Annotated in this window: 54 protein-coding genes; 27 read left to right on the top strand and 27 right to left on the bottom strand. The window is 71.3% G+C overall.

Annotated features, from left to right (window positions below):
- A partial coding sequence (locus ACWD6N_RS27990) for an HAD family hydrolase (protein ID WP_450005300.1) occupies nt 1-642 on the top strand: 642 nt, incomplete at its 5' end.
- Between the two features lie 623 nt (nt 643-1265).
- Here ACWD6N_RS27990 and ACWD6N_RS27985 read toward each other — a convergent pair.
- From ACWD6N_RS27985 to uppS, 5 genes are all read right to left on the bottom strand, one after another.
- The gene (locus tag ACWD6N_RS27985) at nt 1266-1898 is read right to left on the bottom strand and encodes a hypothetical protein (RefSeq protein WP_450005299.1); all 633 of its coding nucleotides are present in this window, start codon (nt 1896-1898) and stop codon (nt 1266-1268) included.
- Nucleotides 1899-2490: 592 nt separating this feature from the next.
- Nucleotides 2491-3060 carry a pentapeptide repeat-containing protein gene (locus ACWD6N_RS27980; RefSeq protein WP_450005302.1) on the bottom strand — a complete coding sequence of 190 codons (570 nt, stop codon included), beginning with the start codon at nt 3058-3060 and terminating at the stop codon, nt 2491-2493.
- Between the two features lie 36 nt (nt 3061-3096).
- Nucleotides 3097-4508 (bottom strand): IS3 family transposase gene (locus ACWD6N_RS27975; RefSeq protein WP_450005298.1). Its coding sequence is split into 2 segments (ribosomal slippage): nt 3097-4175 and nt 4175-4508, totalling 1413 coding nucleotides; the frame shifts between segments, so codons are not numbered across the junction.
- Nucleotides 4509-4610: 102 nt separating this feature from the next.
- Nucleotides 4611-5294 (bottom strand): hypothetical protein, encoded by a 684-nt coding sequence (locus ACWD6N_RS27970; RefSeq protein WP_450005297.1) that lies wholly within the window; start codon nt 5292-5294, stop codon nt 4611-4613.
- A gap of 1473 nt (nt 5295-6767) precedes the next feature.
- Entirely contained in the window at nt 6768-7550 is a 783-nt protein-coding gene (gene uppS, locus ACWD6N_RS27965; RefSeq protein WP_450005296.1) for a polyprenyl diphosphate synthase, read from the bottom strand.
- Between the two features lie 253 nt (nt 7551-7803).
- On the opposite strand from uppS, the gene ACWD6N_RS27960 reads away from it, so the two are divergent.
- Nucleotides 7804-8124, top strand: a complete 321-nt coding sequence (locus ACWD6N_RS27960) for a hypothetical protein (RefSeq protein WP_450005295.1) — start codon at nt 7804-7806, stop codon at nt 8122-8124.
- Nucleotides 8125-8718: 594 nt separating this feature from the next.
- Here ACWD6N_RS27960 and ACWD6N_RS27955 read toward each other — a convergent pair.
- Together ACWD6N_RS27955 and ACWD6N_RS27950 are read right to left on the bottom strand one after the other, a co-directional pair.
- The gene (locus tag ACWD6N_RS27955; protein ID WP_450005301.1) at nt 8719-9747 is read right to left on the bottom strand and encodes a J domain-containing protein; all 1029 of its coding nucleotides are present in this window, start codon (nt 9745-9747) and stop codon (nt 8719-8721) included.
- A 254-nt stretch (nt 9748-10001) separates the two neighbouring features.
- Nucleotides 10002-10502, bottom strand: coding sequence for an HIT family protein (locus ACWD6N_RS27950; RefSeq protein ID WP_354967059.1), 501 nt, complete (start codon nt 10500-10502; stop codon nt 10002-10004).
- Nucleotides 10503-10708: 206 nt separating this feature from the next.
- On the opposite strand from ACWD6N_RS27950, the gene ACWD6N_RS27945 reads away from it, so the two are divergent.
- Nucleotides 10709-11137, top strand: a complete 429-nt coding sequence (locus ACWD6N_RS27945; RefSeq protein ID WP_450005294.1) for an FUSC family protein — start codon at nt 10709-10711, stop codon at nt 11135-11137.
- Nucleotides 11086-11817: a hypothetical protein gene (locus tag ACWD6N_RS27940; RefSeq protein WP_450005293.1), complete on the top strand. Its 732-nt coding sequence runs from the start codon at nt 11086-11088 to the stop codon at nt 11815-11817. Before ACWD6N_RS27945 ends, ACWD6N_RS27940 begins: the two co-directional genes overlap by 52 nt.
- Here ACWD6N_RS27940 and ACWD6N_RS27935 read toward each other — a convergent pair.
- The 3 genes from ACWD6N_RS27935 to ACWD6N_RS27925 form a co-directional block, all read right to left on the bottom strand.
- Entirely contained in the window at nt 11814-12227 is a 414-nt protein-coding gene (locus ACWD6N_RS27935; protein ID WP_450005292.1) for a nuclear transport factor 2 family protein, read from the bottom strand. The two genes, ACWD6N_RS27940 and ACWD6N_RS27935, sit on opposite strands and share 4 nt — an antisense overlap.
- 82 nt (nt 12228-12309) lie before the next feature.
- Complete coding sequence (locus ACWD6N_RS27930; protein ID WP_449938357.1) at nt 12310-12861, bottom strand: YdeI/OmpD-associated family protein; 552 nt, start codon at nt 12859-12861, stop codon at nt 12310-12312.
- A gap of 1 nt (nt 12862) precedes the next feature.
- A complete protein-coding gene (locus ACWD6N_RS27925; RefSeq protein ID WP_354967053.1) occupies nt 12863-13285 on the bottom strand; it encodes a VOC family protein in 423 nt (140 codons plus the stop codon).
- Nucleotides 13286-13429: 144 nt separating this feature from the next.
- Here ACWD6N_RS27925 and ACWD6N_RS27920 point away from each other — a divergent pair, with 144 nt between their 5' ends.
- On the top strand, nt 13430-15259 hold the full coding sequence (locus tag ACWD6N_RS27920; RefSeq protein WP_354967052.1) for a glycoside hydrolase family 15 protein: 1830 nt from the start codon (nt 13430-13432) through the stop codon (nt 15257-15259).
- A gap of 14 nt (nt 15260-15273) precedes the next feature.
- On the opposite strand, the gene ACWD6N_RS27915 is transcribed toward ACWD6N_RS27920, so the two are convergent.
- On the bottom strand, nt 15274-16101 hold the full coding sequence (locus ACWD6N_RS27915; protein ID WP_354967051.1) for a DUF72 domain-containing protein: 828 nt from the start codon (nt 16099-16101) through the stop codon (nt 15274-15276).
- A 98-nt stretch (nt 16102-16199) separates the two neighbouring features.
- Nucleotides 16200-17066: a sigma-70 family RNA polymerase sigma factor gene (locus ACWD6N_RS27910; protein ID WP_450005291.1), complete on the bottom strand. Its 867-nt coding sequence runs from the start codon at nt 17064-17066 to the stop codon at nt 16200-16202.
- A 146-nt stretch (nt 17067-17212) separates the two neighbouring features.
- Here ACWD6N_RS27910 and ACWD6N_RS27905 point away from each other — a divergent pair, with 146 nt between their 5' ends.
- Both ACWD6N_RS27905 and ACWD6N_RS27900 read left to right on the top strand, forming a co-directional pair.
- Nucleotides 17213-17677, top strand: coding sequence for a carboxymuconolactone decarboxylase family protein (locus tag ACWD6N_RS27905; protein ID WP_354967049.1), 465 nt, complete (start codon nt 17213-17215; stop codon nt 17675-17677).
- Between the two features lie 127 nt (nt 17678-17804).
- A complete protein-coding gene (locus ACWD6N_RS27900) occupies nt 17805-18536 on the top strand; it encodes a Clp protease N-terminal domain-containing protein (RefSeq protein WP_450005290.1) in 732 nt (243 codons plus the stop codon).
- A 10-nt stretch (nt 18537-18546) separates the two neighbouring features.
- Here the strand turns inward: ACWD6N_RS27900 and ACWD6N_RS27895 are convergent, their stop codons facing one another.
- Together ACWD6N_RS27895 and ACWD6N_RS27890 are read right to left on the bottom strand one after the other, a co-directional pair.
- Nucleotides 18547-19062 carry a hypothetical protein gene (locus ACWD6N_RS27895; protein WP_450005289.1) on the bottom strand — a complete coding sequence of 172 codons (516 nt, stop codon included), beginning with the start codon at nt 19060-19062 and terminating at the stop codon, nt 18547-18549.
- 115 nt (nt 19063-19177) lie between these two features.
- Entirely contained in the window at nt 19178-19375 is a 198-nt protein-coding gene (locus ACWD6N_RS27890; RefSeq protein ID WP_354967046.1) for a DNA repair protein, read from the bottom strand.
- A gap of 136 nt (nt 19376-19511) precedes the next feature.
- On the opposite strand from ACWD6N_RS27890, the gene ACWD6N_RS27885 reads away from it, so the two are divergent.
- Together ACWD6N_RS27885 and ACWD6N_RS27880 are read left to right on the top strand one after the other, a co-directional pair.
- Complete coding sequence (locus ACWD6N_RS27885; RefSeq protein WP_450005288.1) at nt 19512-19991, top strand: DUF4396 domain-containing protein; 480 nt, start codon at nt 19512-19514, stop codon at nt 19989-19991.
- Nucleotides 19992-20063: 72 nt separating this feature from the next.
- A complete protein-coding gene (locus tag ACWD6N_RS27880; protein ID WP_450005287.1) occupies nt 20064-20726 on the top strand; it encodes a GNAT family N-acetyltransferase in 663 nt (220 codons plus the stop codon).
- 254 nt (nt 20727-20980) lie between these two features.
- Here ACWD6N_RS27880 and ACWD6N_RS27875 read toward each other — a convergent pair whose 3' ends face one another.
- Entirely contained in the window at nt 20981-22435 is a 1455-nt protein-coding gene (locus ACWD6N_RS27875; RefSeq protein WP_450005286.1) for a glycoside hydrolase family 3 N-terminal domain-containing protein, read from the bottom strand.
- A gap of 166 nt (nt 22436-22601) precedes the next feature.
- Between ACWD6N_RS27875 and ACWD6N_RS27870 the strand changes: the two genes are divergently transcribed.
- Nucleotides 22602-23777: an ROK family transcriptional regulator gene (locus tag ACWD6N_RS27870; protein ID WP_450005285.1), complete on the top strand. Its 1176-nt coding sequence runs from the start codon at nt 22602-22604 to the stop codon at nt 23775-23777.
- Between the two features lie 121 nt (nt 23778-23898).
- Here ACWD6N_RS27870 and ACWD6N_RS27865 read toward each other — a convergent pair whose 3' ends face one another.
- Both ACWD6N_RS27865 and ACWD6N_RS27860 read right to left on the bottom strand, forming a co-directional pair.
- On the bottom strand, nt 23899-24912 hold the full coding sequence (locus ACWD6N_RS27865; protein ID WP_354967041.1) for an ABC transporter permease subunit: 1014 nt from the start codon (nt 24910-24912) through the stop codon (nt 23899-23901).
- On the bottom strand, nt 24909-25916 hold the full coding sequence (locus ACWD6N_RS27860; protein WP_450005284.1) for an ABC transporter ATP-binding protein: 1008 nt from the start codon (nt 25914-25916) through the stop codon (nt 24909-24911). The genes ACWD6N_RS27865 and ACWD6N_RS27860 overlap by 4 nt, the downstream gene beginning before the upstream one ends.
- Nucleotides 25917-26047: 131 nt before the next feature.
- Here ACWD6N_RS27860 and ACWD6N_RS27855 point away from each other — a divergent pair, with 131 nt between their 5' ends.
- Together ACWD6N_RS27855 and ACWD6N_RS27850 are read left to right on the top strand one after the other, a co-directional pair.
- Nucleotides 26048-26890, top strand: coding sequence for an ABC transporter ATP-binding protein (locus ACWD6N_RS27855; protein WP_354967039.1), 843 nt, complete (start codon nt 26048-26050; stop codon nt 26888-26890).
- A gap of 23 nt (nt 26891-26913) precedes the next feature.
- Nucleotides 26914-27810, top strand: coding sequence for a ribokinase (locus ACWD6N_RS27850; protein WP_354967038.1), 897 nt, complete (start codon nt 26914-26916; stop codon nt 27808-27810).
- A 128-nt stretch (nt 27811-27938) separates the two neighbouring features.
- Here the strand turns inward: ACWD6N_RS27850 and ACWD6N_RS27845 are convergent, their stop codons facing one another.
- The 4 genes from ACWD6N_RS27845 to ACWD6N_RS27830 all read right to left on the bottom strand — a co-directional run bounded on the left by ACWD6N_RS27845 (nt 27939) and on the right by ACWD6N_RS27830 (nt 30207).
- Complete coding sequence (locus ACWD6N_RS27845) at nt 27939-28667, bottom strand: hypothetical protein (protein ID WP_387326902.1); 729 nt, start codon at nt 28665-28667, stop codon at nt 27939-27941.
- Between the two features lie 66 nt (nt 28668-28733).
- On the bottom strand, nt 28734-29105 hold the full coding sequence (locus tag ACWD6N_RS27840) for a DoxX family protein (protein ID WP_354967036.1): 372 nt from the start codon (nt 29103-29105) through the stop codon (nt 28734-28736).
- Entirely contained in the window at nt 29102-29584 is a 483-nt protein-coding gene (locus ACWD6N_RS27835; RefSeq protein ID WP_387326905.1) for a DUF6232 family protein, read from the bottom strand. The genes ACWD6N_RS27840 and ACWD6N_RS27835 overlap by 4 nt, the downstream gene beginning before the upstream one ends.
- Before the next feature lie 143 nt (nt 29585-29727).
- Nucleotides 29728-30207: a DUF6232 family protein gene (locus ACWD6N_RS27830; protein ID WP_354967034.1), complete on the bottom strand. Its 480-nt coding sequence runs from the start codon at nt 30205-30207 to the stop codon at nt 29728-29730.
- A 98-nt stretch (nt 30208-30305) separates the two neighbouring features.
- Here ACWD6N_RS27830 and ACWD6N_RS27825 point away from each other — a divergent pair, with 98 nt between their 5' ends.
- The 4 genes from ACWD6N_RS27825 (at nt 30306) to ACWD6N_RS27810 (ending at nt 34767) form a co-directional block, all read left to right on the top strand.
- A complete protein-coding gene (locus tag ACWD6N_RS27825; protein ID WP_450005283.1) occupies nt 30306-31079 on the top strand; it encodes an enoyl-CoA hydratase/isomerase family protein in 774 nt (257 codons plus the stop codon).
- Nucleotides 31080-31194: 115 nt separating this feature from the next.
- On the top strand, nt 31195-32817 hold the full coding sequence (locus ACWD6N_RS27820; RefSeq protein WP_354967032.1) for an acetolactate synthase: 1623 nt from the start codon (nt 31195-31197) through the stop codon (nt 32815-32817).
- A gap of 172 nt (nt 32818-32989) precedes the next feature.
- Nucleotides 32990-33961 (top strand): ATP-binding cassette domain-containing protein, encoded by a 972-nt coding sequence (locus tag ACWD6N_RS27815; RefSeq protein WP_354967031.1) that lies wholly within the window; start codon nt 32990-32992, stop codon nt 33959-33961.
- Entirely contained in the window at nt 33958-34767 is an 810-nt protein-coding gene (locus ACWD6N_RS27810; RefSeq protein WP_354967030.1) for an ABC transporter permease, read from the top strand. The genes ACWD6N_RS27815 and ACWD6N_RS27810 overlap by 4 nt, the downstream gene beginning before the upstream one ends.
- 78 nt (nt 34768-34845) lie before the next feature.
- On the opposite strand, the gene ACWD6N_RS27805 is transcribed toward ACWD6N_RS27810, so the two are convergent.
- From ACWD6N_RS27805 to ACWD6N_RS27795, 3 genes are read right to left on the bottom strand one after another with little or no spacing between them, the layout of a single operon-like run.
- Entirely contained in the window at nt 34846-35256 is a 411-nt protein-coding gene (locus tag ACWD6N_RS27805) for a PLD nuclease N-terminal domain-containing protein (RefSeq protein ID WP_121675266.1), read from the bottom strand.
- 27 nt (nt 35257-35283) lie between these two features.
- The gene (locus tag ACWD6N_RS27800) at nt 35284-35613 is read right to left on the bottom strand and encodes a DUF202 domain-containing protein (RefSeq protein WP_354967029.1); all 330 of its coding nucleotides are present in this window, start codon (nt 35611-35613) and stop codon (nt 35284-35286) included.
- The gene (locus ACWD6N_RS27795) at nt 35610-36002 is read right to left on the bottom strand and encodes a YidH family protein (RefSeq protein ID WP_354967028.1); all 393 of its coding nucleotides are present in this window, start codon (nt 36000-36002) and stop codon (nt 35610-35612) included. Before ACWD6N_RS27795 ends, ACWD6N_RS27800 begins: the two co-directional genes overlap by 4 nt.
- A gap of 41 nt (nt 36003-36043) precedes the next feature.
- On the opposite strand from ACWD6N_RS27795, the gene ACWD6N_RS27790 reads away from it, so the two are divergent.
- The 4 genes from ACWD6N_RS27790 (at nt 36044) to ACWD6N_RS27775 (ending at nt 39196) form a co-directional block, all read left to right on the top strand.
- Nucleotides 36044-36841, top strand: a complete 798-nt coding sequence (locus tag ACWD6N_RS27790) for a GNAT family N-acetyltransferase (RefSeq protein WP_387326916.1) — start codon at nt 36044-36046, stop codon at nt 36839-36841.
- 2 nt (nt 36842-36843) lie between these two features.
- Nucleotides 36844-37242, top strand: coding sequence for a hypothetical protein (locus ACWD6N_RS27785; protein ID WP_354967026.1), 399 nt, complete (start codon nt 36844-36846; stop codon nt 37240-37242).
- A gap of 199 nt (nt 37243-37441) precedes the next feature.
- Nucleotides 37442-38221, top strand: a complete 780-nt coding sequence (locus ACWD6N_RS27780) for an electron transfer flavoprotein subunit beta/FixA family protein (RefSeq protein WP_450005282.1) — start codon at nt 37442-37444, stop codon at nt 38219-38221.
- Between the two features lie 15 nt (nt 38222-38236).
- Complete coding sequence (locus ACWD6N_RS27775) at nt 38237-39196, top strand: electron transfer flavoprotein subunit alpha/FixB family protein (protein ID WP_121652417.1); 960 nt, start codon at nt 38237-38239, stop codon at nt 39194-39196.
- Between the two features lie 162 nt (nt 39197-39358).
- Here the strand turns inward: ACWD6N_RS27775 and ACWD6N_RS27770 are convergent, their stop codons facing one another.
- Nucleotides 39359-40153, bottom strand: coding sequence for an anti-sigma factor (locus tag ACWD6N_RS27770; protein ID WP_450005281.1), 795 nt, complete (start codon nt 40151-40153; stop codon nt 39359-39361).
- Nucleotides 40107-40709, bottom strand: a complete 603-nt coding sequence (locus tag ACWD6N_RS27765; protein WP_450005280.1) for an RNA polymerase sigma factor — start codon at nt 40707-40709, stop codon at nt 40107-40109. The genes ACWD6N_RS27770 and ACWD6N_RS27765 overlap by 47 nt, the downstream gene beginning before the upstream one ends.
- A gap of 231 nt (nt 40710-40940) precedes the next feature.
- Here ACWD6N_RS27765 and ACWD6N_RS27760 point away from each other — a divergent pair, with 231 nt between their 5' ends.
- From ACWD6N_RS27760 to ACWD6N_RS27730, 7 genes are all read left to right on the top strand, one after another.
- A complete protein-coding gene (locus tag ACWD6N_RS27760) occupies nt 40941-41771 on the top strand; it encodes a DUF4397 domain-containing protein (RefSeq protein WP_450005279.1) in 831 nt (276 codons plus the stop codon).
- The gene (locus ACWD6N_RS27755) at nt 41768-42424 is read left to right on the top strand and encodes a class F sortase (protein WP_450005278.1); all 657 of its coding nucleotides are present in this window, start codon (nt 41768-41770) and stop codon (nt 42422-42424) included. Before ACWD6N_RS27760 ends, ACWD6N_RS27755 begins: the two co-directional genes overlap by 4 nt.
- A 173-nt stretch (nt 42425-42597) precedes the next feature.
- Complete coding sequence (locus ACWD6N_RS27750) at nt 42598-43773, top strand: cysteine desulfurase family protein (RefSeq protein WP_450005277.1); 1176 nt, start codon at nt 42598-42600, stop codon at nt 43771-43773.
- A gap of 98 nt (nt 43774-43871) precedes the next feature.
- Nucleotides 43872-44945 (top strand): tRNA 2-thiouridine(34) synthase MnmA, encoded by a 1074-nt coding sequence (gene mnmA, locus ACWD6N_RS27745; protein WP_450005276.1) that lies wholly within the window; start codon nt 43872-43874, stop codon nt 44943-44945.
- 64 nt (nt 44946-45009) lie between these two features.
- Nucleotides 45010-46014 carry a methionine synthase gene (locus ACWD6N_RS27740; RefSeq protein ID WP_450005275.1) on the top strand — a complete coding sequence of 335 codons (1005 nt, stop codon included), beginning with the start codon at nt 45010-45012 and terminating at the stop codon, nt 46012-46014.
- A 36-nt stretch (nt 46015-46050) separates the two neighbouring features.
- Nucleotides 46051-46419 carry a VOC family protein gene (locus ACWD6N_RS27735; protein WP_450005274.1) on the top strand — a complete coding sequence of 123 codons (369 nt, stop codon included), beginning with the start codon at nt 46051-46053 and terminating at the stop codon, nt 46417-46419.
- Between the two features lie 30 nt (nt 46420-46449).
- Entirely contained in the window at nt 46450-47457 is a 1008-nt protein-coding gene (locus ACWD6N_RS27730; RefSeq protein WP_450005273.1) for an ADP-ribosylglycohydrolase family protein, read from the top strand.
- Nucleotides 47458-47529: 72 nt separating this feature from the next.
- Here the strand turns inward: ACWD6N_RS27730 and ACWD6N_RS27725 are convergent.
- Nucleotides 47530-47940: type II toxin-antitoxin system PemK/MazF family toxin (locus ACWD6N_RS27725; protein WP_450005272.1), on the bottom strand; the 411-nt coding region annotated here is incomplete at its 5' end.

Here is a 47940-nt window from a genome sequence, read left to right as displayed (position 1 = left end):
GGCCCAGTCTGCGACATCTTTGCCGAATATCCTGCACCTCAAATCGCACAGGAACTTGTAGACCTGCTCGAAGAGTTGGGTCAACCTGTCGCCCCGGCACTGATCGGCGAGCGGGATCCTCTACAGGTTCTCCGAATCACTGGCCGCTTGTATTCGACCACGGTGCTCGGCAAGGTGGACGCGGCATTCCGTGCCGCTGAGTGCGCAGCCGCAAAGACAGCGATTCCCACGCCTGGCGTCGATGACGTGATCGAGTCCGCGCTAGCGACAGGGAGAACGCTGATTGTCGTAAGCAACAACTCGCGCGAAGCTGTCGTGGCTTACCTGAAGTCACACAGCTTGCTGGGTTCCTTTGAGGCTGTCATCGGCCGGTACGAGGGGTTGAACCCGGAACTACTCAAGCCGGATAGGCATCTACTGGACCTTGCCTTGGAAGGGGATGAGGCCCAGCGAGCGACGTGTGTCCTCGTAGGCGACTCCACGACCGACATCCAAGCCGCGCAAGCAGCAGGCGTCGGCAGCATCGGCTACGCGAACAAGCCAGGGAAGAGCGAGGCCCTTACCCAAGTTGGCGCAGACGCGGTCATCCGCCAGATGATCGAGCTTGCGACCGCGCTTCGTGACGCGCCTCGCGGCTGGTGACTTGGACAGCGCGGACAGGAAGCCGGCCGGACTGCCGGCGATGTTGTGCAAAGTTTCTGTACGTCTTCAAGGCGGCCCTGGACGGGCCGCACACGCCGCCGCCTGGGCGCGCGTCCGTCGCTCCGCTGGCGCTCCGACTCCGGCCACGACAACACGCCCGGCGGCTGGCGCGGAGAGCGGAAGCCCAAGGGGCCGCAGCAGAACGACAGGGTGGTGACCGGTGGGGTGATGAGCCGGCAGCCGGCCGAGCCGCGCGGCCAGTGACCCCGCGCGGCGCAGGGCAGCGGACGCCGGCCGCGTCGGCGAGTTGGCGGCGGTCGCGGGGTTGCGGCTACTGCGCCTCCGGCGGGGGCGCTCCGGCTCCAGGATGGTCGGGGCTGCGTCGGCGGGTCACGATCCGTGGATGGTTGCGGTAGGCCATCCCGCCTGCCATCGACCTGGGCAAGCCGAGCAGACCACCGCCCGGCCCGCCAGCGCCCGAACCTGCGTCAAGGTCCGCTTGACATGGCGGGCCGCGCGGCGGCCAGCTCCCCAAGAGGGCGGGTCGACGGCAGACGGGATGGCACAGGTTCGACGGCGTTAGGCGGAGAGGATGCCTGCCTGGTGTTATCAGCGTGGCACGATCAACTCCACCTAAGCCCGGCGAGTTGTTGCTTGAACTGTTTCAGGGTGAAGCCGTGGCTCTCGGGCGGTATAAGCGACAGGGAGTAGGTGACCTGCCCGAGCTCCCACCAGACCGTCCAAGAGCCTGGTGCGCCGTAGGTAGTGATGATGCCTTGCTGTGAGCGGATTGGGACCGTGGCGATAGTGGCGGGCCGGTGCACCCTGGTTGTGGGCTGCGCGTCGAGGAGCAGCATTGTGCCGCCAAGGTCGCGAAAGCTCTGAAACCAGCGTTCGTCGGGCCGCAGGTGTCCTCCGGAAGGATCCCACCGCTTGTCTGCAAGGACGTCCGGCACATCCCGCTGAAAGTAGGTCGGATGCGGCCGGGTGGTGGTGGCGTCGCGCAGAACTCTGTCACCGAGGGGTTTCTGCAGCGACACGAAAGCGGGCGCAGCGTCACCGGTGGTGGCGCATACTTCTTCCTCTGCTCGCACGATGCTCGTGGTCACCGAAATGACCACCTGGGTTTCGTCCTGATGGGTGATCGTCGCCTCGGGGGAACGCGTGGGCTCTCCGCAGATTGCACTGTCTATGCCGGTGGCCACGGTGATCGAGGTGTCGTCGCGAGCGACGACCGCGGCGACCCATGGCAGCACGACGGATCCATCCGGTGTCGAGGCTCGATTCTCATGCTGCGGTGCCGCCGACGCGGACGATGTCGCCTCTTGTGGAGGTTCCGCTACGGCGTCTCGGCGACCTGTTCCGCAGGCACCACATAGCGTCGCGACGAGCACTGCTGCGGTGATGCGCACACCCTTGCGCGAGCTAATGGTCACCACCGCAGCCTGCCAGAAAGTTGAAGCTCCCCGCTGCCCCTCACTGCACCGAGCCGGTGACCACCGACGAGCCAGCCGCTCGGGCGAGTGCTCCGGGATCTGTGGGCAGCCCTCGGGAAGGCTGGGCACAGATGGGACGCAAGATCGCAATCCGTTACCACCCTGGTGCCGTACCTCGCTACCTGGCATGGGCGACGAGGATGACCCACCGAGCGACTAATTGAGTGACGACCGAGGTGACTGCGCCCGGACGCCCACGGACAACGAAGGACGCGCGTGCCAGCGGTGAGCAGGGATCAGGGCAGGTCGTCCAGGGCTGATTGTTACCTGGGGGTCAAGGTCGCGGCTTGACACCTATAGGAGCATCGGGATGGCTGAGTCCGTACTGGTTGCACGTCATTTAGTACCCCGCTCAACGCTCCGCTACCGGCTGGCGCTCAACAGATTCGATCAGCACTCCGGGCATCCGGCTGAGCCAGGCAAGATTGAATCGCGCACCTTCCTCGACCATCGGCCAACGAAGCGACACGACGCCCCCAGCGAACTCTCCCTCGTTCAGACTCACCTCGGCCCGGCGGTCGAAGATCGCCCCGTCGAAGATCACGCGACCATCTTCAAACTTGGCTGAGGTGAACGACACTGAGCCCGCAATAAACTCGGCCACCTCGAAGGACACTTCCCCACCGGCGAAACTCGCGCGATCGAAGGACACCTCCCCGCCGGCAAACGTCGTCCGATTGAACGATACCCTCCCGCCGGCAAACGTCGCTTCGTCAAAGAACACGCTCCCGGCGCCGCCAAAGGTTGCCCCATCGAACGACACCTCCCCGCCAGCAAATCTCGCCCGCGTGAAGGACGCTCGCCCGCCAGCAAACGTTGACATGCTTAGATCGCCTCCGTCAAAGACGGCGCCGGTGAAGTCGAAATCGTGGCCTCGCCAGGAAGTCGAAAACTCGTCCGGGAGGCGTAGGTGCGCACCGATGAGCGGAACGTGTCAAGGAATTGAGGCCAACGGGAGTTAAGCGGCTTGGTGAGCGGGCTCGGTTTTCTGGTCGGGCTGGTTGATCCAGACCTGGTCGGGCAGGTCGAGGATCTTGGGTAGAGGTCGGGGTGCGCCGAACCGTTCCGGATGCGCGGTGCGGGCTGCGGCCAGGGTGTCCTGGCGGCCTGCGCGGACGTGGTGGTGGCGGCCGTGGTGGACGTCGGCAGGGGTGTGCAGGCCGATGCCGGAGTGCCGGTGGACGTGGTTGTACCAGGTCACGAAGTCGGTCATGAACGCTCGGGCGTGAGCCAGGGACGCGAAGCGGTCCGGGAAGACCGGCGCGTACTTGAGCGTCTTGAACCAGGCTTCGCTGTACGGGTTGTCGTTGGACACCTTCGGCCGCGAGTGCGACCGGGTCACCGTCAGGTCTTCGAGCAGATCGGCGACGGATTTCGAGGTCATCGAGGTGCCTCGGTCGGCGTGGACCACGTGCGGGACGCCGTGGACGTCGAATACCGCGCGCATCATCGACTCCGCAAGTGGCCCGGACTCGCGGGCGTGGACCCGGACGCCGACGATGTACCGGGAGTAGATGTCGATCATGACGTAGGCGTCGTAGTAGACGCCCTTGACGGGGCCGGCGAGTTTCGTGATGTCCCAGGTGTAGACCTGCCGGGGTGCGTCGGCGACCAGTTCCGGGCGCCGACGAGCGGGGTGCCGGGCCAGCCGGCGCCGCTCCTTGACCTGCTGGTGCTCGCGCAGGATCCGGTACATCGTGGCGATCGAGCCCACGTACACGCCTTGGTCCAGCAGCGCCGCGTAGATCTGCGCCGGAGCGGCGTCGATGAACTCGGCACTGTTCAACAGCTGCAGGATGCGCTCACGCTCAGCCGCAGTGAGCGCGTTCACCGGCCGCGGCCGGTGCGGCGGGGCGGGTGTCGGCCGGCACCGGTCTCGCTCAGCGCTGCAACGGGCGATCCCGGTCAACCGCTTCGCGTCCCGCGTCGTGGTCCCCGCGCCGGTTAACGCGTGGTAGGCGGCCATCAGCGTCTGCCGAGCCCGAACACGTCCGGACCGTCCGGCTCGCTCCTGGAGATGTCCTCCAAGAGCTCGCGCGCTTTTCCCATGATCGTCAACGCCGTCTCGGTACGGGCCAGCTTCGCCTGCGCCTGCTCCAACTCGCGCCGCAGCCGGGCGATCTCGGCCTGCTCCGCCGACGGCCTCCCGACCGTCTCCCCGGCTGGCTTACCCTGCAACAGACCCGCGTCACGGGCCCGGCGCCACTCCGACATCAACGACGAGTACAAGCCCTCCCGCCGCAGGAACGCCCCACCCTCCCCGGCCGCGACGGCCCGCTCATAGCCGGCCAACAGCTCCAGCTTCTGCCCCGGCGTGAACGACCGACGCGAACGCGGCCCGTCCGAACGAGGACCCCTCTTACGACTCATGACCCCATCTTGGGCCGCCACGACGTCAACAGCAGTATTCAACGAATCTCGATCCTGAACTCGCCCTGTCCGGCGGACTTGCTATGAGCCGCCGGCCTCAACTCACCCTGACAGACAGGGGAGGCGGACAACCGTGTGCCGCACCTCACGCTCCTGACGCGAGGCAAGCACGTCTCGCTTAAAATCTTCCGAGGGTACGAAGTTGTCCGGATCCAACCCGGTGTCCGGCTCCCACCCCTCGAACTCTGGAGGGGTGTACGGCATCCGTAGGTAGGCACAGAGCACGTCAATGCAGATTTGACGGCCCTCCTGCCAGTCGTCAGCGAGCCCAGCCATCGCGTACACCCCGGCTAGGCGTATCGCGGCTTTGTCCGATCCGAGCTGCTCGGACGCCTTGGCAAACCGTTCATTCAGCAGCCGTACGCCGTTCCGGTCAGTCTCGACCTGGGCCCGCTCGTCGGCTGCCTGCGCGAGCGCCTTGGTCAACTCGGCGCGCACGTCAGCCGAGTGGGCAAGCTCGTGGGCAAACTCGGCCAGCTTGTTAGTGTGCTCGGCCACCCGCTGACGCCGGTACGCCACTAGCAGCGCCGCCACCCCTCCGGTGCCTGCCACCACCGCGAAGACCAGCTTCAGCAGGTCGAAGAGGGTCCGGGCGGTCACTGTGCCGTCCCGACTGATCGCCGGGAACCCCGCATACCACAACGCGCCGCCCATCAGTCCGACCACGACAAGCAGCGCGGCAAGTATCGCCAAGCAGATTGCCCGGCGGATGCCCCACAGGCTCAACGCCGGTACCGGACTGTCAGCTGTCGGAACGGGGCGCACCTCGACGCCCGCAGGTGACGATGAGGTAGCCATAGCGGAGGGTGGTTCCACCGTCTGACCTTAGATAGCCCTGTCAACCCAGCGATGAGTGACGAACTGAGTGACGACGGGCAGGGACCACGGCGGACGCTGATGGACCACGCCGGACGGTTTCAGCAGCTCAGCCATACATGCCGTACAGGTCGACGGCGCGTGATGGTTCCTTCGGGACAAAGAGGTCAACCCTCGCCGGAGTGAGCGCGTTCGGCGAGGAGTGCCGCACCGAACCGACCGCTGGAGGCTCAGAGCAGCCGGTGAGGGCTCGTGCTATGCGCAGCGTCAACGCCTCGAAGCTGAGTGCTGGGGGACGGCTCGGAACGCTCGCCAGCGCCTAAAGACCTTCCATGGGCGGTCGAGCCAGTCGAGCACCCGACCCTTGGATGAGCGCAGCCGATCGGTCTCGTCCCCGAGGATGTACCACCCAATGTCGGGATCTCCCGAGTGCTCCGCCGCTTCCCAGTGCGCCACGGCGGCGCGGGATAGATCGTCAACCAACCGCTGAGGTACTCCGGCTCCCCGGAGAGCTACTTGGAGCTGACCTAGGTAGACCTGTAGGTCTAGCCAGTGGCCGCTTCCGCCCTTGGTCCAGACCTTGCGGTCAATCTCCACGAGGAGTTCGGCGGCCCTCCGCCGACCCTCATTGCGGCGACCGAGCGAGGCTATGCCGGCTCCGAGAAGCAGCGTTCCTACGGGCAGCAGCTGTTGTAGCAGGGTTGGCTCGCTCACGGCTTAGAAGCTACAGAAGCCCTTCACTACAGGGTTAGGCGCAGACGACCGCGCAGGTGGACCGACTATCGAGCATCGGCCCACGGGCTACCGTGCCGCTTCGCGGCTGCCGACGGCGAGCAGTCCTGGAAAGATCATCGGGCACACGGCGGGCACAAATGACACCGGCAATGGCTGTCAACCGGTGTAAGGCAACGCAAGAGTTCCCCCAGATCAGTAGGCCGTTCCGCCCGATTGCGCATGATCGAACGACGACCGGAGGGGTTCAGGGTTCAAGCCTCCGCTTCATGGCCTGGCGCTTGGCTGGGGTAGCTGCTCTACTGACGCGGTGCGCGCCCGCCTCGTTCTCTGCGTCACCTTGCTGGTGGCGGGTGCGATGGCGGCAGGGGCTGGGCTCATGGTCGCCTTGGGACACGTCGAGCAGCCAGGCCCCTTCAACGAGGCGATATTGGGTGCGGTGGGCGGGGGAATGGTCGGCGCGAGTTTCCGCCGTTGGAGGAAGCACCACTCCTCGGGCTCGGGGCACGCACGGGGCACAAGACAGCGTGAAACGTCGGCAACCAGCGACCAATGACATGAAGCCAAGACGGGACGTGACCAGCATGCCGGCCAGCCTGCCGCAGGTCACGCGAGGGCGGGTCTAAGTTCCGCTTCAACGTCTGACGGTTGTCACGTTCCGAATCGTCGACTGCGGGCCGAGTAGGAGCGCAGGGCACGGAGGAAATCGATCTTCCGAAAGCCGGGCCAGTACACGTCGCAGAAGTACAACTCGGAGTAGGCGGCCTGCCATAGTAGGAACCCGGACATGCGACGTTCTCCGCTCGTGCGGATGACCAGATCAGGGTCGGGTTGACCGCCGGTGTACAGGTGCGCCGCGAGACCGTCGGCGGTTAGCCGCTGTGCGACGTCGTCGAGGGTGGCGCCAGCTTGTGCCTCCTGCTCTAGCAGGGAACGAACTGCGCTGACGATCTCCTCGCGGCCGTCGTAGCCGATGGCGACGGTGAGGTGGAAGTCGGCACCGCGTTCACGGGTGGCGTCTTCCGCGAGTTTCAGGGCGTGGCGTGTCGAGTCGGGTAGGACGTCCGCGCGACCGGCCAAGTGCAGCTGCCAGGGGTTGGTCGGGCGGAGGAGCGGCTCCGCGACGACCTCCTCAATCATCCGCATCAGGTTCTCCACCTCTTCGGATGCCCGCTTACGCATGTTGTCAACGGAGGCGACAAACAGGGTGACGTGATGGATGCCCATCTCGGCGCACCAGCCCAGTACCTCGTGGATGTGTTCTGCGCCGTATCGGTGGCCCACCCGGGGGTCATCGAAGCCCGCCTGCCTGGCCCACCTGCGGTTCCCGTCCATCACCATTGCTACGTGCCGTGGCAGCGACTTACCGTCGAGCTGCGTACGGAGGCGGCGGGCGTAGAGCCGGTAGGCGGCACGGCGTAGAGGCGACGTCATGATCGAATGAAATCACCTCATTGAGGCTGGCGTCTGGTCGCCGGGCCGTCTATGGGCCGTCTGGGCCGTCGGCGGGCCGTCAAGCGCCGACCAAAGATGACCGTGAACGACCAGCAGCACCCATAGAAACACCAGGTCAGGCACCATGCAACGGCGGCTGAGCTGGTGGGCGACGGACGAGTCGACCTGTACGCCGGATTCCGCGGCACCGCATACTGATCGTCCACCCGTGCTCTGGCGAAGGAGGTGGGTCGTGGGCGTGGCGCAAAGGAAGGCTGTGCCGCTGCGTCGCACCCGGGCGTACTGGCTCCTCGTGCTGGCCTTCCGCTGCCAGCCGGTCGCGCTGGTGTTGGGCGGGCTGACGGCGGCATCGACGCTTGTTCAGGTTCCGCTGCTGACGACGGTGCTGGCCGCCTGCATGGCGGTCGTATTGCTTCCAGCCGTGGTCCTCGGGTTCATAGGAATGGCGATGCTATACGCGGGCGGGTTGATGCCGCGTGACGTCGCCCGTCGGCAGGCGATGGCGGGCATGCTGTGGCGGGACGCCGTGAGGCCTCTCAAGCGGGCGAGGTAGGTGACAGCAACCGAGGCGCGCGACGCCCGACCAGGCCGCATCCTGGCTGTCTCATTGGCCGGGGTGATGACAGGCTGGCCGTGACTCGGAGTGTGCCTCTTAATCCGCGGGTTCGGGGTTCGAGTCCCTGGCGGCGCACCAGCAATAATCTGGGCATTCGCCCTCACGGGTGGGTGCCCAGATGTCGTTTCGGGTGAGTGACGGCAGCGGTGTCACTCGTACGCGCCATCACCCCGCCCCAGGCTCAGCGAGCGCCTGCCAACCTGACCACGAACGTCCGTGCGATCTGAGAGTGGGCGAACGGGCGAGCCTCAGCAGCCCGTTCCCGGCGGGTTGGGACCCGGCGATCCGCCAGGGGTCGGCGGGTGCGGGCAGCCGAGCCTCAGTCGATTGTTCTGACGAGGCGGGGCCCGGAGCGCGGTCGACAGTGCGCGTTATACCTCAGAGTCATATGTATGCCTCAGAGGTATCGGGCTCCATGCCAACTGTCCCGCCCGCGCGGAAGGGCGGTAGCCAAGATCTGCGCAACGTCGGGAGGGGCAGGCATGGGCCGCAGGATGACGTTCGCCCCGTGGGCCGGGACCTTCGGTCAGTTCAACGTAGCCATTGGACGCGCTCTTCAATTCCGCCGATCGCTCCCCGCCACACACCGCTGAACCGCCCGACCTGGAGGGACGCAAGTTGGCGACGGGCGCCCCAGCCGACGACTGGCCTGTCAACGACACGAAACAGGTCGTCGAGGTAGTCCAGGGGCGAACCCACGGCCAGCTGCTTCAGCACATCGTCGAGCTCGAACGCCTCCGAGACCTCTCGAATGAGATCACGGTTGGCGATGAACAATGTCGGGACCCACTGCGCAGGCGGAAACCTCAGGCTGTAGGAGATGAGGTCGAAGTTGAAGCTGTGTTCATCGTCAGGCTCCGTCGCAGTTGTGCCCATACCGTCCAGGAAGCTGTCCCACCCCTTGATGGTGGCCAATTCATGGGCGTCGGTCCTGGCCACATACTTACGCATGGACTCTGCGGATCTGAATAGGAGCAGGCGACTCTGGGCGCCGAGGAATGCCGCGTCGGTCTGTTGGTCGTCGAGGTGTGCGCGAAGCGTGTATCCCCTTTCGCCGGATCGAAGTGTGATGGCAATCGGGTGAATAGTTGAACGCGGATTCGTTGAGGTGTCCAACTGGCCCGCCGGGAATCCCGGGTGCGTCCACTGTGCTCTGGGATTTTCGCGTTCGCGCGTCTCGCGTTCCCGGTCCTCACGTTCGCGGGCTTCGCGTTCGCGCTTCTGGCCCTCGCGCTTCTGGCCCTCGCGCTTCTGACTCTCGCGCTTCTGGCGTTCGCGGTCCTGGCGTTCGCGGGTGTCGCGCGCGCGGTCCTGGCGTTCCCGGGTCTGACGCTCGCGGTCCTGACGGGCGCCGGTGTGGACAGCTGTCAGCTGCTTGTACGCCGCGTTGAGCTGCTGCATTTGCCGGGTGACTTCCTCCCGGACCTTTGCAGGGCTCGACTGATGCCTGTCCGGATGCCAGATCTGCGCGAGAACGAGGTAGCGCTCCCGAATCTCCGCGACCGACGATTCGCGTGTCACGCCGAGAAGCGCGTACGGATCCTGGCCGTCAGGGAACATGATATCCACCGGATCTTATGAACACTCGGGGCGCGTGCCCGGTGATCTTAACAGCAATTGTCGATACATACCGCCCTGCCCTGCCCTGCCCGGCCGTTGCAGGTGTCCAATCGCGGGCTGGTCCTACGGTGCGGGCTGGTGAGCCTGGCGGCGGTGCGGCTGAGCGGCGTGGGCTCGTCCCGCGCTGCCGGTGGCATGTCGTACCGGACGGCCGTGCGGGGACAGGCCCGGCCGCGGCCGAGCTGGTACCGACCTCAGGCACTGAGGTGTCGGCGGATGTCTCGAGCGAGGGCTGCCTGCGCCTTGTCGTCGATTTCGAGGATGCCATTCTCGGCCATGAGGGCGTGGAACTGCTGCTGGTGGTAGGGCACGCCCGGGGGCAGCGGCGCGAGGTGCCAGTGAAGGTGCGCGTTGCCCTGTTGGCTGCCGAGGCTCAGGGAGTACATCCGCTCCGTGGGCAGTGTCGCGGCGAGCGCTGTGGCGACTGCGTACACGATGCCCTGGAAGCGGAGGAAGTCCTCCTGTGGCACGTCCCGTACCCAGCTCTCGATGTGCTGCCTCGGCGCGACGAGGCAGTAACCGAGCAACGTCGGGTCGCGAGCGAGGAAGGCGATGACGGTGTCGTCCTCGTAGACGACGTGGTGCCGATAGTCGGGATGGCCCGCCACGAGGGCACAGACAAAGCAGGGGCCGTCGCGGACGCGACGCTCGTACCGATCAACGTCAAATGCTGTCTTTGCCGGCTGGCCCTCCACCTGGGCAGCCTAAGATCCGGCGCCAGGTACCAGGAAGGCGTCGCAGGACCACCGGACCGCCCCTGTACGCCGGATAGGTTCGTGCGCGGTGGGTAGACGGCGCGCGTGCCGCGAACCAGGAGCCGACAGCCGACGTCGACCCGGCACCGAACGGGCGGTCGCGTGCTGGCCGGACGTTCGCTCGCCTGCGGGAGCGGGGGCAGCAGTTGGTACGCGCCCGCGTCTGGCGGTTACGCCTGTTCGGTCTGCTCGCCCTGCAGGCCGGCATCGCGGCGGCGATCGCCTGGTTCGTGGCGTACCGGTTCCTGGGCAATTCGAGCCCGCTCTTCGCGCCGACCACGGCGGTCGGCATCGTGGCCGCCGCGATGGGAACACGCCTGCGGCGCACGATCGAGCTGCTGGCCGGGTTGATCCTCGGGCTCGCCGTCGTTGACACGCTCATGCCGCTGTTCGGCATCGGGCCCTGGCAGACCGGGGTGGTCGTCGTGCTGGCGATCGTCGTCGCCATCTGCTCAAGGGCGGTGGCTCATTGCTCACCCAGGCCGGCGGTACCGCGGTGCTCATCGCCACCCTGGAGCCGCCGGTGCGTGAACTGTCCATCCCCCGCTTCGTCGACGCCGCGGTCGGGGGGCTGATCGGGCTGGCCGTTGGTCTGCTGTTGGTGCCCATCCACCCGCAACGGACGGTGCAGCGGCTGGCCGAACCGGTCCTCGATCCGGGGATGGCGGCCTTGCACGACCTGGCAGGCGCGGTACGCGCCCGTGATCTTGATGAGGCCCAGGGAAGCCTGCGCCGGTTGCGGAACCTCGACTCCCGGCCGAACGCGCTGGACGAGGGGCTCGCCGCCGCCCAGGAGGTGGTGCGATTAGCGCCACTACGCTGGCGCGACCGCACTTCCCTGGCCTTCTATACCCAGGCCGTCCGGCATCTGGAGCGCAGCCTGCACAGCAGCCGGTCCGTCGCACGGCGACTCACGACAGCCCTGAAGGACGATGAACCCATACCTGAGGAGCTGCCGGCGGCCATCGACCTGCTGGCCGACCGCGCGCAGGCCCTGAGGTGCACGATTCGCGCCGACGACGAGCCCCACCGTTCGCGCGGGCAGATCCTGCGGGCCGTCGAGCTGGCCGGGCGGGCGCAGGGACGGTCGTCGGACTTCGACCGCCCGCACACCCACCGGTTGGGTTACTCCGGGCTGATCGCCGTCGGTGAGTTTCGGACGGCCGCACATGAGCTGCTCATCGCCAGCGGGCTGGACACCGAGGAAGCGGCAGAGCTGGTCAGGCGGGCGGTGGATGGGGACGAGCCGGACTAAACGGCAGGGGCTGCCCCGAACAGGCCGGCGGGCGGTGCGTGGTGACCCTCCTTGACGTGCGAGTAGTCGCGAGCCTCCGCCACCAACCCGACTTCGTCGAAGCGCAACACCGTGCAGCCGGAGATGGTCGTCGGTTGACCATTGACGTAGATCACGGACCAGTACTCCACGGCAGCCACGTCACCGTCGACCTGCGGTTCGGCGAACCACACCTCCGCAGGGCGGGTCTCCTCGGCGAAGCACTCCTTCAGGTAGGTCCGAAGCCCAGAACGCCCGCCGTACGGGCGAAACATCGAGGCCCAGTGGTCGCCGTCCTCGCTCTGCAGGGCGGCGATCGCCTCGACGTCCCGGATCGGCCAGGCTTCGGTCCAGGTCCGGGCCCACCGCTGGGCCAACTTCCGAGTGTCCACGAACGTCTCCTCCGCCAACCGGTATCCCGCGTCACCGCAGTGATATCAGGGACCACTGACATCCCCGGGGAAGCCACACGGCCTACTCCTGAGCCGCCAGCCGCGCGATCGCCTGAGCCAGGACCTTCGCCCGAGTCTCCGGGGTGCGAGCCTTGAGCAGCGGCAGGATCACGGCGTACCGGGCGGAGCGGCCGAGCCGTTCGAAGGCGGCGGTCGCACGGGGTTCGCCGGCCAGCGCGGCGGTGAGATCGGGCGGGACGGCGGCGGTGCGCTGTGGCTCGTACGCTGCCTCCCACCGTCCGTCCGCCTTGGCGGCGGCGACCTCCGCGAGGCCCGCGGGCCGCATCCGCCCGGCCGCCGTCAGTGCCTCGACCTTCGCCACGTTGACCTGCGACCACGAGCTCCGTGGCCGGCGGCGCGAGTACCGCTGGAGGAACGACACGTCGTCGAGGCCCCTGCGCTGACCGTCGATCCAGCCGTGGCAGAGGGCCACGTCGAGCGCGTCCACGATGGTGATCGAGGGGAGCCCCGAGTGCCGCTTGGCGATCCGCAGCCACGCCTCGCCCCGCACGTCGTGCTGCGCGGCGAGCCAGGACTCCCATGCCATGGCGTCGGCAAAGTCGAGCACGTCCACGTCACGCCGGCTTCCTGGACGAGAGGACGTCGAGGTAGTGCGGGTTGTTCATGACGCCCAGCACGTTGCCGAACGGGTCGACGACCGCGGCCGTGACGAACCCCTCGTCCCCGTGCGGTGTGATCGGCTGGTACTCCGTCGCGCCCATCGCCAGCAGTCGCTCGACGGTGGCGTGCAGGTCGTCGACGTGCCAGTGCATGACGGCGCCGCCGGGCCCGGTCGTGCCAGGCGGCGCGTACCTGCGGTCGATGATGCCCAGCTCTGCCTGGTAGTCGCCGATGCGGAACTCGGTGTAGGCGGGGCGTCCGTCGGGGCCGGCCCGCAGGAAGTAGGCCTCGATGCCCAGGAACTCCGCGTACCAGGCCGTCGCCGCTGCCACGTCGTCCGCCCAGATGTTGAGTGTGGCGAATCCTCGCAGGCTCATCAGGTGTCCCCTCGTCGATGGGTTCTGCGGCCACGCTATCGACGATTGCGGAAGCTGCGGTTCCGCAATGACGGGCACAGGCGGATGTGTGCCGGCGCCGTTTCCCGGGTAGTCGCCGCCGTCGGCGTTCCGGGGGGGACCAGCGTGGAAGGCTATCCGGGGGTAGGGGAGCACGGGCTGATCGGTGATCTGCAGACCGCAGCGCTGGTCAGCAAGGACGGCACGATCGACTGGTTCTGCGCGCCGCGCTTCGACTCGCCGAGCCTCTTCGGCGCCTTGCTGGACCGCCGCAAGGGCGGCCACTTCCAGCTCTCACCGGACGGCATCGCGTACACCAGCAAACAGCTCTACCTGCCCGGTACGGCGATCCTGATCACCCGCTTCCACAGCGCCGACGGTGTGGGCGAGGTGGTGGACTTCATGCCCGTCACCGGCGAGCAGGTCACCGACCGGCACCGGTTGGTCCGGCTGATCCGGATGGTCCGGGGGAGCATGCCGTTCCGCTTCGACTGCCGCCCCCGCTTCAACTACGGGCGCGATTCGTACGAGCTCGAAGTGCACCCGGAGGGCGACGTCTTCCGCAGTTCGACTCTCACCCTCACCCTCACCCCTCTCAAGAACACGGAACGGTTGGTCGACGCCAGGGACATCCGGCGCGACGGGGAGGGTGTGTCCGCGGTGTACACGCTGCACGAGGGGGACGTCGGCGGCGTGGTCCTGGATACCGCCTGCCCGCACGCGCCCCGAGCGATCAGCACGGACGAGGCCTGCGAACTGCTCGCCGAGACCCGCGACTTCTGGCGGCGGTGGGTGGGCGGATCCCGCTACACGGGCCGCTGGAGGGAGATGGTCGAGCGGTCGGCGATGACGCTCAAGCTGATGACGTACGCCCCGACCGGCGCACTGGTCGCCGCCCCCACCGCGGGGCTGCCGGAGCAGGTCGGCGGGCCGCGGAACTGGGACTATCGCTTCACGTGGGTCCGGGACGCGTCCATCTCGGTGTACGCGCTACTCGGCCTGGGCTTCACCGACGAGGCCCGGAGGTATCTGTTCTGGCTCGAGGCGCGCATCCGCGACGCCACGAACGGCGATGTGCCCCTGCAGGTCATGTACCGGATCGACGGCTCACCGGACCTCGCCGAGGAGGTGCTGGACCACCTGGAGGGGTACCGCGGCTCGGCGCCGGTGCGGGTGGGCAACGACGCGGCGGGTCAGCTGCAACTCGACATCTACGGCGAGGCGCTCAACTCGTTGGAGTTCGCCGACCGGAACGGGCTGATCGCCCCGCACGAGGGGTGGCGGAAGGCCGCAGGGCTGATGGACTGGCTCTGCGAGAACTGGAACCAGCCCGAGGACGGCATCTGGGAGACCCGGTCCGGCCGGCAGGACTTCACCTACGGGCGGATGATGTGCTGGGTGGCGCTCGACCGCGCCATCCGCCTCGCGCACCGCCTCGGGCGGCCCGGCGACACCACCCGCTGGACGACCGAACGCAACGCCATCTACGAGCAGGTCATGGCGCGCGGCTTCCACACCGACCGTCGCGCGTTCGTGCAGCACTACCGCACGCACATCCTGGACGCGTCGCTGCTCGCGATGCCCACGGTCGGCTTCATCTCGCCGACCGACCCGATGTGGGAGTCGACGCTGCGGGCGATGGACGCCGAACTGGTCTCCGACAGCCTCGTCTACCGCTACGACCCGACCGCCTCGCCGGACGGCGTGGCGGGCACCGAGGGCACCTTCAGCATGTGCAGCTTCTGGTACGTCCAGGCCCTCGCGGACTCCGGACGGCTCGACGAGGCACGGCTGACCTTCGAGAAGATGCTCACCTACAGCAGCTCACTGGGCCTCTACTCGGAGGAGATCGCCCCCGACGGTGAGCAGATCGGCAACTTCCCGCAGGCGTTCAGCCATCTCTCGCTGATCAGCACGGCGGTCCACCTCGACGGTCTCCTCGACGATCAGCAATGACCACGACCGCCGGGTCAGAACAGGGTCAGGGGCTCGACCGGTATCGGCTCGGGTAGCGCGTCGAGCTCCGGTACGCGCGCTCGGACCTCATCGTGGAAGCGGCGGGCGAGCACGGGCGCGTCGGCGTTGTCCGGGGTGTGGACGAACATCGTCGGCGAGCGCCCCTCGCGGAGCCATCCGGCGACGACGTCGACCCAGCGCTGCCACCCCTCAACCGTCCGCGTGGTGTCGTCGCGGCCGAGGTAGCGGACGATCGGACGGTCGGTCAGCGCGAGCGAACGGAGCGGCACCCGGGGCTTCTTGAGCCAGGCGTCCCGCTCCGCGTCGCTGGTGGGCGGGCTGGCGAAGAACGCGGTGGTGTCGAAGGGGACCCACTCCGCGGCCGCGGCGGTGAGGGTCTCCACCAGGAGCCGCGTCGCGCGGGGGTCGGTGAAGAACGCGGGATGGCGGACCTCGACGGCGTACCGGTGGGACCGGGGGAGCCGGCTCAGGAAGCGGCTCAGGGTCGGGACGTCGGCGGGCGAGAACGACCCCGGCAACTGGATCCACAGGGCATGGGCGCGTGGGCCGAGCGGCTCGATGGCGTCCAGGAAGGCGCGCAGCGGCTCGTCGGCACCGGTGAGCCGGCCTTCGTGGGTGACGATCTTGGGGAGCTTCAGGACGAACCGGAAGTCGGGATCCGTCTGCGCGGCCCAGGACGCCACCGTGTCCCGGGCCGGAGTCGCGTAGAACGTCGTGTTTCCCTCGACCGCGTCGCACCAACTGGCGTAGTGCCGTAGGCGCTCCTGTGGCGGAAGGGGATGCGCCAGCAGACGGCCCTGCCACGACCTGTGGGTCCACATCGCGCATCCCACGTGTAGACGCACAGCCGCCCCCTTCGCAGGTGAACCGCCAGACCGGAGCCCACGGTAAACGACGCGCCCACCTGCCGCCGCTCGGCCTATCCGACGACCAGGTCGAGCGTCGCGAGCTGTGCCGGGTCAGCCACGACCTCGATGCCGATGATCCGGTCGGTGACGATGAAGCTGAGCGCGAGCCGGACACCGCCGCCGCGCTCCACGACCGCCCCTGGCAGGCCGTCGACGTACGCCGGCGTCGCTCCCTGGGCGCGGCCGTTGAAGAAGCCGGCGATGACGGCCGAGCCGTGCGTCTCGGCGGCCGAACCCATGCTCGCGGCCACCGGATCGGCGCACATCACGACGTGCGGGTCGAGCAGACTGACCAGGTCGTCGAAGCGGCCCTCACGCGAGGCGGCGAGGAAGGCCTCGACCACTTGCCGCTGGCGGGCCGGGTCGGTCTCCCGAACCGTGCCGCCCTGGTGCACCCTGCGGCGTGCCCGGCTGGCGATCTGGCGGACGGCTGCGGGACTGCGGTCGACCACCGCGGCGATCTCCTCGAACGAGACCGCGAACATGTCGTGCAGGACGAGCACGAACCGTTCGGTCGGCGCGAGGGTGTCCAGGACGACCAGGAGCGCCCGGCCGACCGACTCGGTCAGCATGGCCGCACGCTCCGGGTCGACCGGGGCGGCGTCGGTCGGGTCGGGCTCCGGTGCGGCGGTGTCCCATGGCTGCTCCGGATGGGCGGTGCGCGCTCGCAGCCGGTCCAGGCAGACCCGGCCGACCGTGGTCGTCAACCACCCGGGCAGGTTGTCGATGCCCGCGACATCGGCGCGACTGAGCCGCAACCAGGTGTCCTGGACGGCATCCTCGGCCTCCGCGTCGGAGCCCAGCATGCGGTGGGCGACCGCCCGTAGCCGCGAGCGGTTCTCCTCGAAGCGCCGGGCCAGCAGATCCGCCTCGATCATGACCTTCCCACCCCCGTGCACCTGGGCGTCCTGTGACCGCCGCCACATCTGTCACACCAGCGACGTGCCGGCCGACATCCCAGTGACAGCCGGGGACGTCGTACCGCGACGCACGCCGGGCAGCCTAACAAGACGGGACGACCGACATGATCATCGAACCGCGCATACAGAACCCCGCCGGTCTGCTGCCGGACGCCGTGAAGGCGATCAACCTGCTCTACCGGGCCGCCCACTCGGCCGGGGTGCCGGGCAGCACTCTGGAGCTGGTGCACCTGCGGGCCAGCCAGATCAACGGGTGCGGCCCGTGCGTCGACGCCGGCGCCCGGGGCGCCCGGAAGGCGGGGGAGACCGAGGAGCGGCTGTTCGCGGTGGCCGCCTGGCGGGAGACCCCGTACTTCACCGAGGCGGAGCGGGCGGCGCTCGCGCTCGCGGAGGCCGCCACCCGGCTCGCCGACCAGGCCGACGCTGTGCCCGACGCCATCTGGGCTGAGGCGGCACGGCACTTCGGCGAGAAGGAGCTCGCGGCGATCGTGCTCTGGGTGGCAACGACCAACTTCTTCAACCGGATCAACGTCACCACGCGGCAGCTGGCCCCGCAGAACTGGGGCTGACAGACGCCGAGCCTGATCGCCTGATGCTCAGCAGTCGCCGAGCGGCTGCCGAGCATCATGTGGTCGAGGGTGCGTTGGTCGTCAACTTGAGGTTGACGATGAGGATGCGTCAACCTATGGTTGACGCATGACGGATCCTCTCCAGATGACCAATCCGGTTCGCCTCGACGACCTGATCCAGGCGATCAAGAAGGCGCACACCGACGCGCTCGACCAGCTCACCGACGCGGTGATCGCCGCCGACCACCTGGGTGACGTGGCCGACCACCTGATCGGTCACTTCGTCGACCAGGCCCGGCGCTCGGGCGCCTCCTGGACCGACATCGGCCGCAGCATGGGGGTCAGCAAGCAGGCCGCGCAGAAGCGCTTCGTGCCGAAGGCCTCGACCGACGCGGCGGCCCTCGACCCGAACGCCGGCTTCGGGCGGTTCACTACCCGGGCCCGCAACGTCGTGGTCGCCTCGCAGGAGGAGGCCCGCGCCAGCGGCCACGCCGAAATCGGCCCCGAACACCTGGTGCTGGGCCTGCTGGCCGAGCCGGACGGGCTGGCGGCCAAGGTGATGGCTGGTCGAGGCGCCTCCCCGGAGGCGGTGCGGGAGGCGGTGGGTGCCGCCCTACCGCCCCCGGCCGACCAGGTCCCGGACCTCATCCCGTACGACGCGCGCGGCAAGAAGGCCCTGGAGCTGACCTTCCGGGAGGCGCTGCGGCTCGGGCACAACTACATCGGCACCGAGCACATCCTGCTCGCCCTGCTGGAGCAGGAGGATGGCGCGGGTGTGCTGACCGACCTCGGCCTGGAGAAGGCGACCGTCGAGGCCGACCTGGCCGCCGCCCTCGCCGCGGCCGTCGCGCAGAAGTGACCTCCCGCGATCAGGGCGTCGGGAAGCCGTAACGCAGGGCGTGCTCCGGATCGGCAGGGTCGATCTGGCGCACGCCCGCGTCGGCGAGGCGCTTGTTGACCTCGTCGAGCTGCTCGCGCACCAGTCGGGCCTCCTCCTCGGTGACCCGTCCCCGGTGCGGCTTGCCGGCGTGCTCCAGCGTGCCGTAGTCGATCCTCTCGGCGCTCTTGCGGGCCTTCGGCGGGCGGACCCGCTCGGCCGTCTTCAGCAGCTGCGCCATCGGCACGTCGGTCGCCATCGCGTCGAACTCGCTGGCGGTCAGCACCACCCGGCGCGGCTCGCCGCCGCCGTGCCGGTCGTGGATCTCGACCACCGCGACGTCCAGCGCGGCGTCGTCGATGTTCTCCACCTCGGCCGGGGTGGCGTCCAGTTGCACGGGCCCGGCGACCAGGTCCGGGTGCTCCAGGACGACGACGCGGACCACCTCGTCGTCGTCCTGCAGGACCGTACCGGTGAAGTCGGAGACGTGGATCGTCTTCTTGCCCATGCGCGGAGCTTCTCCTGTCGTAGGCCGGGGTGCCGGACCAGAAGAAATTACCCGACAGGTGTGCGAATGCCAGCGCTGGACGGCCCGGGTGTGTCGCAACCGGGTGCGGACCGGGTCAGCGGGTGTTGAGGCCTCGCCGGCTGGAGCTGCCGGCCGGCAACTTGTTCAGCACCGCCCACGGCACGGCCCGCGCGACACCCGTCGTGCGGGTCCCGCGGTACCGCGGCTGGGCCGGGAAACGTCCGGCGGCCTCCGCTGCCCGCCAGAGTCGCTCGGGGTCCTGCTGGTAGCGGTCGTTCGGCTGAATCGGCATGACCATACCGTCCCAAACAAAGGTGTCCATGTATGGAAATACCTATGACGGTCGATCAGTCTGACTGGTTCCGGGTCGTGGCGAAGTGATCCGCGTCGCTGGATTTGATACCCCCTGGGGGTATGCGATGCCGAGCATGGAGAACGCGAATCCCACCCGTCTGGCCATCGCCGCGACCCTGCACTGCCTCACCGGCTGCGCCATCGGTGAGGTGCTCGGCATGGTCGTCGGCACCGCGCTCGGCTGGTCCGACCCGGCCACCATCGCCCTCGCCGTCGCGCTGGCGTTCCTCTTCGGCTACGCGTTGACGGTTCGCCCGGTGCTCCGTTCCGGCCTGCCGCTGGCGCGGGCGATCCGGGTGGCCCTGGTCGCCGACACGGTCAGCATTGCCGTGATGGAGCTGGTGGACAACGGGGTCATGCTCGCCGTGCCGGGCGCCATGCGGGCCGGCCTCACCGACCCGCTGTTCTGGGGCAGCCTGGCCGGCGCTTTGGCGGTGGCCTTCGTGGTCACGGTGCCGGTGAACCGGGCCCTGATCGTCCGCGGGAGGGGCCACGCGGCGGTGCACCAGCACCACCACGGCGGACATCACCCCAACGCTCCGGCGGCGTCGTAGGGATCGTCCGCCCGCCGAGGCCGCCCGGCGTACGGTGATCCACGACGGGCCGGCTGACGGGGGGAGGTGCACGTGCTCGACCGACGGCTCCAGCTGCACCTGGCCACCTGGCTAGGCCAGTGGCCGGCCCCCGCGGGGCTGCACGTGATCGCCTCGCACCGCCGGGCGAAACCGGCCTGGGATGGCCGGCTGCGCCCGGCGCTCGCCGTGGACACCGGGCAGAGCGCCGTGCTCTCCGTGCCGCCGGACCGGTTGGCGGCGGTCCGCGCTCTGGCCCGCCATACGCCGGACCGGCTGCTTCCGGCGCTGCCGGAGACCGTCGGGCTGCCCGACTGGTGCGTGCACGACGGCCCCTTTCGGTGGACCCTGGCTCCCGCGCCGCTGTCCGACGTGGGGGAGTGGACCGAGTCGACGGCCCCCGGGCTGCCGCCCTGGCTGCGGCTGTTCGACCGGCCGGTGCTGGTGGTCCGCGACCCGGACGGCAACTACCTGGCCGGGGCCGGGATAAAGCGGCACGACGCGTACGGGCACGAGCTGGCCATCGGCACCGTGCCCGCCGCGCGTGGTCGCGGTCTCGCCCGCCGGCTGGCGGCGCAGGCGGCCCGGCGGGTGCTCGACGACGGCGCGGTGCCCACCTACCTGCACGAGCGGGACAACCACGCCTCGGCCCGGGTCGCGGAGGCAGCCGGCTTCCCGGACCGGGGCTGGCGTGCCTACGGGGTCTATCCGCGCTGAGGCTGCCGTCGCAGGGCGCGGACCGTGGATCCCGGGCCGGATCCACGGTCCGCAACCTTTCCCCAGGTCCCGGTTGACGGGTGACCGGCCGCGCGGTGAACGGGCCGGTACGTGCCGATCACGCTACGTATCGAGCAGGCTCGGTGCAAGATGCTAGCTGTCGGTTCGGAGTGTCGAATAGCGGACTTGACCTGGATCGGAGCTCATCGAGTGCTCGGTGAGGCGTGGTCACGCAGAGTGCGGATTGGTCTGCCTCAGCCCGCCAGGCCGAGTGCCTCCGCCGCCGCCCGACCGTTGGCGTGGCTCGCGCCGTACGTGGTGACGAAGGCGCGTACGCCGGCCGGGCGCCACTGCGCGGGCCAGCCCATCTCCACCACGGTCACCGGATGCTCCGCGGCCAGCCCGGCGATCAGCTCCGGGCCGCCGGGCAGCCGGTGCAGGTGCCGCCCGACCAGCACGATCGGCCGGTCACCCGCCAGCTCGCGCAGCGTCGCCCTGTCGGTCTCGGCGGCGATCACCCGGATCTCCTGCACACCGTCCAGGTGCGGGCCGAGGCCCCAGGGCACCCGCCCCTCGGCGATGGTGGACTCGGTGTGCAGCTGCACCACCAGCGGCCGGCCCAGGCCGGTGAGGATCCCGTCCACCTGGACCGCCCGGCGCGCCGCCGCGTACCCCAGATCGGTTTCGGGGGTGGCCGGCGTCTCGCCGGCGGTCCGGGTCCAGGCGGCGAGCGCGGCGGCGCGGCCGGCCGCCTCCTCGACGCGGGCGGTGGCCAGACGGTCGTCGGTGAGCGCGTCGACGATCTCGGTGACCACCCGCTCGACCAGCTCCGCGTCGACCTTCGCGCCGATACAGAGCAGGTCGGCGCCGGCCGCCAGGGCCCGCACCGCCGCAGGGCCCACGCCGCCGGCCGCCAGTGCCGCGCCCTTCATTTCCAGCGCGTCGGTGATGACGGCGCCGGTGAAGCCGTACTCGGTGCGCAGCAGGTCGACGAGGACGGCCCGGCTGAAGGTGGCCGGACCGGTGCCGGTCAGCGCCGGCACCCGGATGTGCGCGGTCATCACCGCGCGCGCCCCGGCGGCGACGACCGCGGCGAACGGCGGCAGGTCCCGCTGGCGCAGCAGGGCCAGTGGAACGTCCACGGTGGGCAACTCGTGGTGGGAGTCGGTGACGGTGGCGCCGTGGCCGGGGAAGTGCTTGGCGCAGGCGGCGACACCGGCGGCCTGCAGGCCGGCCACGGCGGCGGCCGAGTGGGCGGCCACCCGCACCGGGTCCGCGCCGAACGACCGGGTGCCGATCACCGGGTTGTCGTCGGCGCTGTTCACGTCCACCGTCGGGGCGAGGTTGACGTTGATGCCGAGGTCGGCCAGCTCGGTGCCGATCGCCTGGTAGACCCGTCGGGTGAGCGCCACGTCGCCGATCGCGCCGAGGGCGGCGTTGCCGGGGTACGGGCTGCCGGTGGCATGGGCCAGCCGGGTCACGTCGCCACCCTCCTCGTCGATGGCGATCAACACGTCCGCCCGGCCGGCGCGCAGCGCGGCGGTGCTCGCCGCCACCTGGGACGGGTCGTGCACGTTGGTGCCGAACAGGGTGTGCCCGGCCAGCCCGTCGGACACCAGGTCGACGGCCCAGTCCGGGGGGACCGGTCCCGGGTACGCGGCGAGCAGCGTGCCGAGCGCGAGCCGGCGCAGTCCTGGATCGAGCCCCACGTGATCTCCCCCTTCGGTGCCCACGGGTACGAATGTCGTACCGGCGGTGGTCGTCGCCCTGCCGGGTCGGCCGAGCGCTCCGCCTCCGGGTGGCCGATACGCTACGGCTACCCGTTCGCAGGTCGGTTTACAGTTAGCAAAGTTTACTAAAACTAGAGGACGTGGCATGAGTGCGACCCGGCTGCCCGGCACCCCCCGCCTGTTGCGGGCGCTCAACGACCGTGCCGCGCTGGAACTGCTCCTCGAGCGGGGGCCTCTCACCCGGGCCAGGCTCGGTGAGCTGACCGGGCTGTCCAAGGTCACCGCCTCCCAGTTGGTCGAGCGACTGGAGGAGCGTGGCCTGGTCACCCGGGTCGGTGAGCAGGCCGGCGGGCGCGGCCCGAACGCGCAGCTCTACGCGGTACGCCCGAGCAGCGCACACGTGGTCGGTGTCGACGTCGGGCCGGACCGGGTGGTGGCCGCCTGCGCCGACATCACCGGTGCCGTGATCGGCCGGGTGGAACAGTCCACCCGGGACACCGACGACCCGGTGGGCGTGGTGCACAACGCCGTGGTGCAGGCCGCGAGCAGCGCCCAGGCGCAGCTGAGCAGCGTACGGCGGATCGTGCTCGGCACGCCCGGTCTGGTCGACCCGCACACCGGCGACATCACCTTCGCCTTCAACCTGCCGCGCTGGCACAACGGCCTGCTCGCCGCCCTGCGCGACGACCTGCACACCCCGGTGGTCTTCGAGAACGACGTCAACCTGGCCGCCGTGGCCGAGGCGCAGTCCGGCGCCGCGCAGGGACTGGCCGATTTCGTGCTGGTCTGGGTGGGCGCCGGCGTCGGTTTGGCGATCATGCTGGGTGGGCGGCTGCACCACGGCAGCAGCGGCGCGGCCGGTGAGATCGGCTACCTGCCGGTGCCCGGAGCGCCCATCCCGCGTGACGTCTCCCGTCGCGCCAAGCCGGCCTTCCAGCAGTTGATCGGCGGGGACTCGGTGCGCGCGGTGGCACGCGAGCACGGCTACCCGGACACCGACGCCGCCGACGCGGTCCGCGCGGCCGTCGCGGCCGGCGACGCCGGCGCCCCGATGCTCGACGAACTCGCCCGCCGGCTCGCGCTCGGTGTGGCCAGCACCTGCGTGGTGCTCGACCCGCCGCTGGTCGTGCTCGCCGGGGAGGTCGGCCAGGCCGGCTGCGCCGCGCTCGCCGACCGGGTGCAGCACGAGGTCGCAGCGATCACCCTGGTGCGGCCCCGGGTGGTGCCCACGGGGCTGACCGAGGAGCCGATCCTGCGCGGTGCGCTGCGCACCGCACTGGACGCCGTCCGCGACGAGGTGTTCGGCTCCACCGTCGGCTGAGCCCGCTGGGGCAGTCATGTGAAGAAATATTTCACCGCTGGCAGGCATGCTGCAAGCTCTTGCCGTGACCACCCCCGGCCTGCCGGGCCGCCCGACCAGCGCGGACGGCCCGGGCCGCGACTCAGATCAGGTCGCGGCGACGGAACACGGCGAACGCCGCCGCGGTCAGCCCGCCGGTGAGCACGAGCAGCACCACCAGCGACGGCGCCCAGGTCAGCGAGTAGAAACCCTCGCAGTACATGCCCATTCTTGTGCCGGAGCAGAGCTGACTGTCGTAGAACCGCGCCTCACCGCTGAGCCACGCCCCGATGTAGCTGGAGAGCATCAGCTGGTCCGGGCGGCGGGCGTCGACGATCTCCAGCACCAGCCGGGCGCCCAGCTCCCAGACCACCGCGTACGCGGCGACCGCGCCGAGCGCCGCCGAGGTGTGCCGCCCCAGCGTGGCGATGGCGAAGCCCAGCGCGCTGGCCAGCAACACCAGCACCAGGCCGCGGCCGTGCACCGCCCCGAGGGAGCGCCAGAAGTCACCGCCCAGCGGGCCGCCCAGCCCGGCGGTCTGCCCGATGACCCAGAACGTGGCCAGATAGACCACCGAGGCCACCAGGGCCAGCGCCAGCACCGCGCCGAGCAGGGTGCCCAGCTTCGCGCCGAGCACCGTCATCCGGCGCGGCCGCCAGAGCAGCAGGTTCACCACGCCGCCGGAATTCAGGTCCGCGCCGATGTAGGAGGCCCCGACCAGGAACCCGAACAGCACCAGGAACGCGATGAGGAAGTAGAGCAGCGGGCGGGCCTGCTGGGCGAAGCTGAACACTCCGGGGAGGAAGTCGGCGGCAATCGGCAGCCGGTCCCGCAGCGTCGGGTCGATCTCCGAGCAGTCGGAGGGGTAGTACCGCTCGCTGTCACTCGACGGGAGCCCGTTCTGTCGGGCCAGGCACTGCTGGTACTCGTTCTCCATGCTCTGCCGCGCCTCGGCGGCCTGGTTCCGCGCAGAGCTGAGCTCCAACGCGCTCGGCTTGTGCGAGCCGGCCAGGGTGGTCGCCGCGGTGACGCCGAACGCCAGCACCAGCAGGACGACCATGAGCTGCACGAAGCGACGCGCGGACAGCCGCTCCACCTCGGCACGGACCAGGTTCACGCGTCCACTCCCCGTACGTCGAGATCGATCACAGCATCGCCCGCACCGGGCGGCAGCCCCGAGTCGTCCACCTGCCGGGGCACCGACGGATGGCCGCCGGCGCCGGTCAGCTCCAGGAAGACGCTCTCCAGATCCGGCCGCAGCGGGGTCAGCTCGCCCACCCACAGCCCCTGTTCACCGAGCACCCGGCTGATCACCGTCGGGTCGGTCACGCCGCCCACCACCAGCGCCGCGCCATCCACGCGCGCCGTCAGCTCGGCCTCGTGCAGCAGCTCCACGGCGCGCTCCGGCTCGGCCACCCGGACCAGGAACTCGTGCCGGTCGTGGCCGGCCAGCACCTCGTTTACCCGGCCGGTCGCCACCCGCCGGCCCCGGGAAATGATCGTGACGTGGTCGCAGATCAGCTGGATCTCGCCCAGGATGTGACTGGACACCAGCACCGTCACCCCGGCCGCCGCCAGCGCCCGCATCAGGTCCCGCATCTCCCGGATGCCGGCCGGGTCCAGCCCGTTCGCCGGCTCGTCCAGGATGAGCAACTGCGGGTCCTTCAACAGTGCGGACGCCACCGCGAGTCGCTGCTTCATGCCCAGCGAGTAGCCCTTCACCCGCTCGTCGCCCCGGTCGCGCAGGCCCACCGTCTCCAGTACCTCGTCCACCCGCGCGATCGGCACCCCGCCGGCGCGGGCCAGCAGCCGCAGCGTGCGGTACCCGGTGAAGTTGCCGAAGAACTGCGGGCTCTCCACGATGGCGCCGACCCGACCGGCCACCCGCGGCAGCAGCTGTGGTGACGGCTCACCGAGCACACTCATCCGCCCACCGTCGGCCCGGACCAGGCCGAGCAGGGCACGCAGGGTGGTGGTCTTGCCGGAACCGTTCGGACCCAGGAACCCGTGGATCTGACCCGCCTCGACCAGCAGGTCGAACCCGTCAACCGCGACCCTCCGGCCGTTCCGCAGGCTGCGGAAGGTCTTGCGCAGACCCTCGATCTCGATGACCGCGCTCATCCGCGCGGCTCCGTACCTCGACGGGGCATGGGCCGTCCTCCGGGTGTGGTGATCAACGACACGGCGCCTCACCCTATGACCGGGGCGCCGCCCATGGGGGGCACCACGGCGGTGCGTGGTTGGATGGTCCGGTGACTGGTGACCTGATCCCCGGCGCTGCCAACGCCGCGCCTGCCGCCGCACCCGTGGACCCGGATCTGGTGGTCAGCCTCGACGGCGTCGGCGTACGCCGGTCCGGCACCGCCCTGCTGCAGGATCTGACCTGGCGGGTCGAGTTGGACGAGCGCTGGGTGGTGCTCGGTCCCAACGGGGCCGGCAAGACCACCCTGCTCAACCTCGCCGCCGGCCGGCTGCACCCCACCACCGGTGTCGCCCACGTGCTCGGCGAGCGGATCGGCCGCACCGACGTCAACGAGCTGCGTACCCGGATCGGGCTCTCCACCGCCGCGCTCGCCGAGCGCCTGCCCGCCGACGAGCGGGTCAGCGACGTGGTGGTGACCGCCGCCTGGTCGGTGGTCGGCCGCTGGCGGGAGAGCTACGACCGCGGCGACGAGGCGCGGGCGCGGGCGCTGCTGAGCCAGCTCGGCATCGGCGGTCTCGCCGAGCGCCGCTACGGCACCCTCTCCGAGGGTGAGCGCAAGCGGGTGCAGATCGCCCGCGCGCTGATGACCGACCCGGAGCTGCTGCTGCTCGACGAGCCCGCCGCCGGGCTCGACCTCGGCGGGCGGGAGGACCTCGTAGCCCGGCTGGCCGAGCTGGCGTACGACCCGGACGCCCCGGCCCTGGTGCTGGTCACCCACCATGTAGAGGAGATCCCACCGGGGTTCACCCACGCGCTGCTGCTGCGGGAGGGCGGGGTGGTCGCGCAGGGCCTGCTCGCCGAGACGCTGACCGGCGACAACCTCTCCAAGACCTTCGGCCTGCCGCTGGTGGTCGAGCGGTCCGGCGACCGCTACACCGCTCGCGCCGCCTGAGCGCCGGCAGGGCGGAGGTGACCGTGCCGCAGACCCGGGTGGTCGTGGTGGGCAGCGCCAACATGGACCTGGTCGCGATGGCGCCCGCGCTGCCCCGGCCGGGCGAGACGATGCTCGGCACCGACTTCGTGATGGTGCCCGGCGGCAAGGGCGCCAACCAGGCCGTCGCCGCGGCCAGGGCCGGCGCCTCCAGCGCCTTCCTCGGCGCGATCGGCTCCGACGCGTTCGGCGTCACCCTCAAGGCCCGCATTACCGCCGCCGGCGTGGACACCGGCCAACTGCGGGTGGTCTACGGCGCGTCCGGGGTGGCGCTGGTGATGGTCAACGCGCAGGGGGAGAACGCCATCGTGGTGACCCCCGGCGCGAACGACGCGTTGACCGGCCTGACCGAGGACGAACTGGCCACGGTACGCGGGGCCGATGTCCTGATCGCCCAGCTGGAGATCCCGGTGCAGACCGTGGCCTCCGCCGCGGTGGCCGCCCGCGCCGCCGGCACCCGGGTCATCCTGAACGCCGCCCCGGCCCGGGACCTCCCACCGGAGCTGCTCGCCGCGGTGGACGTGCTCGTCGTCAACGAGGGCGAGGCGCAGACGTTCACCGGCCGGGGTCGGGACGAGCCACGGGCGCTGCTCGACCTGGTGCCCCGGGCCGTGCTCACCCTCGGTGGTGAGGGCGCCTGGTACGTCGACCGCGAGGGCACCGAGGTGCACGTGCCCGCCGTCCGGGTCGACGTGGTCGACTCCACCGCGGCCGGCGACGCGTTCACCGCCGCGCTGGCCGTCGGCTGGGGCGAGGGACGCGACCTGGTCGACGCGGTGCGCTGGGCGTCGGCGGCCGGCGCGGCCTGCGTGCGCCGGCTCGGCGCCTCGGTGGCGCTGCCCCGCCGCGCCGAGATCGACGAGCTGTACGCCCCGGGCTGAGCCCACCCGCGCTACGCTGGCCGGTCGGCCGCCGCCCCGGTGCGAAAGGTTCGGCGCCCAGTTCGACGACCTGACCGCGCCACGCGCGTCGATCACCTGCGACTGCTGACCGGGCGGGCCGGCGAGGCTCAGCCGACCAGATCGTCGCTGAGCTTCTCGCCCCGCCGGCGCAGCATGCCCAGGCCCGGGATACCGGCAACGGCGAGCTTGAGGTCGCGGGTGACGTCGAGCAGATCGTGCAGGTCCGGCCCGACCCGGTCCAGGGTGGCCAGGATCGGCAGAATGTCCGCCGTCAGGTGCTGCTTGAGCTTGGGCAGCTCGTCGATCAGGCGGATCGCCGCGGTGACCTCCTCGTGGCTCAGCTCCCCGACGAACCGCCCCGCCATCGGCGCGGCCCGCCGCAGTGCCGGCTCGTACGCCGCCAGCAACTCGGCCGCCGTGGCCGCCGCCTCGGAAGCGGTGCCCACGGTGGCCGCGGCCCGGCCGGCGACCGTCTCGGCCTCGGCGACCACCGTCCCGGCCCGGCGGGCGACCTGATCGGCCTCCCGGACCACCACGGCCGCGGCCGTCGCCACCTCGGTGGCGGTGTCGATGGCGGTGGTCGCGGCGGCGCTGATCACGGCCACCTCACGGACCGCCGTCTCGGCGTCGGTGAGCACCTGGTCGGTCCGGTCCAACGTCGTCTCGATCCGATCGACGACGCCGTTGATCCGGGCCAGCAGCGCCTCCACCCCGTCCAGCACCGCGAACGCGCGGGCGGGCACGGCGGCGAGCGAGGCGGCCGAGCCGAGCGTCTGGTCGAGGGCGGAGCGGGTCAGGCCGACCACCGCGGCGGGTGTGGGGAGGGGAATCGCCATGGGATCAAGTGTGCGCCGCCCGCACCACAACCGCCCGACGGCGCTCGACGGCGGCCGGTTCCGGCGTCAGCGGTCGGTGCGGGCGACGCGCAGCGCCCACCAGATCAGGGGCGCCTGCATCGGTACCCGGCCGTAGGCGATGGCCCGCTTCGTCGGACGCCGGTGCCGCCAGCCCACCGCCATCTTCACGTTCGCCGGCAGCACGGCGATGAAGAGCGCGACGGCGGCCCGACCACCGGAGCGCCGGGTGGCCGGGTGCGCCACGGCCGCCGCCACCGCCAGCTCGGCGACACCGCTGGCGTACGTCCAGAAGCGGGCTGGGCCGGGCAGCGCGCGCGGCACGATCGGGTCGTAGACGCCGGGGCGAAGCAGGTGGGTGACGCCGGCCGCGGCGAGCAGCCCGGCCAGGGCGGCGGCCTCGCCACGGCGACTGGTCATCGATGCTCCCCCTGCTGCTCGACGGCGCGCTGCACGGCCCGGTAGATCTGCCCGAACCGTAACGCGTCGGGGGTGCGCAGCATCAACTGCTCCCGCCCGTGGTGCTGTATCCACAGCTCGTGCACGTGGCTGCCGCGCTCGTACGAGCGGTCCAGCCAGCCGAGCGGAATTTCCAGAAACGGGGTCAACGCCAGCGCCCCCACCGCACAGGCGGCGAGGATGATCAGCGCCATCTTCCAGTTGCCCCGGTCCTGCGCCGTGTAGGCGAGCGAGAGCACGCAGACCAGCGCGACCAGCGGGGGCAGGGAGAGCAGCAGGACCAGGACTCCGCGACCGAGCACCCGGCCGCGTACCGCGAGCGTCTTCGGGCCGCGTGCGTGCCAGACGAAAGTCACGTCGGGAAGTGCGACGACCTGACCACCCACCCGGATCGACTCCGAGGTCACCTGCACCGCGTCGTCCCGGTAATAGAGGGTCATCACCAAGCCTAACCACCCGCCGGCAACCCGGCAGCGCGTCGACGGCGGCCAGCGACAGCGCCGACGGTCGATCGGCTGAGATCTTGGACAGTTACCGTCCACGCCGAACGGTAACTGTCCAAGATCTCGTTCTAGGTTGGCCGTTATCGGCGGGTGGCCGGGCGGGCGGGGTGGTTGCGTTCGACCGCGCGCTGCACCGCCCGGTAGATCTGACCGAAGCGCAGTGCGTCGCCGGTGCGCAGCAGTCGTACCGGCTGGCCGCGCCAGCGCGCCCAGATTTCCAGTTGCCGGCTGCCCCGGGCGTACGAGCGGTCCAGGTGTTCGAAGAGGAAGTCGGCGATCGGGCCGACGGCCAGCCCCACCAGCACGGACGCGCCGACGATCGCGATCGTCACGGTGGGCGAGCGGTGCAGCCAGACGGCCACGGCGATGCCGAGCACGGCCGCGACCAGCGGACCGGCCAGCGCGGCGCCGATCGCACCCCGCCCGACGAGCACCCGCCAGGAGCGGCTGCCCCGGCGGTGCCAGATCATGGTGATGTCGGCCAGCGCGTAGCTGCGGCCGTCCACTCGGACGGCGGTGGAGGTGACCTGCACCGACCTGTCGTCGTAATAGGTGATCATGGCTGGACTCCCGCCCGCGGGGCTGACACCAGACTACTTACCCCAACGAGCCGGGTCGTAAGGTTGGCACGCGACTTCGACGAGGAAGTGAGGGCAGCGTGAGCGAGTTCGTTCGGCTGGAGACCAAGGACGGCATCGGCACCATCCGGCTGGAGCGGCCGCCGATGAACGCGCTCAACACCCAGGTGCAGGAGGAGTTGCGCGCCGCCGCGACGGCGGCGACCGCCGATCCGGAGGTCCGCGCCGTCATCGTGTACGGCGGGGAGAAGGTCTTCGCCGCGGGCGCGGACATCAAGCAGATGGCCGAGATGTCCTACGTGGACATGGCTGACCGGGCCGCGGACCTGTCCAGCGCGCTCGGCGCGATCGCCCGGATCCCCAAGCCGGTGGTCGCCGCGATCACCGGTTACGCCCTCGGCGGTGGCTGTGAGCTGGCCCTGGCCTGCGACTGGAGGGTGGTGGCCGAGGATGCCAAGCTCGGCCAGCCGGAGATCAAGCTGGGCATCATCCCCGGCGCCGGCGGCACCCAGCGGCTGGCCCGGCTGGTCGGCCCGGCCCGCGCCAAGGATCTGATCATGTCCGGGCGGATGGTGGACGCGCAGGAGGCGTTGCGCATCGGCCTGGCCGACCGGGTTGTCCCGGCAGCCGAGGTGTACGAGGCGGCGGTCGCGCTGGTGAAGCCGTACCTGACCGGGCCGGTGCAGGCGCTGCGCGCGGCGAAGCTGGCGGTCGACGGTGGCCTGGACATGGACCTGAACTCGGGCCTGGCCTGGGAGAGTCAGCTCTTCGCGGCGTTGTTCGCCACCGACGACCGGCGCGAGGGCATGGCGGCGTTCGTCGAGAAGCGCAAGCCGGGCTTCACGGGCCGCTGACCGGCCGGGGCCGCGGTCCGTGCCGCCGCCCCGACGGTGAGCCGAGAACGGTTCACATTCTGCCTACCGGCCAGTAGCGTGGGCCTCCGGTCTGAAGCGACGAAGGGGAGCGGCGATGACGGAGCGGGTCGAAGGTCACGGCGGGGAGTTGGCGCTCGCGGCGCTGCGGGCGCACGGGGTGCGCGAAATGTTCACCCTCTCCGGCGGGCACGTCTTCCCGCTCTACGACGCCGCGCACAAGACCGGCTTCCCGATCTACGACGTCCGGCACGAGCAGTCCGCCGTCTTCGCCGCCGAGGCGGTGGCCAAGCTTCAGCGTCGTCCCGGCCTCGCCGTGCTCACCGCCGGGCCCGGCGTCACCAACGGCATCTCGGGCATGACCAGTGCCTTCTTCAATGCCTCCCCGGTGCTGGTGCTCGGGGGCAGGGCGCCCGCGTTCCGCTGGGGCTCGGGCAGCCTCCAGGAGATGGACCACCTGCCGCTGGTCGCCCCGGTCACTAAGCACGCCGAGACGGTGTTCAGCACCGACGACATCCCACGTGCGGTGGGTGCGGCGCTCACCGCGGCGCTCACGCCGCACCGCGGGCCGGCCTTCCTCGACTTCCCGCTGGAGACGGTCTTCTCGGTCGCCGAGGCCGACGTGCCCGCGCCGACCGGCATCGACCCGGTCGAGCCGGACCCGGAGGAGGTCGCCCGGGCCGCGACGCTGATCGCCGGGGCGCAGCGGCCGGTCATCATCGCCGGCTCCGACGTGTACGCCGGCGACGCGGTCGCCGCGCTGCGGGAGGCGGCCGAGGCGTTGCAGGTGCCGGTCTTCACCAACGGGATGGGCCGTGGCTCGCTCCCGCCGGAGCACCCGCTCGCCTTCGCCAAGGCCCGCCGGGCCGCGCTCTCCGGCGCCGACGTGGTCGTGGTGGTCGGCACCCCGCTGGACTTCCGGCTCAGCTTCGGTGACTTCGGTGACGCCAAGGTGGTGCACATCGTCGACGCGCCCAGCCAGCGCGCCGGGCATGTGCAGCCGGCCGCCGCACCCGCCGGCGACCTGCGCCTGATCCTCTCCGCGCTGGCCGACCACGCGGGTGACCGGGCCGACCACAGCGGCTGGATCGCTGACCTGCGCGCCGCCGAGGACGCGGCCCGGGCCCGCGACGCGGCCGAGATGGCCGCCGAGACCGACCCGATCCGGCCGGCGCGGATCTACGGCGAGCTGCGCCGGGTGCTGGCCCGCGACGCGATCACCATCGGCGACGGCGGTGACTTCGTCTCGTACGCCGGGCGGTACCTGGAGCCGGCGCAGCCCGGCACCTGGCTGGACCCGGGCCCGTACGGCTGCCTGGGCACCGGCATGGGCTACGCGATGGGCGCCCGGGTCAGTCACCCGGATCGGCAGATCTGCGTGCTGATGGGCGACGGGGCCGCCGGCTTCTCGCTGATGGACGTCGAGTCGCTGGTCCGCCAGAAGCTGCCGGTCGTGATCGTCGTCGGCAACAACGGCATCTGGGGTCTGGAGAAGCACCCGATGCGGGCCATGTACGGCTACGACGTCGCGGCCGACCTCCAGCCGGAGTTGCGCTACGACACGGTGGTCAGCGCGCTCGGCGGCGCGGGGGAGACGGTCGCCAAGGCCGCCGACCTGGGGCCGGCCCTGCAGCGGGCGTTCGACGCCGGAGTGCCGTACCTGGTCAACGTGCTCACTGACCCGACCGACGCGTACCCCCGGTCGTCGAACCTGGCCTGAGTCGCACCCGCCGCCGCGCCGTCGCCCCCCAGCGGGCGGCGGCGCGGCGTCGTCCGGCAGCTAAATCAGCGGAATGTCGGCGCCGGTCGTCGTAACGTCAGCCGGGGATCGGCGGGGATGTCAGACCTGTCGCCCATGGTGGTGTCACCACCGGAGACGACAGGGAGTTGCGATGGACTACGCGATCCGCGCCGAGGGCCTGGTGCGGCGTTTCGGCGCCACCACCGCCCTCGCCGGCGTTGATCTGGCGGTTCCGACCGGGACCGTCTTCGGCCTGCTCGGGCCGAATGGCGCCGGCAAGACCACCGCGGTGCGGGTGCTCGCCACCCTGCTGCGCGCCGACGAGGGCCGTGCCACGGTCGGCGGCTTCGACGTCGTCCGCGACGCCCATCAGGTGCGTCAACTGATCGGTCTGACCGGCCAGTACGCATCGGTCGACGAGACCCTGACCGGCGCGGAGAATCTGCTGCTGATCGGCCGGCTGCTCGGGCTGAGCCGGGCCGACGCCAAGCAGCGCGCCCGTCAACTGCTCGCCGATTTCCAGCTCAGCGACGCCGCCGACCGGGCCGCCAAGACCTTCTCCGGCGGTATGCGGCGCCGGCTGGATCTCGCCGCCAGCCTGGTCGGCCGGCCGCAGGTGCTCTTCCTCGACGAACCGACCACCGGCCTGGACCCGCGCAGCCGCAACGACCTGTGGGACATCGTCCGCGCCCTGGTCTCCGACGGGGTGACGGTGCTGCTCACCACCCAGTACCTGGAGGAGGCCGACCAGCTCGCCGGGGAGATCGCGGTGGTCGACCACGGCCGGGTGATCGCGCAGGGCACGCCGGAGGAGCTGAAGGCCAAGACCGGCGGTCAGACCCTCACCGTGCGACCGGCCGACCTCGCCGACCTGGGCGCCGTGACCGCCATCGCCCACGCGGTGTCCGGCGCGTCTCCCGAGGTTGCCCAGAACGCGGTCACCGTCGCGGTGAACGACCCCGGTGTGCTGCCCGCGGTGGTGAGCCGCCTCGACGCGGCCGAGATCGCGGTCGCCGAGCTGGCGCTGCGCGGCGCCAGTCTGGACGAGGTCTTCCTCTCCCTCACCGGCCACCGGGCCGAGGACGCCCCGGCCGGCACCGACCTGGAAAGGACCCCCGCATGACCGCCGCCACTCTCGCCCCTGCTCTGACGCCGGCCCGCCGGCTCAGTCCCGCCGCCGGGCTGCGGCATACCTTCACGCTGGCCTGGCGCAGCCTGGTGCAGATCAAGCACAACCCGATGGAGCTGCTCGACCTGAGCATCCAGCCGGTGATGTTCGTGCTGCTGTTCACCTACGTCTTCGGCACCGCCATCGCCGGGTCCTCCGGCGAGTACCTCACCTTCATGCTGCCCGGCATCATGGTGCAGAACGCGCTCTTCGCCACCATGACGACCGGGTTCGGGTTGAACAACGACCTCACCAAGGGCGTCTTTGACCGGCTCCGGGCGCTGCCCATCGCCCGGTGGGCGCCGCTGGCCGGCCGGATCCTCGCCGACACCGTCAAGCAGGCCTGGTCGATCGCGCTGCTGCTCGGCGTCGGAGCGATCCTGGGCTTCCGGGTCGGCAACGGGCTGCTCGGGGTGGTCGGGGCGTTCGCGCTGCTGCTGGCGTTCACGCTGGCCGCGTCCTGGATCTCGGTGCTGGTCGGGGTGCTGGTGAGCGAGCCGGACAAGGTGCAGATCTTCGGCTTCATGGTGATCTTCCCGCTGACCTTCACCAGCAACATCTTCGTGCCCACCAACCGCATGCCCGGCTGGCTGCAGAACTGGGTGGAGGTCAACCCGGTGACCGTGGTGGCCGACGCGCTACGCGGCCTCCTGGTCGGCGGCCCGGTCGCCGGCCCGGTGCTCCAGACGCTGCTCTGGGGCGCCGGCATCGCGGTGATCTTCGCTCCGCTGGCGGTGCGTGGGCTCAAGCGTCGGGTGTGACCCGCGGCTGTCGGCCTGGGCCGCCGTGACCTGCTCGGGCGCGGTGGCCAAGGTGTGGTGGCCAGGCGCGGGTGGGTCTCACACCTCCGGCCGGTCACCCTCGCGCGGCGGCTCGCCGTCGCGGTGGCGCAGGTCGTCCTCGCGCCGGCGCAGGTCTTCCTCCCAGCGGCGGAAGAGCTCCTGGTCCTGCTGCTGCGAGCGCTCCTGCACGGAGCGGAGGAATTCCGGGTCGTCGTCGGGGGCGACCGGGCGGCGGCGCTCGGCGGGGCGGTTGCCGGTCGGCCAGGCCTTGCGGGCGCCGGAGCCGGGCTCCCGGCCGGCGACGAACCAGGCGATCGAGCCGACCAGCGGGAAGAACAAGATGATCAGCACCCAGGCGATCCGGGGCAGGGCGCGGATCTGGCCCTCCTCGGCGGAGAGACAGCTGATCAGCGCGCAGACGGCGAGGACGATCTGCACCAGGAAGAGGAGTACGTACAGCCGGGCCATGCACCTATCATGGCTCACCCGGTCCCGTCACCACAGTCCGCGAACCACCAGTAGCGCACCGAGCAGCGCGAGCCCGGCGATGGCCAGCGCGACCAGGGGCAGTGTCCGACCGCCGGTGCGCGCCGGTCCCGTTCCGGTGCCCCGCGACCAGCACAGCACGAGCACCGCCCCCCAGAGCAGCACGGCGGCGCCGGCGATCAGCGCGCCGCTCGGGTCGCCGGTCGACCCGAGCCGGACGGCCAGCGCGGTCACCACGGTCAGCGCCAGCGCCGTCCGTCGCCAGGCCAGCCGGGTCCGCTCCGGTTGCAGCCCGGGGTCACGCCCGCCGTGCACCGCCCGGCCCGGCTCGCCGGTCACGATTCGCCGATCGCCCGGACCAGCACCGCGACCACCAGCAGCGCCGCGCCGGCACCGACGGCGAGGGCGAGGATGGCGGGGAAACGGGAGGCGGGCAGCTCCTGACCGAGCCGGATGGCCCGTTCGGTCCGCGCCCAGTGGTCCACCGCGCGGACGGCGACGGCGCCGCCGAGCAGCAGCAGCGCGACGGAGATCGCCTCCCGCAGGTGGGCCAGCGGCAGCGGCGGCAGGAACTGCGCGGTGGCCAGGCCGCCGCCGACCAGCGCCAGGCCGGTGCGCAGCCAGGCCAGGAAGGTGCGCTCGTTGGCCAGGGAGAAGCGGTAGTCGGGTGTCTCGCCGACCGAGCGTAGGTCCGCCGGGTCGAACCACCGCCTGATCGCTTCCCTCACGCTGCCGATTATCCGCTTGTCCTGCCGCTTAACCTGAGCCGGTGACCGACCTTGACGTGATGACCTTGCGCGCCGCCTACGACAACCAGCTCCGCCCGGAGATCCCCGATCCGGTCCCGGCCGGGGTGACGGTGGAGCGGGACGGGCCGCTGGTCCGGATCATCGGGCTCGACGCCGGCGGATTCCTCACCTACCGCGACCTGGGCGGGTTGACCGGCGACGCGCTGGACGAGCTGATCGCCCGGCAGGTGGAGCTGTTCCGCCAGCGCGGCGAGTCGGTGGAGTGGAAGCTCAACGGGCACGACGAGCCGGCGGATCTGGCGGACCGCTTGCGCGCGGCCGGCTTCGTGGCGCAGGAGCGGGAGACCGTGGTGGTCGGGCCGGTCGCGCCCCTGGCGGCCGCGCTACCGGTCGCCCCCGAGGGGGTACGCCTGCGTGAGGTGACCTCCCGGGCCGACCTGGAGCGGATCGCCGCCATGGAGGAGGAGGTCTGGCAGGCGGACCGCTCGCACCTGGTCTGGGGGCTGGCCAAGGAGATCGACGCCGACCCGCACTCGATCACGGTGGTGGTGGCCGAGGCGGACGAGACGGTGGTGAGCGCCGGCTGGGTGCGGTTCCCGGCGAACAGCCGCTTCGGCACGCTCTGGGGCGGGTCCACCCTGCCGCAGTGGCGGCGCAAGGGCATCTACCGGGCGCTGGTCACCTACCGGGCGCGGCTGGCCGACCAGCGGGGCCGGACGCTGCTGCAGGTCGACGCGTCCGAGGACAGCCGGCCGATCCTGCAGCGGCTCGGCCTCGTCCCGGTCACCACCACCACCCCGTACGTCTACACTCCGTGATCATGGAGCAACGGTTGACGGACGAGGAGCGGCTGACCCTCAAGACGGGGGCGTTCGGGGCCGTCTTCCTGGTCTCCAACGCCGAGCCGGGCATGCTGGGCGTGATCCGGGAGAGCGTCGCCGCCTCCGGCGCGCTGGCCGGCGCCAGCGGGGTGGTCAAGGAGGCGTTGACCACGGGTCCGCTGCCCCGGATGCCCCGGGACTCCCAGTTGGAGATCGAGTCGGTGGTGCTGCCGGCTCTCGACCGGGCGATGCGGATCCTGCGGGAGAAGTCACCGGCGGACGTGGACGCGTACCGCGCGGTGGTGTTGACCGCGGCGGACCGGGTGGCGCGGGCGCACGACGGGGTGGCCCCGGAGGAGGCGGCGGTCATCGACCGGATCCGGGGCGCGCTGGCCTGACCGGCCTGCTCCGCGGCCGGCGTCGGTGAGCTGTGTCACTCTGAGTGCCCCGGGGGCCGCAACCTACTGGCAGGTAACATTGCGCCGTGGGCAACCGCACAGCACTCCGCGGTTGACCCGGCGTCGACCGACGCGCGAGGCTGCGCCCGAGACCGGGCGAGCGAATCGCAACACCACACAGGAGGGTCGTCGAAGCGCGATGAATATCGTCGTACTCGTCAAGCAGGTGCCTGATTCGGGCGCGGACCGCAACCTGCGCAATGACGACAACACCGTCGACCGCGGTTCGGCGAACAACGTGATCAATGAGATGGACGAGTACGCCATCGAGGAGGCGCTGAAGATCAAGGAGGCGCACGGCGGCGAGGTCACCATCCTGACCATGGGTCCGGACCGGGCGACCGAGTCGATCCGCAAGGCGCTCTCCATGGGCCCGGACAAGGCCGTCCACGTGCTGGACGACGCCCTGCACGGTTCCTGTGCGGTGGCCACCTCGAAGGTGCTCGCCGCCGCGCTCGGTCAGCTCAACGCCGACCTGGTGATCTGCGGCGCGGAGTCCACCGACGGCCGGGTCCAGGTCTTGTCGCACATGATCGCCGAGCGGCTCGGCGTCGCGGCGCTCACCGGTGCGCGCAAGCTCACCGTCGACGGCGCCACGCTGACCGTCGAGCGGCAGACCGAGGAGGGCTACGAGGTCGTCACCGCCGCTACCCCGGCCGTGGTCTCCGTCTGGGACACCATCAACGAGCCGCGCTACCCCTCCTTCAAGGGCATCATGGCCGCCAAGAAGAAGCCGGTGCAGACGCTCTCCCTGGCCGACCTCGGGGTCGCGCAGACCGAGGTGGGCTTCGACGGCGCCACCAGCGCCGTCGTCGAGCACACCAAGCGCCCGCCGCGGTCCGGCGGCGCCAAGATCACCGACGAGGGCCAGGGCGGCGTCAAGCTGGTCGAGTTCCTCGCTACCGAGAAGTTCGTGTGAGAGCGGGGTCTGGACATGTCTGAGGTTCTCGTCGTCGTCGAAGCCACCAAGGAATTCGGCGTCAAGAAGGTCACCCTGGAGATGCTCACCCTCGCCCGCGAGCTGGGCACCCCGAGCGCGGTGGTGCTCGGCGGTGCTGGCGCCGCGGAGGCGCTGAGCGCCAAGCTGGGCGAGTACGGCGCGGAGAAGATCTACGCCGCCGAGGGTGACGAGATCGACGGCTACCTGGTGGCCCCCAAGGCCACCGTGCTGGCCGAGCTGGTCAAGCGGGTGCAGCCGGCCGCCGTGCTGCTGGCCTCGGCGCAGGAGGGCAAGGAGATCGCCGCCCGGCTCGCCGTCAAGCTGGACAACGGCATCCTGACCGATGTCGTCGGCCTCGACGCCGACGGCACCGCCACGCAGGTCGCCTTCGCCGGCTCCACCATCGTCAAGTCCAAGGTCACCAGGGGCCTGCCGCTGGTCACCGTCCGCCCCAACTCGGTCAACCCGACCCCGGCGGCGGCCACCCCGGCGATCGAGCAGCTCACCGTGTCGGTCACCGACACCGACAAGCTGGCGAAGGTCGTCGACCGGGTCGCCGAGCAGAAGGGCTCCCGCCCCGAGCTGACCGAGGCCGGCGTGGTCGTCTCCGGCGGTCGCGGCGTCGGCAACGCCGACAACTTCAAGCTGGTCGAGGAGCTGGCCGACCTGCTCGGCGGCGCCGTCGGCGCGTCCCGCGCCGCGGTCGACTCCGGCTTCTACCCGCACCAGTTCCAGGTGGGCCAGACCGGCAAGACGGTCTCCCCGCAGCTGTACGTCGCGCTCGGCATCTCCGGTGCCATCCAGCACCGCGCCGGCATGCAGACCTCGAAGACCATCGTCGCGGTCAACAAGGACGGCGAGGCGCCGATCTTCGAGCTGGCCGACTTCGGCGTGGTGGGGGATCTGTTCAAGGTCGTTCCGCAGGCCGCCGAGGAGATTCGCAAGCGCAAGTGACGCTCCCGGGGCGCCGCCGAACGGTGGCGCGCCGGACCGTACGACGACGAGTGGCCGCCCGGGTGTCGGGCGGCCACTCGTCGTTTCCGCATGGAACTCGTCGTTTCCCGGCGGTGGAAAGGGAGCTGATCGGCGGGCCGGGGAGCTGAGCCGGCCCGCCGATCAGCCCGTCAGGGTGCCCCTCAGCAGGCTGTCGCCGGAGTGACGGGTGTTGTTGTCGTACTGCTCGGCGGAGACGTCGACCACCGTGTAGCTCTTCAGGTCGACATTCGGGGGCAGTGGCAGCAGAGCGTCCGCGTCGGCACCGAGGGTGCCGATCGAGAACATCTCCATGGTCGTCGGGTTGATGAGCCAGACCTCGTAGTACCCCGACACGCGCGGGAGATTCGCCACGTGCAGATGTAGTTGGCCGTTCTGGAGCACCCGCGCGTCACCCTGGGCCGACTTCGGTGTCGAACCGAAGGCAGCGAGCGGCGCGCTGGCCACCACCGGCTGCGTCGGAGCGGGCTCCGGGTCGTCCTGGCGCAGCACCGACACCGTGCCCACCACGCCGACCGCCGCGGCCGCGACCGCGGTGACCGCGGTGGCCGCCCAGCCCGACCGGCGAGCGCGACGGCGGGACCGGGAGCGGGTCGTCCGACCGGTGGCACCGGGCCCCGCTGGCTCGTCCGTCGTACCGCTGATCGGCCCGGCCACCTGCCGTCGACGCGTCTCGGTCAGCGACGGCAGGGCCTCCGCGGCGCTGATCTCCGCCGTGATGCCCTGCCAGACGTGCTCCGGCGGGTCGGGCAGGTCAGCCAACCCCTGCGTCTCCGCGCCGAGCCCGGCCACCTGCTGGAGGCTCTCCATCTCCACCCGGCAGTGCGCGCAGGTGTCGAGGTGGGTGCTCTCCCCGTTGTCCGCCTCGCTCTCACCGAGCGCCAGAAAGACCAGCCGGTCGTGGTCCAGGTGCTGCACCGTCCACCTCCCATCTGCGTTTCAAGCTCGCCATGCCGCGCCGGATGTGACTCTTCACGGTGCCCAGCGGCACGCCGGTCACCGCGGCTATCTGCTGGTGGGTCAGGTCGTCGTAGAACGCCAGCTCCAGCATGCGTCGTTGGTCGTCCGGCAGGCGAGCCAGCTCGTCGGCGACCACCAGCCGATCGACCACCCGGTCCGGATCGGGACCGCTCTGCGCCGGCTCGGGCAGCTGGCGGACGGTCTCGACCACCCGGGTCTCCCGGGCCGTGGCCCGCATCCGGTCGATCACCTTGCGCCGGCCGATGCCGAGCAGCCAACCGATCAGCGAACCCTTGGCCGGATCGAAGGTCTCCCGCCCCAGCCAGGCGCCGACGAACGTCGCCTGGGTCACGTCCTCGGCGTCGCTGCGGTTGGCCAGCATGGAGGTGGCCAGGTGCAGCACGGCGCGGCCGTACCGGTCGTACGCCTCGCGGAGCGCGACCTCGTCGCCAGCGCGGAACCGGAGGGCGAGGTCGTCCACCGGGAGGTCGGGTTCCTGTCCGGACGCCGTCATCGGGCTGCTCGCCTTCGATGGGGCATGCCCGACTGTAACTCCCACAGCCTCCGCCCCACTCTCCCCGTCGATGTCATCTCACCAAGCTCTTCGTTCCCCGGACCCGGTTCGGATGCGGACCGGGCCGAAAAAAGAAATCCACGTCCGATCGCATCCACCCGTCGCGGAGCCGGCGTAACCCGTTCTGCAAGCCAGGCCTGACGAATCAGCACCAATCAGCAGGAGGCAGACATGCAGCTCTCGTACTTCCGTCGGGTCGCCGCCGGTGGAGCCGTCGCCGCGCTGGCCTTCGCCGGCGTCGGCGCGTTCACCGCCACCCCCGCGTACGCCGCCACGTCGAAGGTCTCCGTCGTGCACGGCATCCCGGACACCCCGGTCGACGTCTACGTCAACGGCAAGAAGACCCTCGACAACTTCAAGCCCGGCGACGTGGCCGGCCCGCTGAACCTGGAGGAGGGCGAGTACGACATCGCGCTCACCAAGCCCGGTGAGGCGATCGACAAGGCGATCCTCAAGGTCGACGACGCCGCGGTGCCGGGCGGGGCGAACATCAGCATCGCGGCACACCTCGACGCCGCCGGCCAGCCGAAGATCACCCCGTTCGCGAACGACGTCTCCACGGTCGACGCCGGCAAGGCCCGGCTGATCGTGCGGCACACCGCCGCCGCCCCGGAGGTGGACGTCCGTGCCGGTGGCACCCCGGTCTTCGAGGGCCTGACCAACCCGAACGAGGCCAAGGGCGACGTCGACGCGGGCAGCGTGCAGGCGGACGTGGTGCTCGCCGGCACCGACACCGTTGCCATCGGCCCGGCGGACCTCAACCTCAAGGAGGGCACCGCGACGATCGTCTACGCGATCGGCTCGGCCGAGGCCAAGAACCTCGACGTGGTCGCCCAGACCATCACCGGCCTGCACTCCGCCCCGGGCGGCGTGCCCAGCGGTGACGGTGGTCAGGCCGGCACGGGCGTGGACACCTGGTGGTACGTGCTCACCGGTGCCGGCGTACTCCTGCTGCTCGGCGGTGGGGTGCGGATGGCCACCGCGCGGACCGGCCGCAAGTGACGGTTCGCAACCGCGGCGCGCTGGCGGCCCTGGCCGCCGGCGTTGCCGCGCTCACCGTCGCGACCCTGGTGGCGTGCGGCTCCCAGCCCGCCGACGACGTCGGCGCCGAGGAGGCGAGCGCGCTGGCCACCGCCACCGCCGCGCCGCCGGCGGCCGCCCCGTCGGTCCCGGTCACCGCCGGGGGACTGCCGGCCGGCGCAGTGACCGTCCCGCCGGTCCGCCTGGTGATCCCGGAGATCGGCGTCACCGCCACGGTCGACGCGGTCGGCATCAACCAGCGGACCAACGAGTTCGAGGTGCCGCCGAGCGTCGACCGGATCGGCTGGTACCGGTACGGCCCCGGCCTGGAGGCGGACGCCGGCTCGGTGGTCATCGCCGGCCACGTGGACAGCGCCAGGCAGGGCAGGGGAGCGTTCTTCCGGCTGCGCGAGCTGGGCCAGGGGGACACCCTGACCGCGGCCGGCAGCGACGGCAAGGCCCGGCGGTACCGGGTCGTCGCCCGGGAGGAGTACGCCAAGACCAGGATCCCGCTGGACCGGTACTTCGCCCGGGACGGCAAGCCACGGCTGACCCTGATCACCTGCGGAGGGCCGTTCGACGCCGCGGCGCGCAGGTACCGGGACAACATCGTCGTCACCGCGGTGCCGGCCTGACCGGATGGCTCGACCGCGGCCGTTCGACGGGCGGACCCGGGGGTCGAGGTGGGGAGGGTCGCGCCCTTCCCGCCCCGGCGGTGCCACGCCCAGGGAGGGTCGCGGGTTCCGGCTGTCGGCCGGGCCCCCTCCCGCATCCGGTCCCCGCCCGGTCAGCCGTAGGCTGAACGGTGATGGCATACCTGGATCACGCGGCGACGACTCCGATGCTCGACGAGGCACTGGAGGCGTACGTCGCCACCGCCCGCGAGGTCGGCAACGCGTCCTCCCTGCACGCGGCGGGTCGCCGTGCCCGCCGCCGCGTCGAGGAGTCGCGCGAGCGCGTCGCCGCCGTGCTGGGTGCCCGGCCGTCCGAGGTGATTTTCACCGGCGGCGGCACGGAGAGCGACAACCTCGCGGTCAAGGGCATCTTCTGGGCGCGGCGCGGGGCCGGCCCCGACCGCCGGCGGGTGATCTCCAGTGCCGTCGAGCACCACGCGGTGCTTGACGCGGTGGACTGGCTGGCCCAGCACGAGGGGGCCGAGGTCGGCTGGCTGCCGGTGGACGCCGCCGGTCGACTCGACCCGAACGACCTGCGCGCCGAACTGGCCGCGCACGCCGACCGGGTGGCCGTGGTCACCGCCATGTGGGCGAACAACGAGGTCGGCACCATCCAGCCGGTGGCCGAACTGGCCGCCGTCGCCGCCGAACACGGCGTGCCGTTCCACACCGACGCCATCCAGGCGGTCGGGCAGGTGCCGGTCGACTTCGCCGCGAGCGGCGTCGCCGCGCTGACCGTCACCGGACACAAGCTGGGTGGCCCGACCGGGGTGGGCGCGCTGCTGCTCGCCCGGGACGTGGCGGCCACGCCGCTGCTGCACGGCGGCGGACAGGAACGTGACGTCCGCTCCGGCACCCTGGACACCGCCGGCATCGTCGCCTTCGCGGTCGCTGTCGAGGCGGCGGTGAAGGGCCAGCAGGAGTACGCGGCCCGGGTGGCCGCGCTCCGCGACGACCTGATCGAGCGGGTCCGCCGGGCGGTGCCCGAGGTGGTCTACAACGGCGACCCGGTCGACCGGCTGCCCGGCAACGCGCACTTCTCCTTCCCTGGCTGCGAGGGTGACGCCCTGCTTCTCCTGCTCGACGCCCAGGGCATCGCCTGCTCGACGGGTTCGGCCTGCTCAGCCGGGGTGGCCCAGCCCTCGCACGTACTGCTGGCGATGGGCGCCGACGACGACCGCGCCCGCTCCTCGCTGCGCTTCACGCTCGGGCACACCAGCACGCAGGACGAGATCGACGCCCTCATCGCGGCCCTCCCCGCCGCCGTCGACCGCGCCCGCCGAGCCGCCGCCCTCCGCACCCCCCGCTGACACCCCCCGGCCAGGGCCGGGATGGAGCTGGGTCGGGTGCGGGCGCGAAGGGTCGCCGGCCGGGGTGGATAGGCTGGAGGAGGGAAGGGAGTCAGCTGGTGAAGGTGTTGGCGGCGATGTCGGGCGGGGTTGACTCGGCCGTGGCGGCGGCGCGGGCGGTGGCGGCCGGGCATGACGTGACCGGGGTGCACCTGGCGCTGGCCCGCAATCCGCAGACCTACCGGACCGGGGCGCGCGGCTGCTGCACGCTGGAGGACTCCCGGGACGCCCGGCGGGCCGCCGACGTGATCGGCATCCCGTTCTACGTCTGGGACATGGCCGACCGGTTCCACGAGGACGTGGTGGACGACTTCGTGGCCGAGTACGCCGCCGGTCGTACGCCGAATCCCTGCCTGCGCTGCAACGAGAAGATCAAGTTTGCCGCGGTGCTGGACCGGGCGGTGGCCCTGGGCTTCGACGCGGTGGTCACCGGCCACCACGCCCGCCTCGGCCCCGACGGGCTGCTGCGCCGCAGTGTCGACGTGGCCAAGGACCAGTCGTACGTGCTGGCCGTGCTCACCCGCGAGCAGCTGGACCGCTCGATCTTCCCGCTCGGCGACTCGACCAAGGCGCAGGTCCGCGCCGAGGCCGCCGAGCGTGGCCTGGCGGTGGCCGACAAGCCGGACTCGCACGACATCTGCTTCATCGCCGACGGCGACACCCGCGGCTTCCTGGCCGGCCGCCTCGGCGAGGCGCCCGGCGACGTGGTGGACGCGAGCACCGGCGCGGTGGTCGGCAGCCACACCGGGGCGTACGCGTACACGGTGGGCCAGCGTCGCGGGCTGCACCTGGACCGGCCCGCCCCGGACGGCCGGCCGCGCTACGTGCTCTCCATCACGCCCAAGACCAACACAGTGACGGTCGGCCCGGCCGAGGCGCTGGAGGTGTCCCGGGTACGTGCCGAACGGCCGGTCTGGACGGGTGGCCCACGCCCGGACGCGCCGGTCGAGTGCGAGGTGCAGTTGCGCGCGCACGGCGACGTGGTGCCGGCCACCGTCGCCCTCGACGGCGCCACGCTCCACGCCGAGCTGCGCCGGCCGGCACGCGGCGTCGCCGCAGGCCAGGCCGTGGTGGCGTACCGGCCGGACCCGGCCGGCGACGTGGTCCTCGGCTCCGCCACCATCACCGGCTGACCCGGCACACCATCGCCCTGGCCGTCGCGGCCCGGGCGGCCGGCGTACCGGATACCCTTCCGCCGTGACAGATCAGGTGTGGCCCTGGCCGGCCGGCGCCGCGACCGGCATCGGTTCGCTGCCCGGCACCGACATCGCCGAGGCCCAGCGTGTGGTCCTCGGTGAGCTTCCCGCGCTGCCCCACCTTCCCGAGCTGCCGGCCCGCGGCCCGGGAGCCGACCTGATCGGCCGCAGCGCGGGGCTGCTGGTCGAGCTGCCCGTCGAGCTGTACAGCGGGCGTTGGCGGGTCGCCCCGCGCCCGGGTCGCGACCTGCGTCGGGCCCGCGACCTGATGGAACGCGACCTGGACCAGCTCGCCGAGCAGGCCGAGGAGTACGCGGGCCCGATCAAGGTGCAGGCCGGCGGCCCGCTCACCCTGGCCGCCGCCCTGGAGCTGCCGATCGGCGGCCGGCTGCTGCGCGACCCCGGCGCGGTCCGTGACCTGACCGGCTCCCTCGCCGAGGGGCTGCGCGCGCACGTCGCCGCGGTCGCCCGACGACTGCCCCGCGCCTCGGTGCTGCTCCAGCTGGACGAGCCGTCGCTGCCGACCGTGCTGGCCGGGCGGGTGCCCACCGAAAGCGGGCTGGGCGCGTACCGGGCGGTGGAGTCGGCGGACGCGGCGGCGCTGCTGCGCACCGTCGTCGAGGCCGCTGGCGTGCCGACCGTGGTGCACTGCTGCGCCCCGGACGTGCCGCTGGAGTTGATCCGCTCGACGGGCGCCGCCGGGGTGGCCCTCGACCTGGACCTGCTCACCGAGCTGGACCCGCTGGGCGAGGCGATCGACGCCGGCCTCGGGTTGCTGGCCGGGGCCGTGCCGACCCGACCGCCGTCGACCGGCCAGGCGCCGACGTCCGCGCAGGTGGCCGACCGGGTGCGCCAGCTCTGGGACCGGCTCGGGTTCCCCCGCCGGCAGCTCGCCCAGCAGGTGGTCATCACCCCGGCCTGCGGTTTGGCCGGAGCCAGCCCGGAGTACGCCCGGGTGGTGCTGGCCGCGTGCCGGGACGCCGGCCGGCGGCTCGCCGAGGACTGAGGTTTCCTGTCGTACCCGCTGGGCAGGATGACGGACATGATTGGACAGCTACGTTCAGTGGTGATCGACTGCCCCGATCCGCGGGCACTGGCGGCGTTCTACGCGGAGCTGCTCGGTGTAGCCCTGGCCGAGGGTGACTCCGATGACGACGAGTGGGTGGTGCTGGGCGGTCCGCCCGGGCACCAGCCCCGCCTGGCGTTCCAGCGTGCGCTCAACCTGCGTCCGCCGGCCTGGCCGGACCCGGAGCGCCCCCAGCAGTTCCACCTCGACGTGACGGTGGACGACATCGAGGCCGCCGAGAAGGCGGCGCTCGCACTGGGCGCCCGCCGGTTGCCCGGCGAGGGCGAGGGCTTCCGGGTCTACGCCGACCCGGTCGGCCACCCGTTCTGTCTCTGCTGGGACTGACCCTGGCGTGGGTCGCGGCGGCCGGGCATCATGGCCGCCGTGACCCACGACCCTCTGCGCGCCTCTGGCTCGCTCTTCGGCCTTGCCTATGGTGACGCGCTCGGCAAGCCGACGGAATTCCTGACCGTCGCCGAGATCGAGCACCGGTACGGGCCGGCCGGTCCGCGCGAGCTGACCGGCGAGCCGGCGCTGGTCACCGACGACACCCAGATGGCGCTGGCGGTGGGCTGGGCGCTGCACGAGGCTCCGTCGCTCACCCCGCAGGGGGTGGAGCCGCTGCTCCGGCGGCGCTTCTTGGCCTGGGCGGTCAGCCCGGACAACAACCGCGCCCCCGGCATGACCTGCCTGCGCGCCTGCGCCGACCTGGGTCGCGGGCTCCGCTGGCAGGAGGCCACGGTGGCCGGGTCCAAGGGGTGCGGGGCCAACATGCGGGTCACGCCGGTCGGGTTGCTCGACGTGGATCTGGACACGCTGGCCGGGTTGGCGCAGTTGCAGGCCGGGCTGACCCACGGCCATCCGACCGGGTTGGCGGCCAGCGAGCTCACCGCGTACGCGGTCTTCGCCCTGCGCGGGGGCGCCGGGCTGCCCGCTCTTCCCGCGATTCTCACCGAGCGGGCGCGGAGCCAGCGCCGCGTGTACCGGGAGCGGTGGCTGGGTGACCTCTGGCAGCGCGCCGGGGCCGGCACCGCGGCGGACTTCATCGCCCGGGGCTGGGACGAGTGCCTGGCGGTGCTGGCCCGGCTGACGGACGCCCTGGGGCAGCCGGACGACGGTGGCGATCCGTGCCGGGCCACCGGGGAGGGCTGGGTCGCCGAGGAGGCGCTGGCCACCGCTCTGCTCTGCGCCGTAAGGCACGCCGACGACCCGGTCGCGGCGCTGGCCCGGGGTGCGACCACCGCCGGGGACTCCGACTCGATCGCCGCCCTGGCCGCCGCCTTCGTGGGTGCGGCCGCCGGGATGACCGCCTGGCCGCCCGGCTGGGTCGACCGCATCGAGTACGCCGACCAGCTCGCCACGCTCGGCGCGGCCTGGGACTGATCCAGGTCCCCGCTGCCGATCCCGTCAGCAGGAGTTGGGTGACCGACGGGAGCCGGACGGGGCGGGGGACGGTCAGCGGGTGGGCAGGTGGTGCAGGCTGCGGACCCGTCGCCACAGGTCGGCGTCGCAGTTTCCGGCGCGGTCGGCGAAGGCGGCCGAGCTGATCCGGGTCGGCTCGGTGAGGCTCAGGTAGCTGTCGTGCTCGGCGCCGGGGTCCCAGTTCCGGGTGGGAATGCGGACGTGGTCGTCCCGGTCGCTCTTGTCCTGACTGGTGATCTTCAGTACGTCGGCGCCCCGGGAGTCGGCGCGCAGCACCAGGCAGGGCCGGACCTTGGACCCGCTGCCGTCGGCGTACGGCACGTCGGCCCACCAGATCTCACCCGGCGCCGGCGTGCCCGCGCCCCGGTCGGCGTCGCGGGCCCGGGGTTTGGTGGGCGGCCGGTCGGCGGCGCGGGGTCGCGGCGGCGCGGGACGACGTCCGCC

The organism is Micromonospora sp. NPDC005163, assembly GCF_053599835.1.
Note: the sequence above shows the minus strand (reverse complement) of the source record. Positions and strands in the feature narration are given on the sequence as shown.

Bases quoted from the DNA above. Each gene is read 5' to 3' on its own strand.
- uppS (WP_450005296.1), bottom strand. From the start codon at position 7,550: ATGACGTCGCCTCTACGCCGTGCCGCCTACCGGCTCTACGCCCGCCGC.
- ACWD6N_RS27810 (WP_354967030.1), top strand. From the start codon at position 33,958: ATGACCGCCGCCACTCTCGCCCCTGCTCTGACGCCGGCCCGCCGGCTC.
- ACWD6N_RS27890 (WP_354967046.1), bottom strand. From the start codon at position 19,375: ATGCCGATTCAGCCGAACGACCGCTACCAGCAGGACCCCGAGCGACTC.
- ACWD6N_RS27835 (WP_387326905.1), bottom strand. From the start codon at position 29,584: ATGACCCTCTATTACCGGGACGACGCGGTGCAGGTGACCTCGGAGTCG.
- ACWD6N_RS27775 (WP_121652417.1), top strand. From the start codon at position 38,237: ATGTCTGAGGTTCTCGTCGTCGTCGAAGCCACCAAGGAATTCGGCGTC.
- ACWD6N_RS27730 (WP_450005273.1), top strand. From the start codon at position 46,450: ATGGCCGCCGTGACCCACGACCCTCTGCGCGCCTCTGGCTCGCTCTTC.
- ACWD6N_RS27860 (WP_450005284.1), bottom strand. From the start codon at position 25,916: ATGAGCGCGGTCATCGAGATCGAGGGTCTGCGCAAGACCTTCCGCAGC.
- ACWD6N_RS27750 (WP_450005277.1), top strand. From the start codon at position 42,598: ATGGCATACCTGGATCACGCGGCGACGACTCCGATGCTCGACGAGGCA.
- ACWD6N_RS27780 (WP_450005282.1), top strand. From the start codon at position 37,442: ATGAATATCGTCGTACTCGTCAAGCAGGTGCCTGATTCGGGCGCGGAC.
- ACWD6N_RS27925 (WP_354967053.1), bottom strand. From the start codon at position 13,285: ATGAGCCTGCGAGGATTCGCCACACTCAACATCTGGGCGGACGACGTG.
- ACWD6N_RS27830 (WP_354967034.1), bottom strand. From the start codon at position 30,207: ATGATCACCTATTACGACGACAGGTCGGTGCAGGTCACCTCCACCGCC.
- ACWD6N_RS27905 (WP_354967049.1), top strand. From the start codon at position 17,213: ATGATCATCGAACCGCGCATACAGAACCCCGCCGGTCTGCTGCCGGAC.
- ACWD6N_RS27735 (WP_450005274.1), top strand. From the start codon at position 46,051: ATGATTGGACAGCTACGTTCAGTGGTGATCGACTGCCCCGATCCGCGG.
- ACWD6N_RS27815 (WP_354967031.1), top strand. From the start codon at position 32,990: ATGGACTACGCGATCCGCGCCGAGGGCCTGGTGCGGCGTTTCGGCGCC.
- ACWD6N_RS27765 (WP_450005280.1), bottom strand. From the start codon at position 40,709: ATGACGGCGTCCGGACAGGAACCCGACCTCCCGGTGGACGACCTCGCC.
- ACWD6N_RS27885 (WP_450005288.1), top strand. From the start codon at position 19,512: ATGGAGAACGCGAATCCCACCCGTCTGGCCATCGCCGCGACCCTGCAC.
- ACWD6N_RS27895 (WP_450005289.1), bottom strand. From the start codon at position 19,062: ATGGGCAAGAAGACGATCCACGTCTCCGACTTCACCGGTACGGTCCTG.
- ACWD6N_RS27760 (WP_450005279.1), top strand. From the start codon at position 40,941: ATGCAGCTCTCGTACTTCCGTCGGGTCGCCGCCGGTGGAGCCGTCGCC.
- ACWD6N_RS27845 (WP_387326902.1), bottom strand. From the start codon at position 28,667: ATGGCGATTCCCCTCCCCACACCCGCCGCGGTGGTCGGCCTGACCCGC.
- ACWD6N_RS27955 (WP_450005301.1), bottom strand. From the start codon at position 9,747: ATGTTCCCTGACGGCCAGGATCCGTACGCGCTTCTCGGCGTGACACGC.
- ACWD6N_RS27805 (WP_121675266.1), bottom strand. From the start codon at position 35,256: ATGGCCCGGCTGTACGTACTCCTCTTCCTGGTGCAGATCGTCCTCGCC.
- ACWD6N_RS27785 (WP_354967026.1), top strand. From the start codon at position 36,844: ATGGAGCAACGGTTGACGGACGAGGAGCGGCTGACCCTCAAGACGGGG.
- ACWD6N_RS27900 (WP_450005290.1), top strand. From the start codon at position 17,805: ATGACGGATCCTCTCCAGATGACCAATCCGGTTCGCCTCGACGACCTG.
- ACWD6N_RS27870 (WP_450005285.1), top strand. From the start codon at position 22,602: ATGAGTGCGACCCGGCTGCCCGGCACCCCCCGCCTGTTGCGGGCGCTC.
- ACWD6N_RS27840 (WP_354967036.1), bottom strand. From the start codon at position 29,105: ATGACCAGTCGCCGTGGCGAGGCCGCCGCCCTGGCCGGGCTGCTCGCC.
- ACWD6N_RS27820 (WP_354967032.1), top strand. From the start codon at position 31,195: ATGACGGAGCGGGTCGAAGGTCACGGCGGGGAGTTGGCGCTCGCGGCG.
- ACWD6N_RS27910 (WP_450005291.1), bottom strand. From the start codon at position 17,066: ATGATCGAGGCGGATCTGCTGGCCCGGCGCTTCGAGGAGAACCGCTCG.
- ACWD6N_RS27915 (WP_354967051.1), bottom strand. From the start codon at position 16,101: ATGTGGACCCACAGGTCGTGGCAGGGCCGTCTGCTGGCGCATCCCCTT.